The following is a 43,319-nucleotide window of genomic DNA, read 5'->3' as shown; positions in this document are numbered from 1 at the left end:
GATTTGTGACAATAACGGCAATAGACGTCAGCTTTGGCCATGCTTTACCCTTAAAAGGCGGGAAGCATATCACAACAACTAACTATTTAATACATGACCAAAATGAGAGCTAAACCAGAGGGCGTCATGTTGAATGCACCACTCAATAGCTTTTCTTCTGGAGTGCTCAGCCAGTGGCTTGTTCTCACAAAAAACAGAATTCCAATGAGGATAACGCAACTGTACAGGATGATGCATAACGTCCCCTATCTATTCTTTTCCCAATATCCTTTGCTCGTTATGAAAAGCAGGGCTATAAGGACAGCGTTGTTTTTGTGCTGTCGTTATTTATAGGAACTTATAAAATTCTACAGCATTTCAGTTCATTGTCAGGATTATTGTATCTCATCATGAAATACTGGAGATATCAGAAAAATTGGATCCCATTGTTCAAAAAATGAACAAAATAAAACTTTACCATCTGATTGGTATTGGGTTTATCTCAGGTTTTTTGACATGCCCTGTAGCAATTTTATCGTATTTCGTACAGGCTTGGTTTATGAGTAAAGACAAGCCATCTAATTTTTTTGAGTCAGGCGACCCATGCAAGACCTGTTAGACTTACATATATAGCTAATAATATGAAATTGAGAGGAACCTGTTATGCCTATATGGGTAGATGCTGATGCATGTCCTAAGGTTATAAAAGAAGTATTATATCGTGCAGCAGAACGTGAAAAAGTACAGGTTACATTCGTGGCAAATCAACGACTAAGTGTACCTATATCCGCTTTTTTACGTACGTTACAAGTCCCTGCTGGATTTGATGTCGCTGACAATGAAATTGTTCGTCGTTCAGAAATTGGTGACTTAGTGATTACAGCAGATATTCCTCTTGCTGCTGAAGTGATCGAAAAAGGTGCGATAGCACTCAATCCACGCGGTGAACGTTATAGTGAAGCGACAATACGTGAACGCCTAGCTATGCGTGATTTTATGGATACGATGCGAGCGAGTGGGATCCACACGGGAGGGCCTGCTACGTTAAACCAACGTGATCGCCAACGGTTCGCAAATGAACTAGATAACTGGTTATTGCAACAAAAAAAAGTATCTTAAAAGGAAACATGACTATTCTGTGAACAAAAAACACGATTGTTATCAAAAGGATTACAGTTTTAGGCTCTTATATTTGTAATATATTTGTAACGGTATCAATAAATTTTTCATGACTGAATCCTCTCAGAAGTTTCAGTCTCCGATAACATGGGTAACCATTCACCAATCATTACTTGAGTAGGTTGAATACATCAGGATAAGGCTGTTTTCGTGTCACTCGTCAATTTTCTAGTTTTCATACCGATGCTGAGTACGAAAAATACGGTGTGATAGAGAGAGCAGCCCCAATCAAGCCTATCCAGCAAGGGAAGATGAGAAAGAGAAATAATAATAACTCTATGATTATTCTGAAGCAGAGGAAGGGTTATGAGCTAACTGGCCATTAATCAATTTAACATAATATAGATTGTGCGAACCATTAACACTTTTAAAAAAGTACTGAGGTTTGACCCTGAGTACCCGATCTACCATTCCACTAGCCGACTAAAAAACTCACATTCCAATGGCTCCAGTTAGCAAAATATGCACATATACAATCATGCACTGAAAAAAATCTACCACATGGTAAACACTTATACAAGTACAAAGATACAATTACATGAATGTTTACCTATAATAAGTCAATATAAGATTTTGACTAATAAAAAGGCGAACACTGTTATGTCTACACCTAAGCGAACAACTATGGCCATTGTCGCCGAAAGAAAATTGAAGCTTGAACGACTAGCAATAGATGCCAGTCATGTGGCGGGAAAATCTATCTCATGGACAGACCTTGTTAACCATTTGATTGATAATTATGCAAAAGATGCAGCAAAGGACTTGATTCATGCTGTTAAGCAACAGACTCAAAACTAACTGCAAAAATACAAAGATCTCCTCTACTGAGGAGATTTTACTCTTTTATAGATTAATAAGGGAATGATATGAAAGACACTAAAAATAATAATAATCAACTACTTATTAATAATAAAGAAGTTATACTCGATCAGCACCACTTATTCGTTAGCGACGAAAAATATCATGCATTCATGCAAATACTGGAGCAACCGCTTTCTAATAATGCAGGTTTTAAAAAACTCATGGGGTATAAAGCGCCGTGGAAATCTCAGCTAAAAACTTAAGCCATTCTGTAAAACATCAGGTGCAAGGCTGAAAACTCGAAGAGAACCTTAGGCCACTACAGCATGACACACTTACTAAGAGGAAAATGTAATGCATATTCCAACAAGCCCTAAAAATTTTTTAATATTCATAGTGATAGCATTAGCTATATGGGCTGTTTTTAGTAAATAATACATTTGTTTTGATATACATCCCCCACTAAATTTCTTTAAGGAAAATAACTTGAAAAAATGGAAAGTAGTTGGTTATTGCATAACAAGAGGATTTGATCGTGTATATATTTACAATGAAGAAACAAAAAAATGGCATGAAAACATAAAAAAAATAAAAATATACAATTTAATAGAAGATGCTTCTTATGCATTATCAAAGATTGAAAAATACAAAAACACAGCCAAACTCCAAGAAGTTATAGATCATAATGATGGAACATTAGGTTTTATGATACCAGGTGGATTAGAAGGACTACGAAATATAAAAAAATTATTAGCTCCGAGACTGTAAAAAATATTTAAAATTAATAAGTTATTATAACTTTAACATCTTAAACATGAGTGCTTAGTTCGTTAAAAATAAGCACTCACTCTGTTAAACATGAGCATTTAGTTCGCCGTATCCGCTGAATAGCCTTTTGTCTATCGACCGTTCTGCTTTCGTGAGTCTGATAATTCCGTGGTTCGCTTCGCTCACGGGCTTAGCAGGGTGAAGGGAGGGTTTCGTATTCCCTGATTCAGCCCCCCCTTTGTATCGGCGGATTAGCCCTGTTCTCCCATAACCTTTCGAATGCCGCCTTACATGCCCTAACGGGCATCCAATCCATTGAACGAGCAACATTACGATCATCAGAGCTATTACAATAGAATAAACTCAAACTTCCCGAAGTTTATCAAACCTTGAATCAAAAACGATTTTTTCTCTTTAATTTTTATTATGTTGGATTATATGAAATTCCACTTCTTCATCGGAGGATTCTTCATATTCTACTTTATATTCAGGATTTTTCATCCACTCGGTATGTAGTTCTGCATGTGTTTTAAGTTTTTCATATCCCCCTCTCCCTTTTTTCTAAACATGAGCGCTTAGTTCGCTAAACATGAGTGGTTAGTTCGTTAGATATGAACGTCTGATTCCTAAAGTCCACTATCTTACGGTAATTACCATAATTACCGTCATCACTAAAATAAGTATTCTTACATTGTAACGATGATATAAAGATAGGCAAAATTGACGCTATTCAATAAAACCATGCAAAGGGTTTATTGTGTATCGGAAACGCCATTCCATCAGGATCGCTACCGTTTAATACCTTAGACAGAAGTTGTTTTACTTCCCGCCGTTCTGGTCTGGTCATCATTAAGTTACGATACCAAGACGGAGATTTATCAAACCATTTTTTACAACTGGCAAACTGTCTCCCTACCCGACGATAAGATTTCAATCTTCCATTTGGAAGACGGTCACGACTCTGGTTTTTCACAGACATAAAAATATCCTCTAAGTAATTAATTACCTAGAAAATATCAAGTTGCTCATATCCGATAATATTTCTCATATCTATCTACCCCAAATACCCGATACTCTATTTTTATCCAGATTATAGCCAATATAAAAACACAATGACGCTATCTGCGCCGAAAAATCCTGCCTCCTCGCACCGCTGCGGGGGCGGTTTTTCCGTGCTCGATAACGTCAAATAACTTTTACCTGCAATAATACGATAATATCGGTCTTCGTATTCGCTTTTGACTTGCCTGTTAAAAAGCCTTTTGGCAGAAAACTGAATCCTGCTTCGCCCTCTTCTACCTTGTTTTCAGCCAGACCACCTAACACTATAATTTCACCGCTTTTGACCGAAACATCAGTAACAATGTCACGTTTAATCAAGGTGGGTGACTGATTCACGCCCGTGTCTGTTTTGACAAAGTTGGATAGCTGCTGCTGTATTTTTAAATCAATCGCCTGACTTTTAATTGTTGGCTGAATATCGAAAATTACCCCGCTGGAACGATATTCAATCGACTGTACAGGCCGTCCATCCTGATAAGTCACATTAGACAACACGGGCCGAGTCCGAGTCCAAGGAAAACAAAACAGTCTCAAAGTTCGCGACCTCACCTTGTGGCCGCTTTGTTTTCAAAAGACACGATAAAAACCCCAAAAAGCTATCTTCTGAGAATGAAAAACAAACAATTTTGGAAGGTAATAATGATGCAGCATCTCTGCTACATAATAAGGCACCCATTTGAATATATGATGCATACAGAGAAAAGCTCATTATTAACGTGCTCCTTCCAATAAACTCTGTAAGCGTCTCCCATTTTCTGGCTCGTAATCATCTTCAAAATCATCAGAACCCTGTTCAAGACAATCAAGAAAGTCCTGATTTAAAGTACTTTCATCTGCGCGTAAAAATGCCAGCGCAAGGCTATCTGCTTCATTCATTCGTCTAACCTCACAATTTGTAAAACGAGTTATAAAAACATGGTGATGGAAGGTAAAACCGTAAACAGTTTTACTGGCTGTTTCTTCATAACAGTTCCTCTTTTCTTCACCATCAATAATCTGAGTTAAGTAATATGGCCTTGCTACAAAGTCCGAGAAAAAACCACCGCTTAACTCGATATAACTTAAAAAATCGCCGCTATCAGCAGCAAGACGTAATTCTTCTAATTCACACTTCTCATCATCAGTGAAATGTTCCAATGAAATATCCCCTTTTTTCAAAGGGTGACGCAGAAGCCGTAACTGGCGATAAACAGTCACGCTAGGGCAACCGAAGAACTGAAATAGCCGAATTCCTGAGACACGAGACCAAACAGATACACGCTGTACAGCATTCTGAAATGATGCCCCCGAATATTTGTCATTCAGCCCTGAAATGCCTTTAGAATCCTCAAATCCTGCCATCTTAGTAATATATTTGATGATATAAGAGAAGCCATCTCCCTTCTCAGGATCAACCGCTGTCATTTTTATACGATGCTGTTGCGCTCCTTTCTCATCTGGTGAATCCCTAAATGCTTCTTCCTTAAAAACTGACAAAACCGTATCCAAATGCTCAGACTGGGAATAAAACAATATATTCCAGTGAACACAACCATCAGCATGAGGCTCAACGGTTCTCAATCCTGGGATCGTGATATCAAGTTTATCCAAGCGTTTACGGACACGAGTAAACATGTCCAATAACCATTGATGAGAATCACGAACAGTCGGCATTCCATTCTCAGCCCATTGTGGATTTTCAAGATGAAAAGCCTTACCCGTTTTACTGTTCTTCACTGTTCTGACTGAATGAAAGCGAGAAGGACAAGTCAACACGATAAAATAACCCTGCAAGCCCATATTCTCGGCTAATGAACAAACACCTTTCGCACGAACTATCAATTCGACAACCCGATTTTTACGATTAGAAACAGAGGAATCAAACGCCTCTTTCAAGCTACAAACTAATTTTTCATCAGCATCAAAAATTCCCATTGCCTCAAGAAAACGCAATGTTTTGGCATCCTTATGTTTATAGTGTGAAAGTAACCAATCAGAGGAATACGGCTTTAACGGTGAAAGCATCATCAAAATACGGGAGATCTCAAGCACTCTGGAAAGGCGTTGCCTGTCTAAGTAACGACGAACAAAGTAAGGATTCATAAAGCGTAAAATAACGCCGAATTTCCTATGTAGGAGTGAACTACCAGACCGAGTTCGAATCAAATTCGACACAGTATCAGCAGAAAAATTGAAATCCTGCTCAACGCGATTCTTAATAGTTTCAATAAAAGCATCACAAAAAGCATCCCGATCATCAGATGAATCAAACCAAGACCATAAAGATGAATCAGATAGCGATTGAACAAAATCACCCGCAATTAATTGCAGATCTTCATCTGAACAGAAAAGATTAATGCCTTTTCCTTTACCGTCTGGAGTTGCAAACGCCAAAGAATAAGCCATTTCTAATCTTGTTACCGCTTTATCGACACCTAATCCCTTAACTAAACTACAAACAGCTTGCGCTACAGAGATAGAAAAAGAACCAAATCCAGATGCCAAATAAGCAACATACATACGCCAATCAAGGGAAAACTCAGGTAACGAATCGACTTCAAATAAAAAAATGATTTGATGAACGCGAGAATCAAGAGACGGTAAAAAGCTCCCTCCTGCTCCCCAAATACTTGAATATAACGCTGCCGAGAGAACAAATAATCCCGTTTTGACTGAGCGAAACGAGCAATGTTCTTGTGATATTCAGGTTGGGATTGTAAGGGCTTATGCTGACGGTGAAATGAATCAAAATAACCGTTATAGGAATTCAAGAATTGAAGACCTAATGCAGTGCGATCAGAATGTGAATAAATAGCGCCCATATCCCCTCGTGTACTAGTTTAGGGAGTCAAGGGGTGTGGGCTTTTGGGCAGGTGGACAGGAAAGATCGATGCGGGGATTCGCACAATCCACGTTATGCTAAATTGCTAGACTGCCACCGCTATTCTAGCAGCCTAGCAATTAAACATAACGCGGTTCGAGATTATGCGAATCAATTGTAATTAAAAATAAAAGCACTATGAATAGCCCCGCTGAACACGGTCAATAATTTTTTCCTTGATTCCGGTCTGAAGGACCACCCCAATAATCTCATCTGTTTTATCTTCATCGCCGAACATAATTCGATGGATACGACTACTCATAAAGTTACTTTCCTCACTCAAACCACCATGGCTAAATAGGATTTCATAATGTTGCTACACATAGTGCCTTCAACCATTTTAATACAAAGGGTTTAAGTTGTACAAGGTATAGCACTATTTTGGAATGTTATTTAGTGATCCAGCGGCAAATCACCCTTTTGAACAGCATTAGTAATCAAGACAATTTTAGCGAGCCATTATTTTTGTATTAAATATACAAGACGGTTTCAGCAAATTATCCAACTTCAATTCCAAAACTGCCAATTCAATAATCCAAAAATCATTCAGAATTATCAATCCTGTGCTTTCTTTCCTAAGTAACCATATGGGCTTCTCATAATTAGAGCCAGCTTGACTAATATTGAATCCTGTGAGTATCTGCGTGTCTATACAGCAATTGGAAGCAGCCTATATACCACCAGCAGCATCAGGTGAACACATGTTCGTCTATTCAAAATAGCGTTCAAACTAAAAAAACTTCAACTTGACTTAATAACAGTGAAATTTTTTACTAATGTGAAAATAAATGATAACAACTTACAAATAGAGGTGAATTATGATTGTTTTTGTGACAGGAGCAACTTCAGGTTTTGGTGAAGCAATTGCAAGGAGATTCATTAAACAGGGTTCAGTGGTTATTGCTACAGGGCGTCGCCAAGAAAGATTAGATCAGCTGAAAAAAGAGTTGGGTAAAAACTTCCACCCCATTCAGCTTGATGTAAGAGATCGCTCTGCAATCGAGCAAGTAGTTCAACAATTACCCGACGCATTGAAACATATTGATGTTCTTGTGAATAATGCTGGTCTTGCATTAGGGCTAGAGCCTGCTCATCAAGCTAATCCTGATAATTGGGAAACGATGATCGATACCAATACTAAAGGATTAGTAAACATGACTCGCGCCCTATTGCCTCACATGGTGGAAAATAATTGCGGGCACGTTATTAATATTGGTTCCACGGCAGCAAGCTGGCCATATTCCGGTGGTAACGTATATGGTGCCACGAAAGCGTTTGTTAGACAGTTTAGCCTAGGTTTACGGGCAGACCTACAAGGGAAAAACATCCGAGTTACCGATATTGAACCTGGGCTTGTTGGAGGTACAGAGTTTTCTCAAATTCGCTTTAAAGGTAATGAAGATAAAGTGAGCAAAACCTATGAGGGAGCAGAAGCCTTGACAGCAGATGATGTTGCAGAAGCCGTATTTTGGGTTGCCAATCTCCCTTCTCGTGTCAATATTAATACATTAGAGATGATGCCAGTTTGTCAATCATTCGCAGGTTTGAGTGTACATAGGAACTCATAATCTTAACTAGATGTACTAACCTTACTTTGATGAACGGTTAACTCTCAATATTTTTCTACTGAAAAAGCTTATGTTTATTATGTAACGCTTTTTTGGTAGCTTCTCGATAAATGACATACTGAAAGAGGTTCAGACATGAGTATTCATACTTCTTTAATTGTGAAAAGCGTATCTACTATCGCGCTATTGTGTGCATTATTTTGGCAAATCCCTGCGTTTTCTACGCCTTGCACATCAGATAGTACATGCGTAACTATCAATGGAGGAGGCGAAAATTCGATGAGCAAAGAAAAGGCTCGTCAAGAGAGAGAAGAATGGAATGATCAGAGAGATTTGCGCCAAAAAGTGAACAAACGTAAGGAGAAAGAGTTTGATAAGTATGAAGTAGAAGTTGATAATCGTGAAACCTGTTTGAAAAGCACAAACATCAATGCTTATTGGGAACCAAATACAAAGCGTTGTTTGGATATCAATACAGGTCGGTCCATCCACCCTTGATAGGCACAACTCCAACATTAGAATAGGGAGATACTGGTGAAAAAAATTCTACTGACTGGTGTTTTACTGTTCACTCTTTCCCCTTTTGTAGCACAAGCTACATGTGAAAGTCTGAAAGAAGAAATAGCACAGAAGATCATTAAAAATGGTGTCCCGAAAACGGGCTTTAAGCTTGACATTGTTTCTAGTGATGAAGTTGCTAAAGACAATACGGTTAAAGGCAATGGAAAAATGGTTGGCTATTGCGATCACGGTAACAAAAAAATAATTTATACCCGTTTTTCTCATCCAGGCACCACTAAGACTATTCCACTAAATAACCCAACTAATACAAATAAATGCAAATAGCAGTAGCCAGAGAAAATGTAAAAAAAAGGGAGCTAAACATCAGCTCTCTTTTTGTTTGTCTTATTAATTAGTTATGGCTATTTATCAAAAGAGGATGAGTTATCAAATTCTGATATTGCAGAAATATCTAGATAGCAGGACAAATCGCGCTCTTCTGGCCTTAACAGATAAGGAATTTCACCCAGTTGTGGTGCGGGTATGTGACGCTGTAACCTATCCAATATCTTTGCATAATGCGCCAAACCAGGATTAATACGATTAGCAATCCAGCCAACCAGTGACACCCCATCATTTATAATGGCTTGAACGGTCAAAATAGCATGATTGACACATCCAGCTTGGATCCCCACTACCAGAATGACTGGCAGTTTCTCTTGTACAACCCAATCAGAATAAAATGTTTCATCGTCGAGCAACATACGCCAACCACCATTACCTTCAATGATCACGCGATCGGCTTTATGACCTAAATTTCTCAGCCCTTTCGTCATTTGAGTAAAGTCGACCCGATTTTCTTCTTCATAATTACTTTCCCAAATTATCGGATTTATTTCTTCATAAGCCACTTGAACTGATGAGGATTGATGTATGACTAAAGCATCACGATTACGTATGCCCTCAGGAGTGTCTTTTTTCTCGGTCGCAATGGGTTTATATCCTACCGCAGTTGTCCCTTCACGATTCAAGACCTGCAGTAATGCGCGGGTAACAATTGTTTTACCAATGTTGGTATCCGAGCCTGTAACAAATAAGCGCGTTAACATAAATTCATTTTTCCGTAATGACAGATAGACCGATTACGCTTTTTAGCGAGCAGGCTTAAAGTGTAGGGGATGTATTTGAGATAGGGATTGCGTTAGCTCAATATTTTGCTTGATATGCGTTATATTTACCCTTGCATAAGCGCTATCAGTAATTCGCCGTTATATAGAGATTGTTTAATTAATGCTGCTGCGGGGAGTGTGCCTGTGTTATCAAATTGGGTAGCAACAATATCAATTTGTTGGCTATAACCAGGCAGTGAACGTTGAGCTATTTGTTGTTGCATGGCAGGATAAAGTATATGTTTCACACCGTTCAATGGCGAACCAATCAAAATTTTTTCGGGATTAAATATATTGACCATAAGGGCCATGATCCGCCCGATATGTTCTCCTGTGTCATGGATAATTTCGATTGCTAAGGAATCACCGTCAATAACGGACTGACACAGTGAATCAATGGTCAATGATTTATTGCTGACTATTGCATAAGTTAAGGTATCAAGACACCTTTCTGCCAGATAACGAGTTTTTGCCAAAATATTTTTGATGCTTACCACAGTTTCAAGGCAACCTATATTGCCACAGTAGCAAGGCTCACCTTCAGGATCGATTTGAGTATGCCCGATTTCCACGACACCATGCTGCCCAGCATGAAGTATTTGTCCTGCTGTTATAACACCAGCAGCAACATTATCATCAATGACGAGCTGGATTAGGTTTTGGCAGTTCTTCCCTGCTCCATATAGAAATTCTGCAATTGTCCATGCAGTTATACTATGCTGTAAAAAAATTGGCAGCCCTGTGCGGTGGTGTAAAAATTCTTTCAGAGGAATGTCCTGCATATTACTACAGTACGTCAAATTACGAATTATCCCGTTAATCGGATCAACAGGCGCATTAATAATAATGCTGATTGCCGTCAGGCGTTCAATAACAGATTGATGACGAAAGAAAAAATCGTCCATTTTATCAGCAAGGCAATTTAAGAAAAGTTGACTCTGGGTCATGAGGAACGGTATTTCTTCTTCTACCACAAGATTGTCTTTCAACTCACGTAGCGCAATGGTAATAGTGCTTTTGTTAATACGGATACATAAAAACTGCCACCTTTCACTCTCTACTTTCAATCCGATAGCAGGACGCCCACGAAAACCGAGATCAGGAAACTCAGTTTCTTTTACTAAATGAGCATCAATGAGCTCCCGCGTGATTTTCGTAATACTGGCTGGTGCCAATTGAGCTTTTTTAGAAAGAGCGATACGTGAGATGGGGCCATGTTGATCAATTAACCGATAGATCAACCCAACATTAGTTTGCTTAATTTGGTCAATATGACTCGGTTGTACATCAACACTCACCTCGCCTCCCGCTATTTAATTCATCCTGCTAAATAATTAATAACGATTATGTCGTTGTTTAAATGAGAAGATATCCGTTTGAGGTAGAAATGTGATCTTTCACACGAACTTATCGTGATTGTTACTTTTTCTCACCTATTCTATCTATGATTCTTCGCCTAAATTACTTTAAATCAAAAGTTGCGATCAAAAGGTCAGTCATCCGATCTGCGGCAGCACTATTATTGCAACTTTTATGCTTAACCAACCAAACTTCGGAATAAGCAGGGTTATTTGCTAAAGGCAGATATTGGACACCATCCAGTTTCATTCGAGTAAATGATTCGGTGATAATGCTGATCCCTAATCCGGCAGCAACTAAGCCCAGAATTGTCATGGCTTCACCTGCTTCCTGTGAAATTATTGGAGTCACTCCTGCGTTGGCCAATAAGGCAATAATCTCATCATACAAAGCCGTTCCCACATCACGTTCAAAAAATACCAGTGGGTAGTCAGATAACATTTCTAGTTCAACACCTTTATCTGCATACCTTAGTAAGGGATGGTCGTCATATACGGCTAACATAAAACGCTCCCGAAAGAGTAATTGATGCGTCAAGTTATCAGGTAATAGCGTGTTGCGCATGATCCCTATATCAATCCTACCGGTCTGCAAAGGTGCAATTTGTTGTTTGGTATTCATTTGATGCATGTGAATCGCCACATCAGGGTAACGTTCCCGAAACTGACGCAAGCTAAGTGCAACGTTATGCATAAAAGGTGCGGTGGACGTAAAGCCAATGGATATTTCCCCTAACTCTCCTTGTTGCATTCGCGCAGCTCTGGTGGCTGCTGCATCAACTTGAGCAATCACCTGGTATGCTTCTTGAAGAAACATGTGACCGGCAGATGTTAAGCTGACATTCCGATTATTACGTACCAGCAATTGAGCATTTATATTTGCTTCAAGAGATTGAATCTGTTGGCTTAATGGCGGTTGTGAGATATTTAATCGCTCTGCTGCCCGCCCAAAGTGTAATTCCTCAGCAACCGCAATAAAATAACGCAAATGTCTTAATTCAATATTAATTGCCATATCTGTCACCTAATTGATACTTTTAACATATTATTTGCAATGATTAATATATTAGACAAAATATTTACTAATTCCTATCCTTGATCTGAATCAAGTTGTTAACTTTTTTTACCACACGGATATAGATAAGGAAGTAATGTGAATACAATCCAAAGCGTCAGTGAAAAATCAGCTGTATCTGACGTTGAAAGCAACATTGAAAACACAAAGGGTCGAAAAAACAAACAGCACTACATTCAGCGAGAAGATGCTGTATATATGCGTGTTACTCTTTCATTCTTTTCTGTTGGGTTAGCAACTTTTGCATTGCTCTACTTTGTTCAACCAATACTGCCCATCTTATCAAAAGAATTTAATGTCTCACCAGCTAATGGCAGTTTAGCTTTATCACTTTCTACTGGAATGTTATCCCTTGGATTGTTAATTACAGGTCCTCTTTCTGATGCAATTGGCCGCAAAAATGTCATGGTTGTGTCATTGATTGCCGCAGCCCTGTTTACTCTATTGGGTTCTATAATGACAAGCTGGAATGGTATTTTGTTGATTCGAGCCCTTGTTGGTTTGTCATTAAGTGGTGTTGCTGCTGTAGCGATGACTTATTTAAGTGAAGAAATCCATCCTAGTTATGTTGCCTTATCGATGGGACTTTACATCAGCGGTAATTCTATAGGGGGAATGAGTGGGCGCTTGATCTCTGGGGTGATTGCAGACCACTTTCCATGGCGGTTTTCTGTTATTTTGTTAGGTACGTTTGCTTTAATTTCCGCAATAACCTTTTGGAAAATGTTACCAGAATCAAAGAATTTTAAATCCAGTTCACTAAAACCGAAGACATTACTTATCAACCTGAAGTTGCATTTTCGTGATCTGGGCTTGCCTTTTCTGTTTGCCGAAGCCTTCTTACTGATGGGTAGCTTTATTACTATGTTTAATTACATCGGTTATCGGCTATTAGAAGCTCCTTATCATTTTAGCCAAACTATTGTCGGATTATTATCTATCGCCTATCTAACCGGTACTTACAGTGCAGCAAAGGCTGGCTCTCTAACAAATAAATATGGGCGAGGGAAAGTTTTATTAATCGCTATCAGTATGATGTTGGTGGGTTGTTTAATGACAGTGTTTTCTTCCATTTGGACCATTATGTTAGGCATGGTGATACTGACAACCGGTTTTTTCTCTGCACATGCTGTTGCTAGTGGATGGGTCGGACAACGCGCTAAACGGGCGAAAGCGCAGGCTTCGTCGCTTTATCTATTCTGTTATTATGCAGGGTCAAGTATTGCTGGAACGTTAGGTGGTTTGTTTTGGTTTAATTTTGCCTGGAACGGTATTGCCGTATTTATTTTACTTTTAACTATCATTGCCCTTTGTTTGGGATTTAAGCTCAATAAATTAGTCAATTAATCAAGGTAATTGCTGACATACATAAGAATATGTTGGCAATATTCTTAATGAATATTGAATTTTAATAATAACATTGTATAGGTAACTTAAAAACTTTTGTTAAGTATCCCCCATCAATTTCAATACACCCTTCCTTCTTTAACGAAAATAAGGTGCGTTGTATACAACTACGAGAAAGTGTACATCGTTGCTCTATATATTTGATGGCCGTGATACTTTCTCTAAATTCATTAGGTAAAGTCATTAAACGGGATAATAGGCAACACACTATTTCTTTCGCACTATGCCGAACAAGGCCAATATCTCTTGCATATAGAAAAGCAATTTTATATGAAATTATCCTCATCCATTCTCGATAGAGATCGTTTTTCTTGATTTTATTCAAAACACTAACTTTGGGTATCTGGTAAAGCTTACAATCAGACCCTAGTTCAATAGAATAATAAATTTCTGAACCAGGATGGAAAGATAGCCCTATAATATAAGGTGAAAAGAATGTTGAAATAACTAGATCATCACTTACTCTTCGTATATTGACATGCCCTTGTTTCAATAAAAAAATTTTTGAGGATTCCTTTTCAATTCTAATTGATGCCCTTTTTTTATATAAGTCAGATGCAACTAATTCTGAGTGCGGTAATAATACATCCATCACCTTGTTGAATGAATTCAATGGCTTGATTAATTTCCTCATATTAAATAACCTTTAGTGCTATTCACCTACTATGAGAATAGTGAATAAAAATAAGAGGATAAACTTTTTTATTATAACTAGCTGGCTGCGTGTGAGTATTAATACATCATCAGAATATTAATTATATATGTTATCTCTTTTTAAGATTTTTATCACAATATTGAAATGTTTTGTAATTTATTTTTTTGTTGTGGAATTTTTTGGGTTGATTTTATGTTAAAAGTATGTTGTAACTAATGAATGTAAGTAGTAGAAGTTGATGCCCTATTTCGTTGAGGATGAACATGAATAAATACCATTCGATAGAATCGCTTACGACTTGCTTTAAAAAACAAGAAGAAAAATTATCTGAACTGATTTCATTGTTAACAAACTATTCCGTTATTAATGCCCGGGTATTTAAATTACCTCTAATAGAAAAAGGTGAAGAGCATGAGCAATTGACTGAAATTATGGTTAATCCGCTGCAAGGATCTGAAGCTCTGAATTTAGGCTTACACTTCTATCAGAAATTATTCATACATCATAATAGCCCCAATATCAGTAGTAAAGCAGCAAGTCGGCTTCCAGGTGCGTTGTGTTTTTCTGTCAGCCACCAGCAATACAAGGAAGCAATGAATGCCATCAATGAAGTGAATCAATTAAAAGTTGAGTTGGAAAATATCGTTACTAAACAATCAGGTGTTAGCAAAGAACAACGCTTTGAATTTGTTCATGACCATTTGCGGGGTCTAATCACTCTGAACGCTTATCGGACTATCACTCCCCTACTCAATCCTGATTCCATCAATTTTGGTTGGGCCAATAAAAACATCATCAATAAAGTTACCAAACAACAAATTCTGGAGCAGTTGGAGAAAAGCTATAATGCAGGACGTGCAGTTCCGCCATACTCCAGTGATCAGTGGGCCGCATTGGTGGCACTAGAGATTACTGATATCAAGAAACTGCCCGATGACGTGGTATTAAAAATCAAACGTCCTGTAAAAGTACAACCTATTACTCGCGTATGGTATTCGGAGATACAAAAGCAAGTTCAGTATGCTTGTCCACTCCCTCTTATTGTTTTTTACACAGATGATAGTGAAATTACGCCGAAGATTGGTTCGTTATCCGACTATAATGCCAATGCCATTAAGCATAGATATAAGCCAAAGGCTAAGCCACTTGAGATGATTATCCCTCGTTTACATCTCTACCGAGAGATTTAGGATGTAAAAAAACCGGAGTCAATGTTCTCCGGTTTTTTTTAGTAGTAACATTGCTGAGATAAAACACTCAACAATGGCTAGAAGCATTATTTCATGCTACCAACCATATCTTCAGGGCGAACCCACGCGTCAAATTCAGCTTCAGTCAAATATCCCAACTGCATCGCTGATTGTTTTAGAGTCAGGCCTTCTTTATGCGCTTTCTTTGCAATATCAGCCGCTTTATCGTAGCCGATATGGGTATTCAATGCTGTTACCAGCATCAATGATTCATTCAGCAACTGAGTAATACGATCATGGTTAGGTTCAATACCAATAGCACAATGCTCATTGAAGCTACGCATACCATCCGCCAACAGACGAACAGATTGCAGGAAGTTATGGATCACCATCGGACGGAATACATTCAGCTCGAAGTTACCAGATAAGCCACCAATATTGATAGCCACATCATTACCCATGACCTGAGCACATAACATGGTCATTGCTTCGCACTGAGTTGGATTTACCTTACCTGGCATAATCGAGCTGCCTGGCTCATTTTCAGGGATGGAGATTTCACCAATGCCACTACGAGGGCCAGAGGCCAGCCAACGAATGTCGTTAGCAATTTTCATTAATGATGCAGCCAAACCTTTTAATGCACCATGTGAGTGAACCAACGCATCACAAGTTGCCAGTGCTTCAAATTTATTCGGGGAAGTCACAAAAGGTTGAGCGGATAATTCAGCGATTTTCTTCGCAACGCGAACAGCATACTCTGGATGAGTGTTCAGACCAGTACCTACTGCGGTTCCACCCAAAGCCAATTCACATACATGAGGGATACTGTCCTCAATGTGTTTCAGGTTATGCGTAAGCATAGCCGCCCAGCCAGAAACTTCCTGACCTAATGTCAGAGGAGTCGCATCTTGTAAGTGGGTACGACCAATTTTTACGATGTTCTTGAATGCTTCCGCTTTATCTGCCAGTGTCTTTTGTAGTGCTTTTAACTCTGGCAACAAATGTTCACGTACTGCGATAACAGCCGCAACATGCATAGCGGTTGGAAATACGTCATTAGAACTTTGGCTTTTGTTTACGTCATCATTAGGGTGGATCAAACGTTCATTGCCCCTCTGTCCACCTAAGATCTCACTACCACGGTTCGCCAACACTTCATTCATGTTCATGTTGCTTTGAGTTCCCGAACCGGTCTGCCAGATAGCAAGAGGGAATTCTGTTGGGTGTTTACCTTCCAACACCTCTTTTGCAGCAGCAATAATTGCGTCAGCACGTTCTTTAGGCAGAAGACCTAAATCCATATTGACGCTGGCTGCAGCTTGTTTAGTCAATGCAAGAGCATGAATCAGAGCAACAGGCATTTTTTCCTGAGAAATTCGGAAATGCTCCAGTGAGCGCTGCGTTTGCGCTCCCCATAATTGGTCAGCAGGTACTTCGATAGGTCCCATTGAGTCTTTTTCAATGCGATTGGCTGCCATTACTATCTCCTTAGCACACAGAATAATTGAACACGCCGGAACAAACTTGCAGATAAATTAGTCGGCATTTATTTATCATGCCATAAATTTATTATCGATAATGCGACGTAACCGTGTTTATTGTATTGTTATCATATAAATAAATTTATTTTTTTATTATAGGAAATACAGGAACATGCCATGCTGAAAATGACCAACAACATCCAACATTATGATTGGGGAAGCAAAACTACCCTGACAGATATCTATGGTATTGAGAACCCTGATAATCAGCCTATGGCAGAACTCTGGATGGGTGCGCATCCAAAATGTAGTTCGCTGGTGACAGATCCACAGACGGGTGAAACTGTTGCTCTGAATACGCTAATCGCTAAAGAACCTGAAAAATATCTGGGAGAAAAAATAGCCCATCAATTCCAACGATTACCGTTCTTGTTTAAGGTGTTGTGTGCAGCTCAACCTCTTTCTATTCAAGTACATCCTGATAAAATATCTGCCGAAATTGGGTTCTCCAAAGAAAACGCAGAAGGAATTCCGTTGGATTCTGCGCAGCGTAACTACAAAGACGATAACCATAAGCCTGAATTGGTGTATGCACTAACACCATTTAAAGCAATGAATGCGTTCCGGCCGTTGTCAGAGATAGCTCAATTACTCAGTAATGTTTCTGCTGCACATCCCGATATTCAAGTATTCCTTCAGCATCCGACAGAACAGAATTTATCTCTTCTCTTCTCTCAATTGCTGAACATGCACGGCGATCAAAAACGTTTAGCTATTGCTGTATTAAAAGCTGCATTAAACAGCCATCAGGGAGCCCCATGGGAAACCATCAAAAAAATGAGTGCTTTCTATCCTGATGACAATGGCCTGTTTTCTCCGCTTTTACTAAATGTTGTTGAACTGGAACCAGGTCAGGCGATGTTTCTTTATGCTCGTACCCCTCATGCCTATCTTGAAGGTGTGGCTTTGGAAGTCATGGCTAATTCTGACAATGTGCTGCGAGCCGGCTTAACCAGCAAACATATTGATGTTCCAGAATTAATGGCAAATCTGGACTTTACGCCAAAATCCACTAATCATTTGTTGACCATACCAAAACAAGAAAAAGTCGTCTTGAGCTACCCTGTTCCTGTCAATGATTTCTGTTTTTCAGTTTATGCTGTTTCAGAACAACCAATAACCTTTGAAAATAATACCGCATCGGTTCTATTTTGTTTTGAAGGTCAAGTGGTTATCAGCAGTGGAGAGCAGGAATTGAGAATATTCTCAGGTGAATCAATCTTCTTATCTGCTATAGAAAGAACCGTAACTATTCACGGTAATGGCAAAATAGCCAAGGCATCCAATTAATTAGAATATATTCAAATGGTTACGATATATTTCATAGACTATTAATCACATTTCCAGTAAATACTGATTAAAAATATTTTGTCTAGACTATACACTTAACGACCATTATTGACATACATACAAAAACGCATACACCTACAATGCCATATGCGTTAAATAAGGATGGAATTTCCACATGAAAAAATCGTTAGTTGCTGTAAGTGTTATTGTTGCTTTAGGTGCAGCATGGACAGGTGCCTCATGGTACACAGGTAAGCAAATTGAAAGTCGCATCGACCAAATTTTAGAAAAAGCAAATGCTAAACTTGCTGGTACCGGAGGGGAATTACAAAAGAAAGAATTCAAACGTGGCATTTTTAGTTCTGATGCTCTGTTAGTTCTCTCTCACAAAAATAACAAGGAAGAAAAAAACAAGGAAAAGAACGAAGATATCGTTTTCAAATCCAGGATCGACCATGGGCCATTCCCGCTTGCCGATATCGCAAAATTCAAGTTAGCACCTAAGTTAGCCTCCATACACACAGAACTTGAAAAAAATGATGTAACGGAAAAATTGTTCGAAATCACCAAAAGTAAATCCTTATTCGGTGTAGATTCAAGAATAGGCTATGACCAATCATTATATTTCGATATCAATATTATTCCTGTTGAGTACAAAGACGAAGCAACAGGCGACAACCTGAGCTTCTCTGGAGCAACAATTACTGTTGATACCGATAATAAATTTAACAAATTTTCATCAACTGTAAAAAGCAATGAAGTAAAAATAGATTTCAAGAAAAATGAATCTATTGAGTTGAAAAATATTGATTTTTCAATGGATACTAAAAAAAATAAATTTGATACCTACCTTGGTAATAGCAACTTCAATATCGGTGAGATCAAGCTAACCGGGTTAGACGATAATGACTTGTCTATTCAAGACGTAAAAACTGCTTCTGTTGTTGGAGAGGACAACGAGAATAATATAAACAATACAGTTTCTTTTAGTATTGACGGATTAAAAATTAAAGACATCGATTTTGGTTCAAGTAAATTCGTGTTCAGTCTGAATAATCTGGATGGTTTAGCATACAGTAAGTTCAATCAGGCATATTATGATTCTATTATCCAAGCAATAAAATCTGGTGACTTCGAGTCTCACGACAAGTTGGCAAATGCTGCAATGCTAGAATACCTTCCAACAATGCTGAAACACAACGCACAATTTAGTATAAAACCGCTTAGTGCTAAAAATAGTAAAGGTGAGAGTGCCATAAACTTCAACGTTACATTGAATAATTTTCCTGAAGATCTAAATTCCCTAATGCTAGGAGATTCTGAAGACATTATTCGTAAAATAATCAAAAACTTATCATTGGATATTAAGCTATCAAAACCTATGATAGTAGAATCTATCGCCTTGTCACAACAGCTCAAAGGTAAAGACAAATCGGCTGCTGAAACAGAAGGAAAACAACAGGTGCAAATGATGGCAGCACAAGGCACCGCCCTCAAACTCTTCACTGATACTGAAGATACAATTGGCCTCAATTTCCACTACGACAATGATAAAGTCAAATTAAACGACAAAGAGTCCAGCCTGCATCAATTCCTGCTTGATAATGGCCTTGTCGGATCCTATGATGATGTTGATGGTGAGCAAAATCAGCATAATGAGGCTGAGCTTCCTGTAGCTGAATAATCAGGATTTTGTTCAGGCTCTGCCAAAAGAAAGCACATGCTCAAAGTTAAAAAACCTGAATAGCTAACATATTAATAGTGCTTTCATTTTCTTGCCAGTCAACGTGTTGACTGGCTTTTTTGTATATGCAAATTTTGATAAGAAGGATAAAAAATGATTGACGCACGGCTTCCACTAATCGATTTACATCGTCATCTTGACGGCAATATTCGTCCTGAAACTATCTTGTCTCTTGCACGTCAACATAATATCCCTCTCCCTGCCAATGAACTGGAAGCATTACTCCCCCATGTTCAAATTATTGAGAACGAGCCCAACCTTGTCAGCTTTCTTCAAAAACTGGACTGGGGGGTTGCTGTTCTGGCTGATTTAGATGCCTGCCGCAGAGTTGCCATTGAAAACGTCGAAGACGTCATCAATGCAGGCTTGGATTATGCTGAATTACGTTTTTCTCCTTATTACATGGCAATGAAACATCAACTTCCCGTTGAAGGTGTTGTTGAGGCTGTCGTTGATGGTATCCATTCCGCCAGCCTACAACATGATATCCAGATCCGTTTGATTGGTATCTTAAGCAGAACTTTTGGTGAACAAGCCTGTACTCAGGAATTAGCTGGTCTTCTTGCCCATAAAAAACACATTACAGCATTAGATTTGGCGGGTGATGAATTGGGTTTTCCAGGCCATATCTTTGAACAACATTTTATTCAAGCACGTGATGCGGGCTGGAACATTAGTGTACATGCGGGTGAAGCTGCGGGTGCGGAAAGCATCTGGCATGCCATTCGTGATCTGGGCGCGACCCGAATCGGACACGGTGTTAAAGCTATCACTGATCCCGCTCTGATGGATTATCTGGCTGAACACCGCATTGGTATCGAATCTTGCCTGACTTCAAACCTGCAAACCAGTACTGTCAGTTCTTTGCAAGCTCATCCGCTGAAGCAATTCCTTGAACACGGCATTTTGGCGTCGATCAATACCGATGATCCCGCAGTAGAAGGTATTGAAATTCGTCATGAGTATAACGTTGCTGCACCTGCCGCCGGTTTGTCACCAGAACAAATTCGGCAGGCACAGATTAATGGATTAACAACTGCATTCCTTAGTGAAGCGGAAAAACAGGCACTGAAAACCAAAGTGGCAAATCGTTAATAACAAATCGTTAATAATAAGTAACATTTGAATAACGTTAAAGGCAGAAAATTAATCTGCCTTTTTTGATGTTGATCGCTGTGCATAATGCTGTGCAAGTACTGCACAGACCATCAATTGGATTTGGTGGAAAATCATCAGCGGCAACAGCATTACCCCCACCATTGACGCAGGAAATAATACATTTGCCATCGGCACGCCATTAGCAAGGCTCTTTTTAGAACCACAAAACACAATGGTAATTTCGTCTTCTTTGCTGAAACCAAATAAACGTGCGCTGTATACGTTAATCATTAAAACTACAGCCAATAAAAGACTACACACGGTACCAATCATAATGAGCGAATAAGCATCAATCTTATGCCAAATACCCTCCACCACTGCCTCACTAAATGCAACATACACCACCAGCAAGATAGAAGAACGATCCGTCATATTGATCAATTTTTTATGTTGCTCCACCCAATTAGTAATCAAAGGACGAGATAAATGCCCAGCAATAAAAGGCACCATCAATTGCAGAATAATATCTTTTATCGCTTGCCACGTATCGGCATGACTGCCACCTTCATGAGATTGAATCAAAAACCCCACCAACAATGGAGACAAGAACACACCTAACAAACTTGAAGCGGAAGCACTACATATCGCCGCGGCAACATTTCCTTTTGCAACAGAAGTAAAAGCAATTGCGGATTGCACAGTAGCAGGTAAAGCACAAAGATAAAGAAACCCCATGTAGACGGTAGGTGACATCCATTCCGGCACAATAAAATGCAGGCCCATACCTAGTATCGGAAATAGGACAAAAGTGCTAGCGAAAATCGCCAAATGCAAACGCCAGTGCCCTATCCCCGCCCAAATAGCCTCACGAGATAATTTCGCACCATGCATAAAAAATAACAACGCTATAGCCGCCGTTGTTAAATGCTGGAACCATTTTTTCGCCTCACCTTCACAGGGAAAAAACGATGCGATGATCACTACGGTAATCAATATCACCAAAAAAGGGTCGATTCTTAATTTTTGCAGTAAATTCATTAAAATAGCTCCACCATGTGCTTTGACGTGCTTTAATCTTCCACAGATTGCCAGAATGTTAATTAATTCTCTGGGTACTGCTATTAATCAACTAAAATGGTACGTTGTTCTTTAGCTGATTTTTCACCTGCTTCAATGAGTTTCATGATCAGAATGGCTTCATTGGCAGTTACCGGATTTGGCTTGCCAAATAAAATGGCATCACGAATAGCGGCATAATAAGCACCATAATTGCCGGGTAAAGTAGGAATCACCTTTGTAATCAAATCATCATCTTGTGACAACGTCACGGAACCATCGCGGGCATCATATCCCCAATCTGCCCGTGGTGGCCTTTCCCCCGCTTTCAAACGTTCTTCCTGTGGATCCAGCCCATACTTCATATAACTTCCGGCCATACCATGCAACGTATAAATAGGCGACTCTGTCGCTGCAAGCATTGTTGCATGTAGCATGACTTTCAAATCAGGATAATTGAGCTGCGCATGAAAATAATCCGCCGTCTCCGCATTCGGGCGTATCATGCCTAAATCAACGTTAATAGCTTTTGGTTTTCCAAAGAGTTGTACAGCCTGATCCAGTAAATGAGGGCCTAAATCGTACCAAATGCCACTTCCCGCACCGGCCGCTTCCCGCCAACGCTGACGAACAGCAGGCCGGTAGCGATCAAAGTGGGATTCATAATATTTCAATTCACCTAATTTATTTTCTTTAATGAGTGACTTCACAGTCAAAAAACCAGAATCCCAGCGGCGATTATGGAATACAGACAGCAATAAATTCGCCTCTTCCGCTTGTTTATTCAGTGATTCAGCTTGTTCCACAGTAATAGTAAAAGGCTTATCAACGACAACATGCTTACCTGCTGCCAACGCCTGTCGTGCCAGTGGATAATGAGTATCATTGGGAGTCGGTATCACAATAAGGTCAAGATCAGGATTATTAAAGAGAGCCTCTGGCGAAGAAACAACGGATACCATTGGCCAGTCTTTTTTGACTTTCTCTGCATCACTACTGGAAATTGCGACTAATTCAACATCGGATGTCCCTGCAAGCAATGGCGCATGGAATGTTTTACTTGCATAGCCATATCCCACTAAACCCACTTTTAAAATATCACTCATAACTGCCTCTAAAAAATGAACGGAAACAAGACATCAGAAAATATCACCACCTATCACTCGTTAGCAAATAATCCCGATTCCTGTGTTACTATCTCTTTTCTATATCAAAACACTCATGATGGAGTGACGATTTTTATGTATCAATCCAACGATTACTATCGCATTAACGGCTGGCTATTAGCACCTGCCGCTTATCTAATCATGACATTAATCTCCGCCAGTTTGATGCTGTTGCTATATACCATGATGTTTATCCAAAAAAATGAGGTCATTCATCAAGTCGATGGGAGTTTTACGACCATGTGGTATACCTCGGTATTCACCACGGCAATAATGTGGTGTTTTACTGCCTGGACATTGAAATTGCTTTTTATTCGTTCAAAACGTTTCCCACGTATTTTTATTATTTGGCTGATGATTTCAATTCTGATTGCCATAAAATCTTTTGCCTTTTCTCCCATTACTGATGAGATGGCAATACGTTCATTGTTATGGCCATTACTGGCTGCTGCCGTTTTCGTTCCTTATATTAAGCGTTCACATCGAGTAAAAATGACTTTCACACAAGATCGATAACATACCCCACAATTGATTGTTATCATTGCCCCACTTGCCTTCATCAAAGGTGGGGAATTTCTATTCAGATTACAAACAATATTTCATCTTCCAATATATTATTTTCAGGTATAGCAATGACTGAATACCTTCTTCTATTTATTGGCACAGTCTTGGTCAATAACTTTGTTTTAGTAAAATTTTTGGGTCTATGCCCTTTTATGGGTGTATCTAAAAAGCTCGAAACTGCCATTGGCATGGGGTTAGCAACAACGTTTGTTCTAACTCTGGCCTCTATCAGCTCATGGCTGATAAACACCTTTGTTTTGGTTCCACTCGATTTAGTTTATTTGCGCACCCTAAGTTTCATTCTCATCATTGCTGTCGTGGTTCAATTTACTGAACTGGCCGTCCGCAAAACCAGCCCGACACTTTATCGGCTCTTAGGGATCTTCCTGCCATTGATTACAACCAACTGTGCTGTACTCGGTGTCGCACTGCTGAACGTCAATCAATCTCACGGCTTTCTTCAATCAGCTGTATATGGATTTAGCGCTGCGGCTGGTTTTTCCCTTGTAATGGTACTGTTCGCTGCTATTCGTGAGCGTCTTGCTGTTGCCAATATTCCCGCCCCTTTTCGTGGTTCATCGATAGGGCTTATTACTGCAGGGTTAATGTCTCTCGCATTTATGGGCTTTAGTGGTTTGGTGAAATTCTAATGATGTCATTATGGATTGCTATCGGCGTATTAAGCGTACTCGGGTTAATCTTTGGCTTAATTCTTGGTTTTGCTGCCCGTCGTTTTAAAATAGAAGAAGATCCGATTGTTGAGAAAGTCGATAATTTGTTACCCCAAAGTCAATGTGGACAATGTGGTTATCCCGGCTGTCGTCCTTATGCGGAAGCGGTCGCCAATAATGGTGAGATGATCAACAAATGTGCTCCCGGCGGGGAGCAGGTTATGCTCAAAATGTCCGAGTTACTGGGTGTTGATCCACAACCGTTGGATGGCGATGACAGCATACAAAATCCTGCCAGAAAAGTGGCTTTCATTGACGAAGAAAACTGCATTGGCTGCACAAAATGCATTCAGGCATGTCCGGTTGATGCCATTATTGGTGCAAACCGTGCCATGCATACCGTTGTTGAAGATCTCTGTACAGGTTGTGACCTGTGTGTCGCTCCTTGCCCAACAGATTGCATCACGATGATCCCTGTCGCTACTACCACATCAAATTGGAAATGGGATTTAAATACGATCCCGGTAAAGAATATTATTCCAGTAAAAAATATTAACGTGACACTAGAACCTGTTTTTTTATCTTCCGTTAAGCCTGTTGAGGTTAAAAACAATGTTTAATCTGCTCAACTTGCTCAACAAAAATAAAGTCTGGGATTTTGAGGGCGGTATTCATCCACCGGAAATGAAATTGCAATCCAGCCGTACTCCTCTGCGTTATGCGCCGCTGCCAGATGAGTTAATCATTCCTCTACAGCAACATTTGGGACCAGAAGGTGAGCTACTGGTTAAAGCTGGTGATAACGTATTGAAAGGCCAACCATTGACGCTGGGAAGCGGCCGGACAGTACCTGTTCACGCTTCAACATCAGGAACAATTACAGCTATCGAACCTTGTGTCACAGCTCATCCTTCCGGATTGAAAGAATTATGCATCCGATTATGTCCTGATGGCGAAGATCGCTGGTGTGATCGAATCCAGACGCCCGATTACACGACACTTGATACTGACAATTTGTTACGACGCATTCAACAAGCCGGAATCGCAGGTTTGGGTGGTGCAGGCTTCCCTACTGCAATAAAACTAAAAGGTGGCCAACACAATCTCAATACATTGATTATCAACGCAGCAGAATGTGAGCCTTATATCACGGCTGATGATCGTTTGATGCGGGAACATGCCTACGAAGTTATCGAAGGTATCCGTATTTTGATGCATTTGCTCAATCCAAAGCAGGTGTTAATTGGGATTGAGGATAACAAACCCGAAGCCATTGATGCACTCAATGCGGCACTTAATGGTGATAAGTCTATTATTGTACGTGTTATTCCAACAAAATATCCCTCTGGCGGCGCAAAACAACTGACCAAAATCCTGACAGGGAAGGAAGTTCCTTCCGGTGGGCGTTCTTCTGATATCGGCGTACTCATGCAAAACGTGGGTACAGTGATGGCTATCAAGCGCGCAATTATTAACGGAGAGCCTCTCATTGAACGTGTAGTGACTCTGACAGGAGAAGCAGTCACCTCACCCGGTAACTTTTGGGCACGTCTCGGTACACCAGTTCAATTTCTGCTACAACAAGCGGGATTCAGTCCCAAATCAGAACAAATGGTCATTATGGGTGGGCCATTGATGGGCTTTACTCTGCCTGATCTCAGTGTACCCGTTGTCAAAATCAGTAACTGCATTCTTGCGCCTTCTACGCAGGAAATGGAACCCAACGAGATTGAAGAAGCATGTATCCGTTGTGGTTTATGTGTTGAAGCATGCCCTGCTGGGTTGTTACCTCAACAACTTTATTGGTTTAGTCGTGGAGAAGAACATGAAAAAGCCAAAAATCACCATTTGTTCGACTGTATTGAATGCGGTGCTTGTGCGTATGTGTGTCCGAGCAATATTCCTTTGGTTCAATATTATCGACAAGAAAAAGCAGAAATACGGGCTATAGATGCAGAATCCCGCCGTTCAGCAGAAGCAAAAATTCGCTTTGAAGCCAAACAGACACGTATGGAACAAGAGAAACTGGCTCGAGAAGAACGTCATAAAAAAGCGGCTGTTCAAGTCAGTGGCAACGATAAAAATGCAGTGCAGGCTGCCCTTGCTCGTGTGAAAGAAAAACAGAGTAATACTGGTGAGGCAATCACAGTACAAGCAGGCCAATCACCTGATAATGCCGCGGCAATTGCAGCACGCAAGGCCAGAAAAGAGCAATTACGTGCTCGTCAGGCAGAAAAACAAACTACTACAAATGTAGATACTGAAACGGTAGCACCGGTTGAAGATGATGATCCTCGTAAAGCCGCCCTCGCCGCCGCGATAGCCAGAGCAAAAGCGAAAAAAGCCGCTCAAAATCAGGCTGAACCAGCGCCGCAACAAACTTTTTCCGCTGAAGTGGAAGAAGTTGACCCGCGCAAAGCCGCTGTCTCGGCGGCTATTGCGCGCGTTAAAGCCAAGAAAGCGGCAGCTCAAGAAAAACAAGAAATTCCAACAGAATAGTGACATTTATCAATGAAATTCAGGCCAGTAAAAACTGACAATAACCAACTAAAAGTCGCGAGTTCGCCTTTTACACACAATCAAAAAAGTACCAGCCAAATCATGTTATGGGTGGTTTTAGCTGCCATCCCCGGCATAGCTGTACAAACGTATCTATTTGGCTATGGAACCTTGTTCCAGATCTTACTGGCAATTATTACCGCTTTGTTAGCTGAATCTGCGGTCATTGCACTTAAAAAACTATTGGTTATTCCTTACCTCAAAGATAACTCAGCTTTAGTTACGGGGTTACTTCTGGGAATTAGCCTACCACCACTAGCACCATGGTGGTTAATCGTGCTCGGGACATTTTTTGCCATCATTATTGCCAAACACCTGTATGGCGGGCTTGGGCAAAATCCATTTAATCCTGCGATGGTTGGCTATGTCGTTTTGCTTATCTCATTCCCTGTACAAATGACAAGTTGGATGCCACCAGAATCTTTACAGGTATTCACATTAACTCCTTGGGATAGCCTGATGGTTATTTTCTTTGGGCACTCGCCTGATGGATCTACCTTGTTACAACTGCAACAAGGCATTGATGGTCTGAGTCAGGCAACGCCGCTGGACAGTTTTAAAACCGGCAGACTGACCCATGATATCAACGAAGTGCTACAGCAACCGATATTGCAGGGAGTTTTGGCGGGCATTGGTTGGCAATGGGTCAATATCGCTTATCTGGTTGGCGGTCTGATTATGCTCAACCGAAAAGTGATTAACTGGCAGATCCCAACCGCATTTATTTTATCTCTGGGTGTTTGTGCATTGCTTAGCTGGTTGATTGACCCTATTCGTTATTCATCACCTTTATTGCAGCTCTTTTCCGGTGCAACCATGTTAGGTGCATTTTTTATTGCAACCGATCCGGTGAGCGCCTCAACGACGCCAAAAGGCCGTCTTATTTACGGTGCCATCATTGGGATACTCATTTGGGTAATCCGAGTCTATGGTGGTTATCCTGATGCCGTGGCATTCGCCGTATTATTAGCAAACATTTGTGTACCGCTTATCGACAATTACACACGACCTCGTGCTTACGGTCATAAATAGGGAAAATTGCCATGTTAGAAACTATGCGACGTCACGGTATAATCCTCGCAATTTTTGCGGCCTGTACAACTGGGTTAACGGCAATTGTTTATTTACTAACAAAAGACCAAATTGCCGAACAAGCCGCATTACAGCACAAGGTACTGTTAGATCAAGTTGTTCCTCCTAACTTATACAACAATAAAATGCAGGATGAGTGTTATCTTGTGACAGACAACGCATTGGGTAATCAACAACCTCATCACCTTTATCTTGCTCGTAAAGATGGCATTCCCGTTGCAGCCGCGTTGGAAAGTACTGCCCCTGATGGCTATTCAGGCGCTATTCAAATACTGGTAGGCGCTGATTTTTCTGGCAAAGTACTAGGCGTTCGCGTAACTGAACACCATGAAACACCGGGTTTGGGAGATAAAATAGATACCCGTATTTCCAATTGGATCTATTCTTTATCTGGGAAAAGAGTCGCTTCACATGATGATCACAATTGGGCGGTCAAAAAAGACGGCGGTGAGTTTGATCAATTCACCGGAGCCACTATAACGCCTCGCGCTGTCGTCAATGCCGCTAAACGGACAACCCTTTATCTGAAAACAGTGCCGACACAATTGTCTGTACTTCCAACCTGTGAAGATGGAGAAAAATAATCATGAGCGAAACCAAAAATCTATTTATTCAGGGGCTATGGAAGAACAACTCCGCATTAGTGCAACTTCTCGGACTTTGTCCTCTGTTAGCCGTTTCCTCCACCGCAACCAACGCACTGGGATTAGGATTAGCTACCACGTTGGTTTTGTTGAGTACCAATATTGCAGTGTCAGCTTTACGCCGTTGGGTTCCCAACGAAATCCGTATTCCCATTTATGTGATGATCATTGCGTCCGTCGTTAGTGCCGTCCAGATGCTAATCAACGCTTTTGCTTTTGGACTTTATGAATCATTGGGGATTTTTATTCCCTTGATTGTCACTAACTGTATCGTGATCGGCCGTGCAGAAGCCTACGCATCTAAGAACTCAATCTATCATTCAATGATTGACGGTCTTGCGATGGGGTTCGGTGCAACCTTTGCCCTGTTTGTATTAGGCGCGATACGTGAAATTTTAGGTAATGGCACCCTTTTTGATGGAGCTGATCTACTACTGGGCAGTTGGGCTAAATTACTGCGTATTGAAATTGTTCATATGGATTCGCCTTTCCTGCTCGCTATCCTGCCACCCGGTGCCTTTATTGGACTAGGTTTGATGCTGGCAGGAAAGTATCTTATTGATGAACGTATGAAAAATCGTTCAGAAAATAAAGAACGCCAATACTATATAGAAAAAAATACAATGTAGAAAAAAGCTGTGGAAGCTATATCACAAGAAGCTGAAGGTGCAACCAGATATGAACCAACAAAAACGGGTTGAGATACTTACCCGCTTACGGGATAACAACCCACACCCGACTACCGAATTGGTTTTCAACTCGCCTTTTGAATTACTGATATCCGTTTTACTGTCAGCACAAGCTACTGATGTTAGCGTCAATAAGGCAACAGCAAAACTTTATCCTGTTGCCAATACGCCACAAGCCATCCTTGATTTAGGGGTTGATAGTTTAAAAGAGCATATAAAAACCATCGGGTTATATAACACTAAAGCCGAAAATGTGATTAAAACCTGCCGGATATTGTTGGAAAAACACCAAGGTGAAGTACCAGACGATCGTGCAGCACTGGAAGCCCTGCCGGGCGTTGGCCGCAAAACAGCGAATGTTGTTTTGAATACCGCTTTTGGTTGGCCGACTATTGCCGTTGATACGCATATTTTTCGAGTCAGTAATCGGACTCAGTTTGCTCCCGGGAAAAACGTTGATGAAGTTGAGAAGAAATTATTGAAAGTCGTGCCGGCTGAATTCAAGGTTGATTGCCACCATTGGCTGATTTTGCATGGCCGCTATACCTGCATTGCCCGTAAACCGCGCTGTGGTTCTTGTATCATTGAAGATCTCTGCGAGTATTCAGATAAAACTGAATAATAAAGCCTTACTGAATTTTCACCTTCCTGTTTAATATCAAAGTCTGTCTCCTATTTAATCACTATAGGGGACAGACTTTGTACTTCAATTACCCTACTATACCTTTCATCTTTCAAACTGCCTCTTTGTTAACATTCCCTTATATTAAAAGGAACATAGATGAAAATCATTGACCTATTAGCGGCTCTTTTAATCACACTAATATGGGGCCTAAATTTCAGTGTAATAAAATTGGGATTAAATACCTTAGACCCATTTTTATTGGCTGGATTACGTTTTTCGCTATGTGCCTTCCCCGCTATATTTTTTATTCGCAGGCCTGATGTACCAATGAAAATCGTAGCACTGTACGGCATTATCTTCGGTGTGGGTTTATGGGGAATGGTCAATCTTAGTGTCAAGATGGGAGTATCAGCAGGAGTATCCTCACTATTGCTGCAATTTAGTGCTTTCCTCACCATTATCATGGGATGTATTTTCTTAAAAGAACGTATCCACCGTCATCAAATGTTAGGCTTTATCTTAGCATTGACAGGGCTAGGTTTTATTTTGCGTTTAACTGATGGTTCAATCACACTATGGGGCGTAATTATTGTGCTGTTTGGCGCCACAAGCTGGAGCATCGCAAATGTCATTATGAAAAAAAACAAAAGTAAAAATGTGTTCAGTTTTCTAGTTTGGTCTTGCTTATTTGCTCCACTCCCCCTGTTTTTGATGGGATATATCACCAATGGTTCTTTTGCATTCTCTAACCTCGGTGAAAATCTAAATGCTATGACAATATTTTCCGTATTATTCCAAGCTTATCCAACGACATTAATCGGTTACTGGGTATGGAATTCATTACTCAGCAAATACCCTGTCTCCAGTGTTGCCCCATTATCATTACTTGTACCTATATTTGGTTTTGTTGGTAGTACCATTATCTTTGGTGAAACTATCAGTATAGATAAAATCACCTCCTGTATTTTAATTCTGGCCGGACTCGTTATGTCATTATATGGCAAGCAATTCCATAAGGTTTATGACTGATCTCACCCAACATGATGGCAGCCAATCCGCTGTCATCACACGCAGAGCCGGCTCCTTTGGAATTAAATGAGAAATGCCCGGCTAACAGCCCTTCTTGTCTGGCTTCAGATTGTTCAAAAAACAGTTTACGAATTTTGTCCCAAATCTCGAACTTGTTTATATTACCTTCGCAAACATTTCCGCATATGAATGTAAATCATCTATATTTTTTCCAAGTGGATATTTTTGCCCTAATTCAATCAACCAGTGACTGAATCTGTCCAACAGAAATAACAACGCCTCCAACAACAGGGCGAGTAAGGATGGTAAATAAATAAACACTAAAGTCCTATCTCAACATAATCACGACGAAATCTTTCTTTTTTCGCTTGTTTAGGATTGATTGATTTTATGGTAGTTAAATTTAAAATTATGTTGTAACTAAATGAAGAGGGAAAATGAATTTTTTAAATTAGGGTGATAACCGGATATCTGCCGATAACCACCAATTTTTACATGGATATTTCTATAGGTCATCTCGTATTCATATCCAACTCAAATGACGAGCGAGGTCATTGCGATCTCCCCCATCTTATCATCGCATACGTTACAGGACCATCAAAAGGAAGTGGGTATGCTGCCGTCACTTCAAATCCCAAGCGTTCATAGAACCTTACGTTTTTGTCATCGGAAGTTTCGAGGAACACCGGCAATCCTTCGCAATCGGCCCTCTCGATGCCTGGCTCAATAACCGCACGACTAAGCCCCTTCCCCTGAAAATCCGGATCTACGGCTACTACCCCCAAGAACCAGCATGGAAACTTGGGACGTTCTTTCGCCATAATAGCTTCAGATGACCGCATTACGTTTGCTCTCGATCCCGCGATCCTTTCAAATTCGATAGATAGAGGAGTGAAAACTTCCTCTGCGTCTTCAATATCAGGTGCTGTCCATACTGATACAGCAGTTCCATCATCGGTAGCCCATACGTGTCCTACTGTCATGCCTACCTTCCTAAGAAAAGTCTCCTGATAGAGCCTCACTCTCTGCCGGTGATCATCCTCAGCGAGGAAATGCCGCATTAAGGAATATCCATCAAAGGCGAGTGTCAATGTCTGTATGCAACGAATCAGTTGCGTTTCTGATATTTCTTTAGACTCACAGATGATCATGTTCATTCTCCGAAGATATCAATCGAATGTCGGATCGGCCAGACGCTGCTGCTAAAGTAGACCTCGTTTATGCCATGTATCAAATGTAATGGTCAAGAAATACCAGACTTTTAGCCTCTGCTCACTGCTTTTTATATTTAGTTGGTGAAATTCTTTAATTATAGATTTCGATAGTAGTTAGATTTAAATAGTATGTTGTAACTAAATGAGAGGGATGAATTGTTTAATTTATACGCTTATTTGTTGTCGCAGGCAGAAAATAGGGAAAAATAAATTATAGAAGATAATTCAAAGAGTTAATCATCCTTATAATCAATCTGAGGATGATTACTACCATTACAAGAAAATGTTTAATTCTTCGGCTTACTACACAGTTTTTCCTGTTTTGATAAGATGTTACTTGCTCCATACCTTCGATTCGCGTAAAACTGTTGTCCAAAATTATCGATAATAACTCCATACTCCCCAGATATTATGTTTCAAAACAATCCGCTGCTTGCACAGCTAAAACAGCAACTCCACTCTCAAACTCTTCGTGTAGAAGGTTTAGTCAAAGGAACTGAGAAAGGCTTTGGGTTTTTAGAAGTTGATGGACAAAAAAGCTATTTCATTCCACCTCCGAACATGAAGAAAGTCATGCACGGTGACCGGATTACCGCTGCTATCCACACAGATAAAGAGAAAGAAATCGCTGAGCCAGAAACGCTAATTGAGCCATTTTTGACTCGTTTTGTAGGAAAAGTTCAAAAGAAAGAAAATGATAACCGCCTGTGGATTATTCCTGATCATCCATTATTGAAAGATTCCATTCCCTGCCGCCCTTCTAATGACATTACACACACTTTTGAACAAGGTGATTGGGCTGTCGCTGAAATGCGCCGCCATCCACTAAAAGGTGACCGCGGGTTCCAAGCCGAAATTACAGGCTACATTACCAAAGGTGATGATCATTATGCTCCTTGGTGGGTCACTCTGGCACGTCATAGTCTGGAACGTAAGTCTCCTGATATGACCGATTGCCAGTTGGATGATGATGCAATAGAACGCATCGATCTTACTGCTCTTGATTTTGTGACAATCGATAGTGCAACAACGGAAGACATGGACGATGCTTTGCATATCGCCAAAAATGACGACGGCAGCCTGAAACTCTCCATTGCAATTGCAGACCCAACAGCTTATATCAAGGCTGATAGTGAATTGGACAATATTGCCTACCAGCGTAGCTTCACCAACTACCTGCCGGGCTTCAATATTCCAATGCTTCCTCGTGAATTGTCAGATAATTTATGTTCTCTGCGTCCAAATGTTCGCCGCCCTGCTCTGGTTTGTCAGGTTTCCATTCTGGAAAATGGTCAATTGGGCGATGATATTCAATTCTTCGCCGCGTGGGTAGAATCGAAATTCAAGCTGGTTTATGACGAAGTTTCAGACTGGTTAGAAGGCCAGGAAGGTTGGAAACCAGAATCCGACTCTGTCATTACTCAAGTCACGCTGTTGAAAGAGATGTTTGAACGCCGCAATAATTGGCGTCATCAATACGCGTTGGTCTTCAAGGAGCGTCCAGACTATCGGTTTATTCTTGATGAAGGTGGCAACGTTGTTGATATCGTGATTGAACAGCGCCGTACCGCCAACCGCATTGTTGAAGAAGCCATGATCGCGGCAAACCTGTGTGCAGCCAGACTGTTGCGTGATAAATTAAGCTTCGGGATTTATAACGTCCATACTGGTTTCGAATCAACGCAAATTGAGCAAGTAGTTGAAGTTCTCAAGGAAAATGGCATTGAAGCAGATGGCGAAGCATTACTGCAACTGGACGGATTCTGCAAATTGAGACGTGAGCTGGATCAACAACCAACTCAATTCTTAGATAGTCGTATCCGTCGTTTCCAGACTTTTGCGGAAATCAAAACAGAACCAGGCCCACACTTTGGATTGGGATTTGATGCGTACGCGACTTGGACATCCCCTATCCGCAAATACAGCGATATTATCAATCACCGTTTGTTAAAGGCGATTATTCAACAAACTGAAGCCGAAAAACCAACTGAAGAGGTTTGCCTACAATTGACAGAACGCCGCCGGGCAAACCGTATGGCAGAGCGTGATGTTGGCGATTGGCTCTATGCCCGCTTCCTTCATCCGCATGCTGGTACAGACAAAACGTTCCCAGCAGAAATTATTGATATCACCCGTGGCGGCCTGCGCGTTCGTTTGGTTGATAATGGTGCCGTTGCTTTCGTCCCTGGGCCATTCTTGCATGCTGTTCGTGATGAACTTCAATGCAGCCAAGAAACAGGTTCTGTCCTGATTAAAGGTGAAGCGGCTTATCGCTTGAATGACATCATCAATGTCCGTATTGAAGAAGTCAGAATGGAAACACGCAATATCGTAGCTCGTCCTGTAAGTTAAAGTTAATCGAGCTAACACATCTGCCGCCTATAAATGGCGGCAGTTTGTTATAACAGCTAACATCCCCATGAATTGATACCCCATCCAATAAAACATCAGATTATTAACACAATTTCCAACCTTTCTTGAGAGATGACCAATATGCGATTTTTTGTAACAAAATTGGCAAGTATGACAACCGCACTTTTTCCTCTGCTTGGTGCGATAACTTTATTCCCAGCCAATGCAACTTCCCATCAAAATGAAGTGATTAAGCAAAATCAGATTATAGATCAACTTGCAATATTAGAAAAAAACGCCAATGGACATCTTGGCGCTGTATTAATTGATACTGCGGATCATTCTGTCATTAGTTATCGAGCAGACCAACGTTTCCCTTTGTGTAGTACCAGCAAATTCATGGCGGTATCAGCTATTCTGAAAAAAAGTGAAACAGATAATCATTTATTGAACCAACGAATTCACTATCAACAATCAGACCTTGTGGAATACAGTCCCATAACAGAAAAACATCTGAAAAATGGTATGACATTAGGAGAATTAAGCGCGGCAACACTGCAATATAGTGATAATTCGGCCATGAATCTGCTTCTTGACCAATTAGGTGGGCCGAATGAAGTCACCAAATTTGCCCGCACAATTGGCGACAATCACTTTCGCCTCGATCGCAAAGAACCTGAATTAAATATCGTTGAACCGGGTGATGAACGTGATACTTCCACCCCACAAGCTATGGCGGACAGTTTATATAATTTGACGCTGGGAAATGCTCTAGCCGCAGAACAACAAGAATTATTAGCTAATTGGTTAAAAGGAAATACAACGGGTGGCACCAGCATTCGTGCCGGTGTACCAGAAGATTGGCTTGTTGGAGATAAAACTGGCCGCTGTGATTATGGTTCAACAAATGATATCGCGGTGATCTGGCCAACCAATAAACGAGCACCATTAATTTTGGTCACTTACTTTACTCAGCCGAATGACAAAAAGGCTATTGCTCGTCCTGACGTATTAGCTACAGCAGCACGTATCATGACCCAATCGGGGAATTGAATGAATAAGTTACACAAATTTTGACTAACTGCTTTTTCACGGACTAGTTTTAGATAACCTGACCAGACAAAGTCATTCAGTTAACAGAGCTATGCAGTTAATGTACTGCATAGCTTATAGGATATACGAAACTGGGTTTAGCCTCCCGCCAGCTTCACTTTCATTCCTTTCACTTCCAACAGTTGTTTCAGCAAGTCACGTTTGTCGCCCTGAATTTCGATTTCACCATCTTTGACAGAGCCACCGCAGCCACACTTTTTCTTCAATTCCGCCGCCAGTTTGGCTAGTGTTTGATCATCGGCATCAATACCCGTGATCACACAAACACCTTTGCCTTTACGTCCGCTGGTTTGGCGCTGGATACGAACGATACCATCACCTTTCGGGCGAGCGGGTTTGATGGTTTCTTCTTGGATACGACCGCTATCTGTCGAGTAAACCAGACGCGAATTATTATCCATGAGCAACCCCAATACCAATAGATTGATTAATCTGCTGTAGAGCTAATGCTGGGTTTTCTGCGCGAGTAATTGGACGCCCGATCACCATATAATCTACCCCAGATTGAACAGCTTGAGGTGGAGTCATGATACGGCGTTGATCACCCGCCTCGGCACCTTCAGGACGAATACCCGGTGTAATAAGTTGGAACGTCTGGCCGCATACGGTTTTCAATTGTTGTGCTTCATGGGCGGAACAAACTACACCATCCAGACCGCACTGTTTGGTCAATAATGCTAAACGTTCCGCATGTTGTGCAGGAGTTATATCAATACCAATACCCAACAAATCGGAGTGTTCCATGCTGGTCAACACGGTAACAGCAATCAATAATGGAGCATCTTTACCGTAGGACAACAGTGCTTCTTTCGCAGCGGTCATCATTCTCGCGCCACCACTCGCATGAACATTGACCATCCAGACACCCAACTCCGCTGCAGCCGCAACAGCCCTTGCCGTTGTATTGGGAATATCGTGGAATTTAAGATCCAAAAATACGTCAAAGCCTCGTTGATGCAAAGCCTGAACGAATTGTGGGCCATACAATGTAAACATCTCTTTGCCTACTTTCAGTCGACAAGATTGTGGATCAATCTTGTCAACAAATGCCAATGCTGCATCTTGGTTGTCATAATCCAATGCAACGATAACAAGGGAATCAATCTGTTTATCTAAAGCTTGAGCTGTATGAGAAGTCATTTTTAGGCCCTTTCATTTACTTATTAACTTGAATTACTAATGAACTTTAATCACTAATGAAGAAAAATATGTATTCATGGCACCATTAATAGTGACAGCGTCACTGACCATCCAAACCTCGAATCGGTTTGATGGAATCCCATGAGCGACATGATGGGCAATGCCAATATAGAGAGCGGGAAGTGAAGCCACATTTATGACATCGATAATCAGGTTTTGTCCGAATTTGTTCACCAACCATATTGCGCAAAAGGATCAGACTTTCTTTAGCACGCCCTTCTTCTGCATCCACCAAATGGTAATCCATCAGGCGATAAAACAATCTCATTGTCGGATGGCGTTCTAACTGACGATTAATGTAATTTTGAGCAATATCGCGCCCTTCGTTTCTTTCAATAATGTCAGCCATATGCAATTCAGAAATTGCACCACACTTTTCTTCTACACAGCACTGCACAAAAGTTTCCCACTCTTTCGGTTGAGATAACCGTTGGTAACATTCTTGCAGCATTGGTAAAGATTCACTGATTAGTTGCTTATCTTGTTCGAGAACACATTTCAGTGTACCAACCGCTTTAGCATATTCGCCCTGAGAGATATAAATACGGCCAAGCATAATTGATACGCGGGCACAATTTTTGTCTGCCTGAGCCGCCTTATTTAAATACCCGATTGCCTCAGAAAAATCATCACGCCCCATACATTGAAGTGCCAACTCACAGTAAAAATGGGCAATCTCTTCCCGAAAATGGGGTTTACCCAATTTTACCAGCTTTTCAGCCACCTCAATGGTTTTGCTCCAATCACTGGTTGATTGATAGATGGTCAACAAAGAATTGAGGGCATTCTCACGGAAGTCAGTTTCGTCAATTAACTGAAGAAACATATTTTCAGCCCGATCGTATACTCCGGCAGCCATATAGTCCCGCCCGAGTTGTTGGATAGCCAGCAAGCGCTGTTCAAACGTCAGAGAAGCACTTTCCATCAGAGATTGGTGAATGCGAATAGCTCTTTCAACTTCACCGCGGGAGCGAAATAGGTTTCCTAGCGTTAGATGAGCCTCAAATGCAGAACTATCTTCTTTCAACATATCAAGAAACAAATCTACCGCTTTATCCTGCTGATTGGAGAGTAGGAAGTTAACTCCATCAACATATCCGCGTGAGAGACGATCAGCCGATTGCTGTTTATCTTGTTGAGCACTTCTGCGCCCCATATACCAGCCATAGGCGGCGGCAATAGGAAGCAACAGAAACAACAGCTCTAACATGGAGAATTATTCCTTGTCTAATACTACGGTAGATACTGCTTTTGCGGGTGACTCAGATGGCAATTCCAACTGAGTTTCCAGACGCTTGATTTTACGTTTTGCATGTCGTAGGGAAAAGTAAGTACGCAGGTAAAATCCCCCGCAGATCCCCCATCCGAGGGTGAAACCGAGAGCAAATAACACAGCCAGTAATGTAGATATAGAATAATTACCTTTAGCAATCAGATAATTAAATGTCACCATTTGGTTATTATTTGCCCCTAGCGTCACAGAGAGAACAAAAATAACCAATGCCAGTAATAAAATTAGAAAATATTTCACATTTCTTCCTGTTATCTATTGTTGCTTATTGGGTATGCCAAATAACAGACGTAGTGGCGTGTTAAATTAGCATTTCTCGTCTACGCAAAGGAAGCAATTTATTGCCACAAACGCCGATTTCCTTCTTTTTGTGATATTATTCTACTTGTCAGTCGGCAATCCTATCTTTTTTTTCAAAGCAAACTCACAGCAACTTGCATGCAAAAATCTGCTTATAGTTTAGCATGTTAATATTTTCATCATTAAGTCAAAGACACTTTTATATCCATACTTGTAGATCAGTAATTTCTGTTATAATGCGTTGGCGTGCATGCGTTGTAATCAGAGAAAATGGTAATCCGAGAAAATTTTTGCGTAGTTTTAGCTGACTTCTCAATCGGTATTATTCTGAGTATCGCAATATTTATCACGAGTCAAATCAACATATGAATACTAAAATGCAGCTAAAACGAATAGCTGAAGCAAAATTACCTACGCCCTGGGGCGAATTTTTAATGATTGGATTCGAAGAAATCGAAACAGGCCGTGACCATGTCGCCCTTGTTTTCGGTGATATTTCGGGTGTTGAACCCGTATTATCTCGGATCCACTCTGAATGTCTCACGGGAGATGCATTATTCAGCCTAAGGTGTGACTGTGGTTTTCAGCTAGAAGCTGCGCTGTCGCAAATTAGTAAGGAAGGTCGGGGAGTTCTGCTATATCACCGTCAGGAAGGTCGCAATATTGGCTTGCTGAATAAAATCCGCGCCTATGCTTTACAAGACCAAGGCGTTGATACGGTTGAAGCCAACCATCAATTAGGTTTCGCTGCCGATGAGAGAGACTTCACCCTTTGCTCAGATATGTATAAGCTACTAAATATTAATGCAATTCGCCTTCTGACCAACAATCCTAAAAAGGTTGAGATCATGATAGAAGCTGGTATTAATATCATCGAACGTGTACCGCTGATTGTAGGCCGTAATCCCAACAACGCTCACTATCTCGATACTAAAGCCAGCCGTATGGGTCACTTACTGTTTAAATAACGTTGGTTGTTTAAATAACGTTAATAGCTTAAATCAAGCTGAAATTTCTCTATTTATCTTCTGAAAAAATCAATAAAAACTGCGTCGGTGTGGGCGCAGTTTTTGTTTTGGGATACAAATTATCTGGCAGCTATTATTTTAGCATATTACGAATGACATAATGCAAAATGCCATCATTATAGAAGTAAGCCAGCTCAGTTCCTGTATCGATGCGGCAACGGGCATCGAACACTATTTCCTGTCCATTGGTATAGGTAATTTTCACTGCTATTGTTTGCCCGGGTTTAATGTTACCTAATCCAGTAATATCTATCTGTTCATCCCCCATCAAGTTTAATGTTTTGCGGTTAATACCTTGAGGGAATTCCAGTGGCAAAATCCCCATACCAATCAAGTTAGAGCGGTGAATACGTTCGAAAGATTCCGCAATGACGACTCTGACTCCCAACAATCTTGTTCCTTTTGCCGCCCAGTCACGGCTTGAGCCAGAACCATATTCTTTACCCGCAATAATGGCTAACGGTATGTTTTCTTCCTGATAACGCATGGCCGCATCATAAATCGCCAGTTGGGACTGTGATGGAATATGTCGCGTGTACCCGCCTTCAGTGCCGGAGAGCATTTCATTACGGATACGAATATTGGCAAATGTCCCTCTCATCATAACTTCATGATTACCACGCCTTGAGCCATAAGAGTTAAAATCTTTTGGCAGAACACCGTGTTCTTGTAAATAACGCCCAGCTGGACTATCAGCCTTGATATTCCCTGCCGGAGAGATGTGATCTGTTGTGACCGAATCGCCCAAAATTGCCAATATATTGGCTTGATGAATATCTGCTACTGGTTTAGGTTCAGCCGTCATATCATTGAAAAAAGGGGGATGACGAATATAGGTCGAATCTGGCTGCCAAGAATAAGTCGCAGAACTTTCAACTTCCAGAGATTGCCAACTTTCATCACCCTCAAAGACGGCTTTGTATTCCTTATGGAACATTTCAGTTCTCACCTTTCCGACCGCTTCCGCAACTTCCTGACTATTAGGCCAAATATCTTTCAGATAAACTTCATTACCCAGCTGATCCTTCCCGATAGGTTCTCGGGTCAGATCTTTTTTCATACTGCCAGAAAGCGCATAAGCCACTACCAGCGGCGGTGATGCCAGCCAGTTTGTTTTCACCAACGGATGAATGCGTCCTTCAAAGTTACGGTTACCGGAAAGTACTGCACCAACAGTCAGGTCAGATTGCTTAATTGCCGTTTCAATAGGGTCTGGAAGTGGCCCAGAGTTACCAATACAGGTCGTACAACCATACCCCACGAGGTTGAAACCGAGTTTTTCCAAATATGGCATAAAGCCCGCCACCTCCAGATAATCAGTCACGACTTTAGAACCGGGAGCCAGTGAAGTCTTAACCCACGGTTGACGCTGTAAACCTTTCTCAACAGCTTTTTTGGCAAGTAAGCCCGCCGTCATTAATACACTTGGGTTAGAAGTATTGGTACAGGATGTAATGGCCGCAATCACGACTGCGCCATCTTGCAGTGAAAAAGTTTGATCATCTAAGGTGACTAGCTCGATTGATAAATGCCTTTGAGTCTTATGGATATCCAATTCCATCGCAGATTGAAAAGCCTGCGGTACATTTCTCAACGCGACCCTGTCCTGAGGACGCTTCGGACCAGCCAGACTTGCCTCAACCGTTGACATATCTAATTCAAGACTGCTAGTAAAAATGGGTTCATCCCCTTTATTACGCCATAGCCCCTGTGTCTTACAGTAGACTTCCACCAAAGCTATTTCTTCATCGTGACGACCAGTTAATCGCATATAATCTAATGTAATGTCATCAACAGGGAAGAAACCACAGGTTGCGCCATATTCAGGTGCCATATTGGCTATGGTTGCTCGATCTGCCAAAGGTAAATCGGCCAATCCATCGCCGTAGAATTCAACAAATTTGCCCACAACGCCGTGTTTACGTAACATTTGCGTCACAGTCAGTACGAGATCAGTTGCTGTGATCCCTTCTAGCAATTTTCCAATCAGTTTAAAACCAACAACATCCGGAATGAGCATAGAAATGGGCTGTCCCAGCATGGCAGCCTCGGCTTCAATTCCCCCAACCCCCCAGCCAAGAACCCCCAAACCATTAATCATGGTTGTGTGGGAATCCGTCCCTACTAACGTATCAGGATAGGCATAATCCTGACCATTCTGATTCTCATACCAAACCGCTTTGCCCAGATATTCAAGGTTAACTTGATGGCAAATCCCCGTTCCCGGCGGTACAACACGAAAACGATTAAAAGCCTTTTGTCCCCAACGTAAAAATAGGTAGCGTTCGTAGTTACGCTCCATCTCAATCTGAACGTTTTCTGTAAACGCCTGTTCTGTGCCAAACTTATCCACCATGACTGAATGGTCGATGACCAGGTCAACAGGAGATAACGGGTTAACTTGTTCTATATTTCCACCGAGCCGCAATACCGCTTCCCGCATGGCAGCAAGATCTACCACAGCCGGAACACCAGTAAAATCCTGCATCAGCACACGTGCTGGACGATAGGCTATCTCTCTATCTGCATGACCACTTTTCTGCCATTCCACCAACGCTTTTAAATCGTCCTCCACCACAGATCCACCATCAATATGGCGCAGGAGATTTTCGAGCAATACTTTCAAGGATTTTGGTAGACGGGATATTTCACCCATTTGTGCGGATAATAGAGGTAGACTGTAATAATGATAGGTTTTACTGCCGACCGATTTAATATCGATCGAAAGTGTTGAAGCACAGTCCGTTTTCAATCTAAACGACATAACTCCTCCTTTCTTATTATGAGCAACTACGCTTTTAAACATAACACATAAGAGAACATTTGTTATTCAGTGACCACACATTTTGCCAATGCACTGTAAATCCTCATTTACTGATAAAGTTTAGGGATGGCGCTTCCAAAATAGATGTGTTTTATTCATGGCATAAAATTCTGGTGGGATTAACTCTAATAGAGTTCAGAATAAACATTGGAAAATATATTAATTATATTCAATAAGTTAATTAAAGATAGAGGGATAAATTATGAATATAGCAACAGATAAAAAACACAAAAATTATTTGATTAATATACAGCAAGCGGATCAATTTTTTTCTGCTGATATTGATCATAAATTTTCCTTGTCAAATTATCGGCTAAATGACACTGATGGTCTTGTCCAATTTATCATTACTTCGCAAATTACCGACCAAGCCAATGTCATAAAGCAATTTAATGAAATCAAAAAGACACAGATAGCGCTTTCCTCAATAGCGACTGATTATATCAATCAATATGTCCATGCTCATGGTAAAGGATATAAAACAGATATTCAGTTTTGGGGAGACATTATAGCGAAACTGCCATTGATGAGTGTCAGAAATATCGAAAGTCAAACCTATCGCCATGAAATGGTGGGTTTTTCTATCGCAACAAATTTGCTCCAACTCATCATGGATCTTGTTTTGAGTACATATTCTCCCAGTATGCAAAGTTT

General features: G+C 40.7%; 42 protein-coding genes (1 of these 42 only partly in view). 25 read left to right on the top strand and 17 right to left on the bottom strand.

The features are described 5' to 3' along the window. The first annotated feature begins 642 nt into the window (after positions 1-642). The 4 genes from Xhom_RS16710 (at position 643) to Xhom_RS16695 (ending at position 2,727) form a co-directional block, all read left to right on the top strand. Positions 643-1,098: a YaiI/YqxD family protein gene (locus Xhom_RS16710; RefSeq protein WP_069315804.1), complete on the top strand. Its 456-nt coding sequence runs from the start codon at positions 643-645 to the stop codon at positions 1,096-1,098. Between the two features lie 660 nt (positions 1,099-1,758). Further along, positions 1,759-1,956, top strand: coding sequence for a hypothetical protein (locus tag Xhom_RS16705; protein ID WP_069315805.1), 198 nt, complete (start codon positions 1,759-1,761; stop codon positions 1,954-1,956). 68 nt (positions 1,957-2,024) lie between these two features. Continuing rightward, positions 2,025-2,222, top strand: coding sequence for a type II toxin-antitoxin system TacA family antitoxin (locus tag Xhom_RS16700; RefSeq protein ID WP_069315806.1), 198 nt, complete (start codon positions 2,025-2,027; stop codon positions 2,220-2,222). 223 nt (positions 2,223-2,445) lie between these two features. Beyond that, entirely contained in the window at positions 2,446-2,727 is a 282-nt protein-coding gene (locus tag Xhom_RS16695; RefSeq protein ID WP_069315807.1) for a hypothetical protein, read from the top strand. A 730-nt stretch (positions 2,728-3,457) separates the two neighbouring features. Here the strand turns inward: Xhom_RS16695 and Xhom_RS16690 are convergent. The 4 genes from Xhom_RS16690 to Xhom_RS40000 all read right to left on the bottom strand — a co-directional run bounded on the left by Xhom_RS16690 (position 3,458) and on the right by Xhom_RS40000 (position 6,911). Continuing rightward, complete coding sequence (locus Xhom_RS16690; protein ID WP_069315808.1) at positions 3,458-3,706, bottom strand: hypothetical protein; 249 nt, start codon at positions 3,704-3,706, stop codon at positions 3,458-3,460. Between the two features lie 206 nt (positions 3,707-3,912). Beyond that, the gene (locus Xhom_RS16685) at positions 3,913-4,272 is read right to left on the bottom strand and encodes a bacterial type II and III secretion system family protein (RefSeq protein ID WP_099139810.1); all 360 of its coding nucleotides are present in this window, start codon (positions 4,270-4,272) and stop codon (positions 3,913-3,915) included. Between the two features lie 228 nt (positions 4,273-4,500). Beyond that, on the bottom strand, positions 4,501-6,288 hold the full coding sequence (locus Xhom_RS16675; RefSeq protein WP_084023041.1) for a replication endonuclease: 1,788 nt from the start codon (positions 6,286-6,288) through the stop codon (positions 4,501-4,503). Positions 6,289-6,785: 497 nt separating this feature from the next. Beyond that, complete coding sequence (locus Xhom_RS40000) at positions 6,786-6,911, bottom strand: hypothetical protein (protein ID WP_257784758.1); 126 nt, start codon at positions 6,909-6,911, stop codon at positions 6,786-6,788. A 556-nt stretch (positions 6,912-7,467) separates the two neighbouring features. On the opposite strand from Xhom_RS40000, the gene ydfG reads away from it, so the two are divergent. The 3 genes from ydfG to Xhom_RS16655 all read left to right on the top strand — a co-directional run bounded on the left by ydfG (position 7,468) and on the right by Xhom_RS16655 (position 9,063). Then, positions 7,468-8,217, top strand: a complete 750-nt coding sequence (gene ydfG, locus Xhom_RS16665) for a bifunctional NADP-dependent 3-hydroxy acid dehydrogenase/3-hydroxypropionate dehydrogenase YdfG (protein ID WP_069315813.1) — start codon at positions 7,468-7,470, stop codon at positions 8,215-8,217. A 135-nt stretch (positions 8,218-8,352) separates the two neighbouring features. After that, positions 8,353-8,715 (top strand): DUF1283 family protein, encoded by a 363-nt coding sequence (locus Xhom_RS16660; protein ID WP_069315814.1) that lies wholly within the window; start codon positions 8,353-8,355, stop codon positions 8,713-8,715. A 36-nt stretch (positions 8,716-8,751) separates the two neighbouring features. Next, positions 8,752-9,063 (top strand): DUF1161 domain-containing protein, encoded by a 312-nt coding sequence (locus Xhom_RS16655; protein WP_069315815.1) that lies wholly within the window; start codon positions 8,752-8,754, stop codon positions 9,061-9,063. A gap of 77 nt (positions 9,064-9,140) precedes the next feature. Here the strand turns inward: Xhom_RS16655 and bioD are convergent, their stop codons facing one another. From bioD to Xhom_RS16640, 3 genes are all read right to left on the bottom strand, one after another. After that, positions 9,141-9,827: a dethiobiotin synthase gene (gene bioD, locus Xhom_RS16650; RefSeq protein ID WP_069315816.1), complete on the bottom strand. Its 687-nt coding sequence runs from the start codon at positions 9,825-9,827 to the stop codon at positions 9,141-9,143. 125 nt (positions 9,828-9,952) lie between these two features. Then, positions 9,953-11,185, bottom strand: a complete 1,233-nt coding sequence (gene mlc / locus Xhom_RS16645; protein ID WP_069315817.1) for a sugar metabolism global transcriptional regulator Mlc — start codon at positions 11,183-11,185, stop codon at positions 9,953-9,955. Positions 11,186-11,348: 163 nt separating this feature from the next. After that, a complete protein-coding gene (locus Xhom_RS16640) occupies positions 11,349-12,254 on the bottom strand; it encodes a LysR family transcriptional regulator (RefSeq protein ID WP_069318425.1) in 906 nt (301 codons plus the stop codon). Positions 12,255-12,398: 144 nt separating this feature from the next. Between Xhom_RS16640 and Xhom_RS16635 the strand changes: the two genes are divergently transcribed. Continuing rightward, the gene (locus Xhom_RS16635) at positions 12,399-13,667 is read left to right on the top strand and encodes an MFS transporter (protein WP_069315818.1); all 1,269 of its coding nucleotides are present in this window, start codon (positions 12,399-12,401) and stop codon (positions 13,665-13,667) included. 61 nt (positions 13,668-13,728) lie between these two features. Here the strand turns inward: Xhom_RS16635 and Xhom_RS16630 are convergent, their stop codons facing one another. After that, positions 13,729-14,361 carry a helix-turn-helix domain-containing protein gene (locus Xhom_RS16630; RefSeq protein ID WP_069315819.1) on the bottom strand — a complete coding sequence of 211 codons (633 nt, stop codon included), beginning with the start codon at positions 14,359-14,361 and terminating at the stop codon, positions 13,729-13,731. A gap of 284 nt (positions 14,362-14,645) precedes the next feature. On the opposite strand from Xhom_RS16630, the gene tus reads away from it, so the two are divergent. Beyond that, positions 14,646-15,572: a DNA replication terminus site-binding protein gene (tus, locus tag Xhom_RS16625; RefSeq protein WP_069315820.1), complete on the top strand. Its 927-nt coding sequence runs from the start codon at positions 14,646-14,648 to the stop codon at positions 15,570-15,572. Positions 15,573-15,658: 86 nt separating this feature from the next. Here the strand turns inward: tus and fumC are convergent, their stop codons facing one another. Next, positions 15,659-17,053, bottom strand: coding sequence for a class II fumarate hydratase (gene fumC, locus Xhom_RS16620; protein ID WP_069315821.1), 1,395 nt, complete (start codon positions 17,051-17,053; stop codon positions 15,659-15,661). A gap of 180 nt (positions 17,054-17,233) precedes the next feature. Here fumC and manA point away from each other — a divergent pair, with 180 nt between their 5' ends. The 3 genes from manA to add all read left to right on the top strand — a co-directional run bounded on the left by manA (position 17,234) and on the right by add (position 21,245). Further along, a complete protein-coding gene (manA, locus tag Xhom_RS16615; RefSeq protein ID WP_069315822.1) occupies positions 17,234-18,406 on the top strand; it encodes a mannose-6-phosphate isomerase in 1,173 nt (390 codons plus the stop codon). A gap of 175 nt (positions 18,407-18,581) precedes the next feature. Beyond that, positions 18,582-20,090: a YdgA family protein gene (locus Xhom_RS16610; RefSeq protein WP_069315823.1), complete on the top strand. Its 1,509-nt coding sequence runs from the start codon at positions 18,582-18,584 to the stop codon at positions 20,088-20,090. A 153-nt stretch (positions 20,091-20,243) separates the two neighbouring features. Then, the gene (gene add, locus Xhom_RS16605) at positions 20,244-21,245 is read left to right on the top strand and encodes an adenosine deaminase (RefSeq protein WP_069315824.1); all 1,002 of its coding nucleotides are present in this window, start codon (positions 20,244-20,246) and stop codon (positions 21,243-21,245) included. Between the two features lie 51 nt (positions 21,246-21,296). Here add and Xhom_RS16600 read toward each other — a convergent pair whose 3' ends face one another. Both Xhom_RS16600 and Xhom_RS16595 read right to left on the bottom strand, forming a co-directional pair. Then, positions 21,297-22,286, bottom strand: coding sequence for a bile acid:sodium symporter family protein (locus Xhom_RS16600; protein WP_069315825.1), 990 nt, complete (start codon positions 22,284-22,286; stop codon positions 21,297-21,299). A gap of 83 nt (positions 22,287-22,369) precedes the next feature. Next, the gene (locus Xhom_RS16595; protein WP_069315826.1) at positions 22,370-23,410 is read right to left on the bottom strand and encodes an oxidoreductase; all 1,041 of its coding nucleotides are present in this window, start codon (positions 23,408-23,410) and stop codon (positions 22,370-22,372) included. Between the two features lie 135 nt (positions 23,411-23,545). On the opposite strand from Xhom_RS16595, the gene Xhom_RS16590 reads away from it, so the two are divergent. The 9 genes from Xhom_RS16590 (at position 23,546) to Xhom_RS16550 (ending at position 31,343) form a co-directional block, all read left to right on the top strand. Then, complete coding sequence (locus tag Xhom_RS16590) at positions 23,546-23,986, top strand: DUF2569 domain-containing protein (protein ID WP_069315827.1); 441 nt, start codon at positions 23,546-23,548, stop codon at positions 23,984-23,986. Positions 23,987-24,102: 116 nt separating this feature from the next. Then, positions 24,103-24,684, top strand: a complete 582-nt coding sequence (gene rsxA, locus Xhom_RS16585) for an electron transport complex subunit RsxA (protein WP_069315828.1) — start codon at positions 24,103-24,105, stop codon at positions 24,682-24,684. Next, positions 24,684-25,325 (top strand): electron transport complex subunit RsxB, encoded by a 642-nt coding sequence (gene rsxB, locus Xhom_RS16580; protein WP_069315829.1) that lies wholly within the window; start codon positions 24,684-24,686, stop codon positions 25,323-25,325. The genes rsxA and rsxB overlap by 1 nt, the downstream gene beginning before the upstream one ends. Next, a complete protein-coding gene (gene rsxC, locus Xhom_RS16575; RefSeq protein ID WP_069315830.1) occupies positions 25,318-27,204 on the top strand; it encodes an electron transport complex subunit RsxC in 1,887 nt (628 codons plus the stop codon). Before rsxB ends, rsxC begins: the two co-directional genes overlap by 8 nt. Before the next feature lie 12 nt (positions 27,205-27,216). Then, positions 27,217-28,296: an electron transport complex subunit RsxD gene (gene rsxD / locus Xhom_RS16570; RefSeq protein ID WP_069315831.1), complete on the top strand. Its 1,080-nt coding sequence runs from the start codon at positions 27,217-27,219 to the stop codon at positions 28,294-28,296. Positions 28,297-28,307: 11 nt separating this feature from the next. Beyond that, positions 28,308-28,940: an electron transport complex subunit RsxG gene (rsxG, locus tag Xhom_RS16565; protein WP_069315832.1), complete on the top strand. Its 633-nt coding sequence runs from the start codon at positions 28,308-28,310 to the stop codon at positions 28,938-28,940. Between the two features lie 2 nt (positions 28,941-28,942). After that, positions 28,943-29,629, top strand: a complete 687-nt coding sequence (locus Xhom_RS16560; protein WP_069315833.1) for an electron transport complex subunit E — start codon at positions 28,943-28,945, stop codon at positions 29,627-29,629. Between the two features lie 49 nt (positions 29,630-29,678). Beyond that, a complete protein-coding gene (nth, locus tag Xhom_RS16555; protein WP_069315834.1) occupies positions 29,679-30,311 on the top strand; it encodes an endonuclease III in 633 nt (210 codons plus the stop codon). A gap of 159 nt (positions 30,312-30,470) precedes the next feature. Next, positions 30,471-31,343 (top strand): EamA family transporter, encoded by an 873-nt coding sequence (locus Xhom_RS16550; RefSeq protein ID WP_069315835.1) that lies wholly within the window; start codon positions 30,471-30,473, stop codon positions 31,341-31,343. Positions 31,344-31,894: 551 nt separating this feature from the next. On the opposite strand, the gene Xhom_RS16545 is transcribed toward Xhom_RS16550, so the two are convergent. Then, a complete protein-coding gene (locus Xhom_RS16545; RefSeq protein ID WP_232326295.1) occupies positions 31,895-32,494 on the bottom strand; it encodes a GNAT family N-acetyltransferase in 600 nt (199 codons plus the stop codon). A 474-nt stretch (positions 32,495-32,968) separates the two neighbouring features. On the opposite strand from Xhom_RS16545, the gene Xhom_RS16540 reads away from it, so the two are divergent. Next, complete coding sequence (locus Xhom_RS16540) at positions 32,969-34,909, top strand: exoribonuclease II (protein ID WP_069315837.1); 1,941 nt, start codon at positions 32,969-32,971, stop codon at positions 34,907-34,909. A 141-nt stretch (positions 34,910-35,050) separates the two neighbouring features. Then, positions 35,051-35,962, top strand: coding sequence for a class A beta-lactamase (bla, locus tag Xhom_RS16535; protein WP_084023043.1), 912 nt, complete (start codon positions 35,051-35,053; stop codon positions 35,960-35,962). Positions 35,963-36,099: 137 nt separating this feature from the next. On the opposite strand, the gene yciH is transcribed toward bla, so the two are convergent. The 4 genes from yciH to Xhom_RS16515 form a co-directional block, all read right to left on the bottom strand. Then, positions 36,100-36,423, bottom strand: a complete 324-nt coding sequence (gene yciH / locus Xhom_RS16530; protein ID WP_069315839.1) for a stress response translation initiation inhibitor YciH — start codon at positions 36,421-36,423, stop codon at positions 36,100-36,102. Beyond that, positions 36,416-37,162: an orotidine-5'-phosphate decarboxylase gene (pyrF, locus tag Xhom_RS16525; protein ID WP_069315840.1), complete on the bottom strand. Its 747-nt coding sequence runs from the start codon at positions 37,160-37,162 to the stop codon at positions 36,416-36,418. Before pyrF ends, yciH begins: the two co-directional genes overlap by 8 nt. Positions 37,163-37,262: 100 nt before the next feature. After that, positions 37,263-38,432: a lipopolysaccharide assembly protein LapB gene (gene lapB / locus Xhom_RS16520; RefSeq protein ID WP_069315841.1), complete on the bottom strand. Its 1,170-nt coding sequence runs from the start codon at positions 38,430-38,432 to the stop codon at positions 37,263-37,265. Positions 38,433-38,438: 6 nt separating this feature from the next. After that, positions 38,439-38,753 (bottom strand): LapA family protein, encoded by a 315-nt coding sequence (locus Xhom_RS16515; RefSeq protein ID WP_069315842.1) that lies wholly within the window; start codon positions 38,751-38,753, stop codon positions 38,439-38,441. 437 nt (positions 38,754-39,190) lie between these two features. Between Xhom_RS16515 and ribA the strand changes: the two genes are divergently transcribed. After that, positions 39,191-39,781 carry a GTP cyclohydrolase II gene (gene ribA, locus Xhom_RS16510; RefSeq protein ID WP_069315843.1) on the top strand — a complete coding sequence of 197 codons (591 nt, stop codon included), beginning with the start codon at positions 39,191-39,193 and terminating at the stop codon, positions 39,779-39,781. A gap of 133 nt (positions 39,782-39,914) precedes the next feature. On the opposite strand, the gene acnA is transcribed toward ribA, so the two are convergent. Next, positions 39,915-42,605, bottom strand: a complete 2,691-nt coding sequence (gene acnA / locus Xhom_RS16505) for an aconitate hydratase AcnA (protein ID WP_069315844.1) — start codon at positions 42,603-42,605, stop codon at positions 39,915-39,917. Positions 42,606-42,867: 262 nt separating this feature from the next. Here acnA and Xhom_RS16500 point away from each other — a divergent pair, with 262 nt between their 5' ends. Beyond that, on the top strand, positions 42,868-43,319 hold the 5' portion of the coding sequence (locus Xhom_RS16500; RefSeq protein WP_069315845.1) for a hypothetical protein. 370 nt of this gene lie beyond the right edge of the window; the window shows 452 of its 822 coding nt (coding positions 1-452); the start codon lies at positions 42,868-42,870; the stop codon falls past the right edge of the window.

Source organism: Xenorhabdus hominickii (genome assembly GCF_002632725.1).
In the GTDB taxonomy this organism is placed as follows: Bacteria; Pseudomonadota; Gammaproteobacteria; order Enterobacterales; family Enterobacteriaceae; genus Xenorhabdus; species Xenorhabdus hominickii.
The sequence above is the reverse complement of the archived record's forward strand: the minus strand, read 5'-3'. Positions and strand labels throughout refer to the sequence as shown.

Excerpts from the sequence above, each read along its gene's own strand:
- Xhom_RS16710 (WP_069315804.1), top strand. The coding sequence starts at position 643 with ATGCCTATATGGGTAGATGCTGATGCATGTCCTAAGGTTATAAAAGAA.
- Xhom_RS16705 (WP_069315805.1), top strand. The coding sequence starts at position 1,759 with ATGTCTACACCTAAGCGAACAACTATGGCCATTGTCGCCGAAAGAAAA.
- Xhom_RS16700 (WP_069315806.1), top strand. The coding sequence starts at position 2,025 with ATGAAAGACACTAAAAATAATAATAATCAACTACTTATTAATAATAAA.
- Xhom_RS16690 (WP_069315808.1), bottom strand. The coding sequence starts at position 3,706 with ATGTCTGTGAAAAACCAGAGTCGTGACCGTCTTCCAAATGGAAGATTG.
- Xhom_RS16675 (WP_084023041.1), bottom strand. The coding sequence starts at position 6,288 with ATGTATGTTGCTTATTTGGCATCTGGATTTGGTTCTTTTTCTATCTCT.
- Xhom_RS40000 (WP_257784758.1), bottom strand. The coding sequence starts at position 6,911 with ATGAGTAGTCGTATCCATCGAATTATGTTCGGCGATGAAGATAAAACA.
- ydfG (WP_069315813.1), top strand. The coding sequence starts at position 7,468 with ATGATTGTTTTTGTGACAGGAGCAACTTCAGGTTTTGGTGAAGCAATT.
- Xhom_RS16660 (WP_069315814.1), top strand. The coding sequence starts at position 8,353 with ATGAGTATTCATACTTCTTTAATTGTGAAAAGCGTATCTACTATCGCG.
- bioD (WP_069315816.1), bottom strand. The coding sequence starts at position 9,827 with ATGTTAACGCGCTTATTTGTTACAGGCTCGGATACCAACATTGGTAAA.
- Xhom_RS16630 (WP_069315819.1), bottom strand. The coding sequence starts at position 14,361 with ATGAGGAAATTAATCAAGCCATTGAATTCATTCAACAAGGTGATGGAT.
- tus (WP_069315820.1), top strand. The coding sequence starts at position 14,646 with ATGAATAAATACCATTCGATAGAATCGCTTACGACTTGCTTTAAAAAA.
- fumC (WP_069315821.1), bottom strand. The coding sequence starts at position 17,053 with ATGGCAGCCAATCGCATTGAAAAAGACTCAATGGGACCTATCGAAGTA.
- manA (WP_069315822.1), top strand. The coding sequence starts at position 17,234 with ATGCTGAAAATGACCAACAACATCCAACATTATGATTGGGGAAGCAAA.
- Xhom_RS16610 (WP_069315823.1), top strand. The coding sequence starts at position 18,582 with ATGAAAAAATCGTTAGTTGCTGTAAGTGTTATTGTTGCTTTAGGTGCA.
- add (WP_069315824.1), top strand. The coding sequence starts at position 20,244 with ATGATTGACGCACGGCTTCCACTAATCGATTTACATCGTCATCTTGAC.
- Xhom_RS16600 (WP_069315825.1), bottom strand. The coding sequence starts at position 22,286 with ATGAATTTACTGCAAAAATTAAGAATCGACCCTTTTTTGGTGATATTG.
- Xhom_RS16595 (WP_069315826.1), bottom strand. The coding sequence starts at position 23,410 with ATGAGTGATATTTTAAAAGTGGGTTTAGTGGGATATGGCTATGCAAGT.
- Xhom_RS16590 (WP_069315827.1), top strand. The coding sequence starts at position 23,546 with ATGTATCAATCCAACGATTACTATCGCATTAACGGCTGGCTATTAGCA.
- rsxA (WP_069315828.1), top strand. The coding sequence starts at position 24,103 with ATGACTGAATACCTTCTTCTATTTATTGGCACAGTCTTGGTCAATAAC.
- rsxB (WP_069315829.1), top strand. The coding sequence starts at position 24,684 with ATGATGTCATTATGGATTGCTATCGGCGTATTAAGCGTACTCGGGTTA.
- rsxC (WP_069315830.1), top strand. The coding sequence starts at position 25,318 with ATGTTTAATCTGCTCAACTTGCTCAACAAAAATAAAGTCTGGGATTTT.
- rsxD (WP_069315831.1), top strand. The coding sequence starts at position 27,217 with ATGAAATTCAGGCCAGTAAAAACTGACAATAACCAACTAAAAGTCGCG.
- rsxG (WP_069315832.1), top strand. The coding sequence starts at position 28,308 with ATGTTAGAAACTATGCGACGTCACGGTATAATCCTCGCAATTTTTGCG.
- Xhom_RS16560 (WP_069315833.1), top strand. The coding sequence starts at position 28,943 with ATGAGCGAAACCAAAAATCTATTTATTCAGGGGCTATGGAAGAACAAC.
- nth (WP_069315834.1), top strand. The coding sequence starts at position 29,679 with ATGAACCAACAAAAACGGGTTGAGATACTTACCCGCTTACGGGATAAC.
- Xhom_RS16550 (WP_069315835.1), top strand. The coding sequence starts at position 30,471 with ATGAAAATCATTGACCTATTAGCGGCTCTTTTAATCACACTAATATGG.
- Xhom_RS16545 (WP_232326295.1), bottom strand. The coding sequence starts at position 32,494 with ATGATCATCTGTGAGTCTAAAGAAATATCAGAAACGCAACTGATTCGT.
- Xhom_RS16540 (WP_069315837.1), top strand. The coding sequence starts at position 32,969 with ATGTTTCAAAACAATCCGCTGCTTGCACAGCTAAAACAGCAACTCCAC.
- bla (WP_084023043.1), top strand. The coding sequence starts at position 35,051 with ATGCGATTTTTTGTAACAAAATTGGCAAGTATGACAACCGCACTTTTT.
- yciH (WP_069315839.1), bottom strand. The coding sequence starts at position 36,423 with ATGGATAATAATTCGCGTCTGGTTTACTCGACAGATAGCGGTCGTATC.
- pyrF (WP_069315840.1), bottom strand. The coding sequence starts at position 37,162 with ATGACTTCTCATACAGCTCAAGCTTTAGATAAACAGATTGATTCCCTT.
- lapB (WP_069315841.1), bottom strand. The coding sequence starts at position 38,432 with ATGTTAGAGCTGTTGTTTCTGTTGCTTCCTATTGCCGCCGCCTATGGC.
- ribA (WP_069315843.1), top strand. The coding sequence starts at position 39,191 with ATGCAGCTAAAACGAATAGCTGAAGCAAAATTACCTACGCCCTGGGGC.
- acnA (WP_069315844.1), bottom strand. The coding sequence starts at position 42,605 with ATGTCGTTTAGATTGAAAACGGACTGTGCTTCAACACTTTCGATCGAT.